Annotated in this window: 49 protein-coding genes, 2 tRNA genes and 3 pseudogenes (2 of these 54 only partly in view); 31 read left to right on the top strand and 23 right to left on the bottom strand. The window is 67.9% G+C overall.

Annotated elements, in window-relative coordinates; translation table 11 throughout:
- The 3 genes in view from FHR90_RS08040 to FHR90_RS08030 are tightly spaced (at most 31 nt apart) and all read left to right on the top strand, a layout consistent with a single transcriptional unit that may run on beyond the window.
- On the top strand, window positions 1–494 hold the end of the coding sequence (locus tag FHR90_RS08040) for an FAD binding domain-containing protein (RefSeq protein ID WP_176624169.1). It extends 526 nt beyond the left edge of the window; only the last 494 of its 1,020 coding nucleotides appear in the window; the start codon falls outside the window, past its left edge; it ends in the stop codon at window positions 492–494.
- Window positions 494–2,749 carry a xanthine dehydrogenase family protein molybdopterin-binding subunit gene (locus tag FHR90_RS08035; RefSeq protein WP_246330118.1) on the top strand — a complete coding sequence of 752 codons (2,256 nt, stop codon included), beginning with the start codon at window positions 494–496 and terminating at the stop codon, window positions 2,747–2,749. Before FHR90_RS08040 ends, FHR90_RS08035 begins: the two co-directional genes overlap by 1 nt.
- 31 nt (window positions 2,750–2,780) lie before the next feature.
- Window positions 2,781–3,317 carry a hypothetical protein gene (locus FHR90_RS08030; RefSeq protein ID WP_183275021.1) on the top strand — a complete coding sequence of 179 codons (537 nt, stop codon included), beginning with the start codon at window positions 2,781–2,783 and terminating at the stop codon, window positions 3,315–3,317.
- Here FHR90_RS08030 and FHR90_RS08025 read toward each other — a convergent pair.
- Window positions 3,232–4,173 carry a DMT family transporter gene (locus FHR90_RS08025; protein ID WP_183275020.1) on the bottom strand — a complete coding sequence of 314 codons (942 nt, stop codon included), beginning with the start codon at window positions 4,171–4,173 and terminating at the stop codon, window positions 3,232–3,234. The two genes, FHR90_RS08030 and FHR90_RS08025, sit on opposite strands and share 86 nt — an antisense overlap.
- A 107-nt stretch (window positions 4,174–4,280) precedes the next feature.
- On the opposite strand from FHR90_RS08025, the gene FHR90_RS08020 reads away from it, so the two are divergent.
- A complete protein-coding gene (locus tag FHR90_RS08020) occupies window positions 4,281–4,835 on the top strand; it encodes a helix-turn-helix domain-containing protein (protein WP_176623032.1) in 555 nt (184 codons plus the stop codon).
- Between the two features lie 7 nt (window positions 4,836–4,842).
- Here the strand turns inward: FHR90_RS08020 and FHR90_RS08015 are convergent, their stop codons facing one another.
- On the bottom strand, window positions 4,843–7,008 hold the full coding sequence (locus tag FHR90_RS08015) for a TonB-dependent siderophore receptor (RefSeq protein WP_176623034.1): 2,166 nt from the start codon (window positions 7,006–7,008) through the stop codon (window positions 4,843–4,845).
- Between the two features lie 114 nt (window positions 7,009–7,122).
- On the opposite strand from FHR90_RS08015, the gene FHR90_RS08010 reads away from it, so the two are divergent.
- On the top strand, window positions 7,123–8,262 hold the full coding sequence (locus FHR90_RS08010; protein WP_176623036.1) for a PepSY-associated TM helix domain-containing protein: 1,140 nt from the start codon (window positions 7,123–7,125) through the stop codon (window positions 8,260–8,262).
- Window positions 8,259–8,417, top strand: a complete 159-nt coding sequence (locus tag FHR90_RS08005; protein WP_176623038.1) for a hypothetical protein — start codon at window positions 8,259–8,261, stop codon at window positions 8,415–8,417. Before FHR90_RS08010 ends, FHR90_RS08005 begins: the two co-directional genes overlap by 4 nt.
- A gap of 69 nt (window positions 8,418–8,486) precedes the next feature.
- On the opposite strand, the gene FHR90_RS08000 is transcribed toward FHR90_RS08005, so the two are convergent.
- A complete protein-coding gene (locus FHR90_RS08000; RefSeq protein ID WP_176623040.1) occupies window positions 8,487–9,686 on the bottom strand; it encodes an alkane 1-monooxygenase in 1,200 nt (399 codons plus the stop codon).
- A gap of 79 nt (window positions 9,687–9,765) precedes the next feature.
- Here FHR90_RS08000 and FHR90_RS07995 point away from each other — a divergent pair, with 79 nt between their 5' ends.
- Window positions 9,766–10,677 carry a helix-turn-helix transcriptional regulator gene (locus FHR90_RS07995; protein ID WP_176623042.1) on the top strand — a complete coding sequence of 304 codons (912 nt, stop codon included), beginning with the start codon at window positions 9,766–9,768 and terminating at the stop codon, window positions 10,675–10,677.
- Here FHR90_RS07995 and cysE read toward each other — a convergent pair.
- Both cysE and FHR90_RS07985 read right to left on the bottom strand, forming a co-directional pair.
- Window positions 10,665–11,525, bottom strand: coding sequence for a serine O-acetyltransferase (cysE, locus tag FHR90_RS07990; RefSeq protein ID WP_176623044.1), 861 nt, complete (start codon window positions 11,523–11,525; stop codon window positions 10,665–10,667). The two genes, FHR90_RS07995 and cysE, sit on opposite strands and share 13 nt — an antisense overlap.
- Window positions 11,526–11,557: 32 nt before the next feature.
- Window positions 11,558–12,829, bottom strand: a complete 1,272-nt coding sequence (locus tag FHR90_RS07985) for a UbiH/UbiF/VisC/COQ6 family ubiquinone biosynthesis hydroxylase (RefSeq protein WP_246330117.1) — start codon at window positions 12,827–12,829, stop codon at window positions 11,558–11,560.
- 263 nt (window positions 12,830–13,092) lie between these two features.
- Here FHR90_RS07985 and glnK point away from each other — a divergent pair, with 263 nt between their 5' ends.
- From glnK to FHR90_RS07960, 5 genes are all read left to right on the top strand, one after another.
- Window positions 13,093–13,431, top strand: coding sequence for a P-II family nitrogen regulator (gene glnK, locus FHR90_RS07980; protein WP_176625116.1), 339 nt, complete (start codon window positions 13,093–13,095; stop codon window positions 13,429–13,431).
- Window positions 13,432–13,439: 8 nt separating this feature from the next.
- Window positions 13,440–14,792 carry an ammonium transporter gene (locus FHR90_RS07975; protein ID WP_176625118.1) on the top strand — a complete coding sequence of 451 codons (1,353 nt, stop codon included), beginning with the start codon at window positions 13,440–13,442 and terminating at the stop codon, window positions 14,790–14,792.
- A 79-nt stretch (window positions 14,793–14,871) separates the two neighbouring features.
- On the top strand, window positions 14,872–15,093 hold the full coding sequence (locus tag FHR90_RS07970) for a TOBE domain-containing protein (protein ID WP_176625114.1): 222 nt from the start codon (window positions 14,872–14,874) through the stop codon (window positions 15,091–15,093).
- Window positions 15,090–15,740 carry a pyroglutamyl-peptidase I gene (pcp, locus tag FHR90_RS07965; protein WP_176625112.1) on the top strand — a complete coding sequence of 217 codons (651 nt, stop codon included), beginning with the start codon at window positions 15,090–15,092 and terminating at the stop codon, window positions 15,738–15,740. Before FHR90_RS07970 ends, pcp begins: the two co-directional genes overlap by 4 nt.
- 75 nt (window positions 15,741–15,815) lie before the next feature.
- Complete coding sequence (locus tag FHR90_RS07960) at window positions 15,816–16,310, top strand: thioesterase family protein (protein ID WP_218062098.1); 495 nt, start codon at window positions 15,816–15,818, stop codon at window positions 16,308–16,310.
- A 4-nt stretch (window positions 16,311–16,314) separates the two neighbouring features.
- Here FHR90_RS07960 and bla read toward each other — a convergent pair whose 3' ends face one another.
- From bla to FHR90_RS07930, 6 genes are read right to left on the bottom strand one after another with little or no spacing between them, the layout of a single operon-like run.
- Window positions 16,315–17,157: a class A beta-lactamase gene (gene bla, locus FHR90_RS07955; protein WP_183275019.1), complete on the bottom strand. Its 843-nt coding sequence runs from the start codon at window positions 17,155–17,157 to the stop codon at window positions 16,315–16,317.
- Window positions 17,157–18,578 (bottom strand): hypothetical protein, encoded by a 1,422-nt coding sequence (locus FHR90_RS07950; protein ID WP_176625274.1) that lies wholly within the window; start codon window positions 18,576–18,578, stop codon window positions 17,157–17,159. The genes bla and FHR90_RS07950 overlap by 1 nt, the downstream gene beginning before the upstream one ends.
- Complete coding sequence (locus FHR90_RS07945) at window positions 18,575–19,483, bottom strand: ABC transporter ATP-binding protein (RefSeq protein ID WP_176625276.1); 909 nt, start codon at window positions 19,481–19,483, stop codon at window positions 18,575–18,577. The genes FHR90_RS07950 and FHR90_RS07945 overlap by 4 nt, the downstream gene beginning before the upstream one ends.
- 23 nt (window positions 19,484–19,506) lie before the next feature.
- Complete coding sequence (locus FHR90_RS07940) at window positions 19,507–20,331, bottom strand: metal ABC transporter permease (RefSeq protein WP_246330116.1); 825 nt, start codon at window positions 20,329–20,331, stop codon at window positions 19,507–19,509.
- The gene (locus FHR90_RS07935; protein ID WP_246330115.1) at window positions 20,325–21,104 is read right to left on the bottom strand and encodes a metal ABC transporter ATP-binding protein; all 780 of its coding nucleotides are present in this window, start codon (window positions 21,102–21,104) and stop codon (window positions 20,325–20,327) included. Before FHR90_RS07935 ends, FHR90_RS07940 begins: the two co-directional genes overlap by 7 nt.
- Window positions 21,105–21,112: 8 nt before the next feature.
- Complete coding sequence (locus FHR90_RS07930; protein ID WP_183275017.1) at window positions 21,113–22,048, bottom strand: metal ABC transporter solute-binding protein, Zn/Mn family; 936 nt, start codon at window positions 22,046–22,048, stop codon at window positions 21,113–21,115.
- A gap of 200 nt (window positions 22,049–22,248) precedes the next feature.
- Here FHR90_RS07930 and FHR90_RS07925 point away from each other — a divergent pair, with 200 nt between their 5' ends.
- From FHR90_RS07925 to FHR90_RS07900, 6 genes are all read left to right on the top strand, one after another.
- A complete protein-coding gene (locus FHR90_RS07925) occupies window positions 22,249–23,271 on the top strand; it encodes a sulfate ABC transporter substrate-binding protein (RefSeq protein ID WP_176626098.1) in 1,023 nt (340 codons plus the stop codon).
- Between the two features lie 105 nt (window positions 23,272–23,376).
- A complete protein-coding gene (gene cysT / locus FHR90_RS07920) occupies window positions 23,377–24,237 on the top strand; it encodes a sulfate ABC transporter permease subunit CysT (RefSeq protein WP_246330114.1) in 861 nt (286 codons plus the stop codon).
- Entirely contained in the window at window positions 24,234–25,055 is an 822-nt protein-coding gene (locus FHR90_RS07915; protein WP_183275016.1) for a sulfate ABC transporter permease, read from the top strand. Before cysT ends, FHR90_RS07915 begins: the two co-directional genes overlap by 4 nt.
- On the top strand, window positions 25,052–26,104 hold the full coding sequence (locus tag FHR90_RS07910; RefSeq protein WP_183275015.1) for a sulfate/molybdate ABC transporter ATP-binding protein: 1,053 nt from the start codon (window positions 25,052–25,054) through the stop codon (window positions 26,102–26,104). The genes FHR90_RS07915 and FHR90_RS07910 overlap by 4 nt, the downstream gene beginning before the upstream one ends.
- Window positions 26,105–26,245: 141 nt before the next feature.
- Window positions 26,246–28,225: an acetate--CoA ligase gene (acs, locus tag FHR90_RS07905; RefSeq protein ID WP_176625361.1), complete on the top strand. Its 1,980-nt coding sequence runs from the start codon at window positions 26,246–26,248 to the stop codon at window positions 28,223–28,225.
- A 20-nt stretch (window positions 28,226–28,245) separates the two neighbouring features.
- Window positions 28,246–29,736 carry an MFS transporter gene (locus FHR90_RS07900; protein ID WP_246330113.1) on the top strand — a complete coding sequence of 497 codons (1,491 nt, stop codon included), beginning with the start codon at window positions 28,246–28,248 and terminating at the stop codon, window positions 29,734–29,736.
- Between the two features lies 1 nt (window position 29,737).
- On the opposite strand, the gene FHR90_RS07895 is transcribed toward FHR90_RS07900, so the two are convergent.
- Window positions 29,738–30,514, bottom strand: coding sequence for a TrmH family RNA methyltransferase (locus FHR90_RS07895; protein WP_183275014.1), 777 nt, complete (start codon window positions 30,512–30,514; stop codon window positions 29,738–29,740).
- A gap of 112 nt (window positions 30,515–30,626) precedes the next feature.
- Between FHR90_RS07895 and FHR90_RS07890 the strand changes: the two genes are divergently transcribed.
- The 4 genes from FHR90_RS07890 to FHR90_RS07875 all read left to right on the top strand — a co-directional run bounded on the left by FHR90_RS07890 (window position 30,627) and on the right by FHR90_RS07875 (window position 34,771).
- Window positions 30,627–30,712: transfer RNA gene (locus FHR90_RS07890), tRNA-Tyr, on the top strand.
- A 343-nt stretch (window positions 30,713–31,055) separates the two neighbouring features.
- Complete coding sequence (locus FHR90_RS07885; protein ID WP_176621532.1) at window positions 31,056–31,397, top strand: hypothetical protein; 342 nt, start codon at window positions 31,056–31,058, stop codon at window positions 31,395–31,397.
- A gap of 69 nt (window positions 31,398–31,466) precedes the next feature.
- Entirely contained in the window at window positions 31,467–32,546 is a 1,080-nt protein-coding gene (locus tag FHR90_RS07880; RefSeq protein ID WP_176621531.1) for a catalase family protein, read from the top strand.
- A gap of 41 nt (window positions 32,547–32,587) precedes the next feature.
- A complete protein-coding gene (locus tag FHR90_RS07875; protein ID WP_176621530.1) occupies window positions 32,588–34,771 on the top strand; it encodes a S9 family peptidase in 2,184 nt (727 codons plus the stop codon).
- 117 nt (window positions 34,772–34,888) lie between these two features.
- On the opposite strand, the gene FHR90_RS07870 is transcribed toward FHR90_RS07875, so the two are convergent.
- Window positions 34,889–36,181, bottom strand: a complete 1,293-nt coding sequence (locus FHR90_RS07870) for an NAD(P)/FAD-dependent oxidoreductase (RefSeq protein ID WP_176621529.1) — start codon at window positions 36,179–36,181, stop codon at window positions 34,889–34,891.
- Between the two features lie 182 nt (window positions 36,182–36,363).
- Here FHR90_RS07870 and ssuD point away from each other — a divergent pair, with 182 nt between their 5' ends.
- Genes ssuD through FHR90_RS07855 form a run of 3 tightly spaced genes read left to right on the top strand, consistent with a single transcriptional unit; the run spans window position 36,364 to window position 39,416 of the window.
- Complete coding sequence (gene ssuD / locus FHR90_RS07865; RefSeq protein WP_176621528.1) at window positions 36,364–37,533, top strand: FMNH2-dependent alkanesulfonate monooxygenase; 1,170 nt, start codon at window positions 36,364–36,366, stop codon at window positions 37,531–37,533.
- Window positions 37,533–38,474, top strand: a complete 942-nt coding sequence (locus FHR90_RS07860) for an aliphatic sulfonate ABC transporter substrate-binding protein (RefSeq protein ID WP_176621527.1) — start codon at window positions 37,533–37,535, stop codon at window positions 38,472–38,474. The genes ssuD and FHR90_RS07860 overlap by 1 nt, the downstream gene beginning before the upstream one ends.
- Before the next feature lie 57 nt (window positions 38,475–38,531).
- Window positions 38,532–39,416, top strand: coding sequence for an SDR family oxidoreductase (locus FHR90_RS07855; RefSeq protein ID WP_246330112.1), 885 nt, complete (start codon window positions 38,532–38,534; stop codon window positions 39,414–39,416).
- A gap of 8 nt (window positions 39,417–39,424) precedes the next feature.
- On the opposite strand, the gene FHR90_RS07850 is transcribed toward FHR90_RS07855, so the two are convergent.
- The 4 genes from FHR90_RS07850 to FHR90_RS07835 all read right to left on the bottom strand — a co-directional run bounded on the left by FHR90_RS07850 (window position 39,425) and on the right by FHR90_RS07835 (window position 42,313).
- The gene (locus FHR90_RS07850; protein ID WP_176621526.1) at window positions 39,425–40,129 is read right to left on the bottom strand and encodes an ABC transporter ATP-binding protein; all 705 of its coding nucleotides are present in this window, start codon (window positions 40,127–40,129) and stop codon (window positions 39,425–39,427) included.
- Complete coding sequence (locus FHR90_RS07845; protein WP_176621525.1) at window positions 40,126–40,989, bottom strand: ABC transporter permease; 864 nt, start codon at window positions 40,987–40,989, stop codon at window positions 40,126–40,128. Before FHR90_RS07845 ends, FHR90_RS07850 begins: the two co-directional genes overlap by 4 nt.
- A gap of 93 nt (window positions 40,990–41,082) precedes the next feature.
- Entirely contained in the window at window positions 41,083–41,298 is a 216-nt protein-coding gene (locus tag FHR90_RS07840; protein ID WP_176621524.1) for a Trm112 family protein, read from the bottom strand.
- 13 nt (window positions 41,299–41,311) lie between these two features.
- Window positions 41,312–42,313, bottom strand: coding sequence for a tetratricopeptide repeat protein (locus tag FHR90_RS07835; RefSeq protein ID WP_176621523.1), 1,002 nt, complete (start codon window positions 42,311–42,313; stop codon window positions 41,312–41,314).
- Between the two features lie 156 nt (window positions 42,314–42,469).
- Between FHR90_RS07835 and FHR90_RS07830 the strand changes: the two genes are divergently transcribed.
- Window positions 42,470–42,544, top strand: a tRNA-Gly gene (locus tag FHR90_RS07830).
- A gap of 211 nt (window positions 42,545–42,755) precedes the next feature.
- Here the strand turns inward: FHR90_RS07830 and FHR90_RS07825 are convergent.
- Window positions 42,756–43,127, bottom strand: coding sequence for a hypothetical protein (locus tag FHR90_RS07825; protein ID WP_010668705.1), 372 nt, complete (start codon window positions 43,125–43,127; stop codon window positions 42,756–42,758).
- A 117-nt stretch (window positions 43,128–43,244) separates the two neighbouring features.
- Here FHR90_RS07825 and FHR90_RS07820 point away from each other — a divergent pair, with 117 nt between their 5' ends.
- Entirely contained in the window at window positions 43,245–43,703 is a 459-nt protein-coding gene (locus tag FHR90_RS07820) for a MarR family winged helix-turn-helix transcriptional regulator (RefSeq protein ID WP_010668704.1), read from the top strand.
- A 73-nt stretch (window positions 43,704–43,776) separates the two neighbouring features.
- On the opposite strand, the gene FHR90_RS07815 is transcribed toward FHR90_RS07820, so the two are convergent.
- Genes FHR90_RS07815 through FHR90_RS07805 form a run of 3 tightly spaced genes read right to left on the bottom strand, consistent with a single transcriptional unit; the run spans window position 43,777 to window position 49,167 of the window.
- On the bottom strand, window positions 43,777–46,938 hold the full coding sequence (locus FHR90_RS07815) for an error-prone DNA polymerase (protein WP_026200119.1): 3,162 nt from the start codon (window positions 46,936–46,938) through the stop codon (window positions 43,777–43,779).
- A complete protein-coding gene (locus FHR90_RS07810; RefSeq protein WP_266152726.1) occupies window positions 46,935–48,455 on the bottom strand; it encodes a DUF6504 family protein in 1,521 nt (506 codons plus the stop codon). Before FHR90_RS07810 ends, FHR90_RS07815 begins: the two co-directional genes overlap by 4 nt.
- A complete protein-coding gene (locus FHR90_RS07805) occupies window positions 48,385–49,167 on the bottom strand; it encodes an ImuA family protein (RefSeq protein WP_176621522.1) in 783 nt (260 codons plus the stop codon). The genes FHR90_RS07810 and FHR90_RS07805 overlap by 71 nt, the downstream gene beginning before the upstream one ends.
- Window positions 49,168–49,364: 197 nt before the next feature.
- Between FHR90_RS07805 and FHR90_RS07800 the strand changes: the two genes are divergently transcribed.
- Window positions 49,365–50,012, top strand: a complete 648-nt coding sequence (locus tag FHR90_RS07800) for an SOS response-associated peptidase (RefSeq protein ID WP_010669086.1) — start codon at window positions 49,365–49,367, stop codon at window positions 50,010–50,012.
- A 9-nt stretch (window positions 50,013–50,021) separates the two neighbouring features.
- Window positions 50,022–50,231: pseudogene (locus tag FHR90_RS07795) on the top strand (pyridine nucleotide-disulfide oxidoreductase); the annotation flags it as partial.
- A gap of 154 nt (window positions 50,232–50,385) precedes the next feature.
- Here FHR90_RS07795 and FHR90_RS07790 read toward each other — a convergent pair.
- Window positions 50,386–52,887 carry a protein-disulfide reductase DsbD family protein gene (locus FHR90_RS07790; RefSeq protein WP_246330111.1) on the bottom strand — a complete coding sequence of 834 codons (2,502 nt, stop codon included), beginning with the start codon at window positions 52,885–52,887 and terminating at the stop codon, window positions 50,386–50,388.
- 145 nt (window positions 52,888–53,032) lie between these two features.
- On the opposite strand from FHR90_RS07790, the pseudogene FHR90_RS07785 reads away from it, so the two are divergent.
- Window positions 53,033–53,500, top strand: a pseudogene (locus FHR90_RS07785) (IS481 family transposase); the annotation flags it as partial.
- Between the two features lie 638 nt (window positions 53,501–54,138).
- A pseudogene (locus FHR90_RS07780) lies at window positions 54,139–54,656 on the top strand (type II restriction endonuclease); the annotation flags it as partial.
- 92 nt (window positions 54,657–54,748) lie between these two features.
- Here FHR90_RS07780 and FHR90_RS07775 read toward each other — a convergent pair.
- On the bottom strand, window positions 54,749–56,912 hold the 3' portion of the coding sequence (locus tag FHR90_RS07775; protein ID WP_018308144.1) for a heavy metal translocating P-type ATPase. The gene runs 260 nt beyond the window's last position; 2,164 of the gene's 2,424 nt are visible here — the last part of the coding sequence; its start codon lies off the right edge, out of view; the stop codon is at window positions 54,749–54,751.

Raw genomic sequence — 56,912 nt, 5'->3', positions numbered from 1 at the left:
AGGGACCGGCTGGCGAGCGGGCGATCCCGGCCAGTGCGTTCCACCGCCTGCCTGGCGACACGCCCGAGCGCGACAACACCCTCGGCGACGACGAGATCATCACCGCCGTCACCCTGCCGGCAGAGGGGTTCGCCGACCACTATTCGTATCTGAAGCTGCGCGACCGGCTCTCCTATGCCTTCGCGCTGGTCTCGGTCGCCGCCGCGCTGCGTATCGAGGATGGCCGCATCGCCGAGGCCCGTCTCGCTCTCGGCGGCGTGGCGCACAAGCCGTGGCGTGACCAGGAGGCGGAAGCGGCATTGATCGGCCGCGAGCCGACACGCGCCGCCTTTGCCGATGCAGCCGCCATCGTGCTGGCCCCTGCCCGGGCCCAGGGCAGCGGGCCCGAGGGCAATGCCTTCAAGATCGACCTCGCCCGCCGCGCCATCATCCGCGCCTTCGATCAGGCGGCCCGGCGCACTCCGCAATCGCAGACGCACAAGCAGGTGGCCTGATGGACGGCATGTTCGACCCCTCCCGGCGCAATTCCGGTGACGGCCCGGGCCGGGCCCTGCCCCGCGTGGACGGGCTCGCCAAGGTCACCGGTTCGGCCCCCTATGCCGGCGATTTCGCACTGCCGGACATGCTTTACGGCGTGGTGGTCTCGTCGCGTATCGCCCGCGGGCGCATCACCGGCTACGATCTCGACGCCGCCCTCGCCGTACCCGGCGTGGAGCGCATCTATACCTGTCTCGATCGGCCGCGCATGCCGGCCTCGGCGCATCGCTGGCGCGACATGGTGGGACCGCCGGGACGGCCGTTCCGTCCGCTCTACGACACCCGCATCCTCTATGCCGGGCAGCCGGTGGCGCTGGTGATCGCGCGCGAGTTCGAGATCGCGCGCGATGCTGCCGCGCGGGTCGGAGTGCGCTACGAAGCCGAGGCGCATGCTACCAAGCTCGAACGCTATCTCGATCAGGCCTATGTGCCGCCGAAGAAGCGCGAGGGTATCCCGCCGCCGGCAGAGCCGCGTGGCGACGCAGAGCGCGCCTTCGCCGAGGCCGATTGCCGCATCGTCGGCGAGTATGTCTCGCCCGCCGAATATCACAACCCGATCGAGCTGTTCGGCTCGCTGGCCTGGTGGGAAGGCGGGCAGCTGAAGGTCTACGACAAGACGCAGGGTGCTGCGGCAACGGCGCAGTACCTCGCCAGCGTATTCGGGCTCGGTGTGGACGAGGTGCAGGTGACCTCGCCCTTCGTCGGCGGCGCGTTCGGCTCCGCGCTGCGGCCGCAGTACCAGCTGTTCCTCGCCGCGATGGCGGCGCGTGATCTCGACGCCCCGGTGCGCGTGCAGCTTACCCGGCCGCAGATGTTCAGCTTCGGCTATCGTCCGCGCACCCGCCAGCGGGTCGGAATCGGCACGGATGCGTCCGGCTCGCTCCGCGCGATTACCCATGACGCCATCGCCGGGACCTCCGTCTTCGAGGACTATCAGGAGGCGGTGGTGAACTGGGCCGGCAAGCTCTATGCCTGCGACAACGTGCGCACCGGCTACGAGCTCGTGAAGCTCAATCTCTACTCGCCGCAGGATACGCGTGCGCCGGGGGCGGCGCTGGGGCTCTACGCTCTGGAAGCGGCGATCGACGAGATGGCTCATGCGAGCGGCGTCGACCCAGTAGCGTTCAGGCTGGCCAACGACAGCGACCGCGATCGCGACATGGACCTGCCCTACACCTCGAAGGCGCTGCGCTCGGCGCTTGAACAGGGCGCTGCGGCGTTCGGATGGAACGAGCGGTCGCCGACCCCGCGCGGCACCCGCGACGGACACACGCTGATCGGACACGGCATGGCCAGCGGCGTGTGGGATGCGATGCAGATGCAGGCGTCCGCCGTGGCTACGCTGCGCGCCGACGGTCGCCTCGAGGTCGGCTCGGCGACCGCCGACATGGGCACGGGAATGTATACGGTGATGGTGCAGGTCGCCGCCGACACGCTCGGCCTGCCGGCGGCGAGGATCACCGCCAGGCTGGGCGATTCCAGCCTGCCGATGGCGCCGCTGGCCGGCGGTTCGTGGAGTGCGGCCTCGGTGGGAGCGGCGGTGGAGAATGCCACGCTCGCCCTGGCAACGAAGCTGCACGCGATCGCCGCGCGCCTGCCCGACAGCGCGTTTGTCGGCAGCCGCTTCGATCAGGTCGCGTTCGAGGATGGCGAGCTGCGTCTTCGCGCCGCGCCGGAACGGGCGATCCGCCTGGAGGCCCTGCTGGCCGCGTCCGGCGACGACGCGATCACCGCCACGGCGAAGGCCGCGCCCGATCCGGCCAGCCAGAAACGCTGGGCGCGCAACACCCATGGTGCGCAGTTCGTGGAGGTCGGCGTCGACGAGGAACTGGGCGTGGTGCAGGTGCGCCGCGTGGTGGCGGCGATCGCCGCCGGGCGGATCATCAACCCGCTGACCGCACGCAGCCAGATCATCGGCGGGGTGGTGATGGGCATCGGCATGGCGCTGCACGAGGAGGCGATGCTCGACGACCGGCTCGGCCGCATGGTCAATCGCAATCTCGGCGAGTATCACGTGCCGGCCCATGCCGATATTCCGCCGATCGAGGTGATCTTCGTCGACGAGCCCGATCCGGAAGTCAATCAGCTCGGTGTGAAGGGACTGGGCGAGATCGGCATCGTCGGCACCGCGGCGGCAGTGGCGAACGCGATCTTCAACGCCACCGGCAGGCGGGTCCGGGAGTTGCCGATCACGCTCGACAAGCTGATCTGAGCCAAGGTTGCGCCCGGCGGGCGGCTGGACGATGATCCGCCCCCCGATGAGCCAGCCGCCGCTTCTTGAACGCATCGACGCCGCCATCCTCGATCGCGGCTTCCAGCCGATCGCCGACCGGCTCCCCGAGCGACTGCCGGCCTTCGAGCTCGGCATGAGCATGCAGCTCGGCGCGATCGTGCTGGATGTGGCGGCGGACGTCGCTCTCGGCCTGCTGGGAATGCTGAGCTTCGAACGTGCCGCCTTCGATGCGCTGAGCTGGACGATCGGACTGCTGTTCTACCGTTATTTCCGCCAGCAGCGCGGCCTGGTCCGGCCCGGACACGCCAACCCGCTTCGCCACGGTTTCTTTGCCATGCGGCTGCTCGCGATCGCGTTCTGCGTGGTCTCGGCGATGCAGTCGATCGGGCTGCACGGCCAGCTCCTGCTGCCGCAACTGTTCAACTCGACGGCGAACCTGGTGTTTACCGCCGGGATCTATCTCATGTCCTGCACGCCGCGGCCCCCGAGCGTCGCCCGCGCCCGCGCCCGCGCCGAGGGGCGGCCAGCCACCGTCTGGTCGCGCTGAAGCGCGGAAGCGGCAGCGACGACGACAGCACGCCCAGACCGATCAGCACCGCACCGCACGCCGCCCGCCAACCGATCGGCTCGCCGGCGGCGGCCCCGATCAGCCCGGCCCAGACCGGCTCGGTGGCGTAGATGATCGTCGCCCGGGTTGGCGAAACCACGCGCTGCGCCCAGCTCACCACTGCCTGCACGATCGCGCTCGCCAACCCCAGATAGAGCACGCAAAGCGCCAGCCGCGCATCGGGCCACACCGGATGCTCGCCGAGCAGCGGCATGGCGGCCAGCGAGGCGAGCGACACCGTCACCACCTGCACCACCGCGAAGCGGCGGGCATCAACACGCGCGGCGACGCGGCCGATCAGGATGATCTCGAAGCCGAACGCCAGCGCACAGCCGATCGCCTGCAGCTCGCCGAGCAGGGAACCGCCAGAGACCGGCCCGGCGATCAGCGCGAGGCCGGCGAACCCGGCCAATGCGCCGATCCAGCCGCGCCAGCCCGGCGGACGGCGCAGCAGCAGCCATTGCAGCAGTGGCACCAGCGGCACGTAGAAGGCGGTCAGGAACGCCACCATCGAACTCGGCAGGCGCTCGATCGCCATCGTCTGCAACACCGAGCCGAGCGCGATCACCAGCCCGATCGAGACGCCGGCGACCAGCTCGATACGGCGCAGATCCAGCAGCGAGCGGCCGCAGAACGCCGCCAGCGCGATCGCGGCGACCGCGAAGCGCAGGGCGACAAAGAACAGCGGCCCGGTTTCGGCAAGACCGATCCGGGTGACGAGAAAGGTGGTGCCCCACACGCAGGTGATGACCACCAGCGGCCATTCGCGGGAGACAGTCGAGACGGAACGGGCCATGCTTGTCCTCCCTAGGAAAAGAGCCGCTTGACGGGTTTGAAGACGGAGGAGGTGAAGTATAGTGCGCAACAGCGGAATTCAACTCGGGAGTCAGGATTTTAACGCAGATGTCGCATGACCCGCCGGCAGTGCTGCGCCATGTCGCGACCAATCTGCGCCGGATGCGACAGACGCAGGGGTTGAGTCAGGACGCGCTGTCGGCGAAGGCCGGCATCAGCCGGCGGATGCTGGTGGCGATCGAGAGCGGCGACAGCAATGTCAGCCTCGCCACCCTCGACCGTCTCGCCCTGGCGCTCGGTGCGCGCTTCGCCGACCTGGTGATGGACACCGCCGAACCGCCGGAGGCGCGCGCGCCCGAGATCGCCTGGGTGGATGCCACGGGCCGCTCGCATGCGGTGCTGCTCGGCAGCCTGCAGGCGCATCGGGAGAGCGAGCTGTGGGCCTGGACGCTGGCCCCGGGCGTGGTCTACGCGCCCGAGCCCGACCCGCCGGGCTGGCGCGAGATCGTGCATGTCATCGAGGGCGTGCTGACCCTCGATGTGGGCGGCGAGCGCCGGCTGGTGCCGGCAGGCGAGACGGCCGTCTATGCCAGCCATCTCGGCTATGCCTATCGTAACGAAGGCAGTGCCACGCTGCGCTTCGTGCGCAACATCGTGGTGTGACGGGCGATCAGAACCTCACCCGCACGCTGCCCAGCACCTGCCTGCGCTGACCCCAGTAGCAGCTCGTATAGCCAGAGCAGCTCGCGACATAGACGCGGTCGAACAGGTTGTTGATGTTGACCGCCAACCGCCAGCGCTGCCGGTGGCCGAGATCGTAGTGGATCGCACCGTCCCACAACGTTGCCGACGGCACGGTGAAGCTGTCGGCGTCATCGGCCTCGGTATTGCCGATGTAGCGCAGGCCTAGACCCACCCCGAGCCCGGCAAGCGTGGGCAGCAGACGCGGCTGGATCTGGTAATCGGCCCACAGCGACAGCGTGTTGCGCGAGATGAGCTGCGGGCGCTTGCCCTGCGTGCCGGTGGTGGACTTCGTGATCGTCGGGTCGAGATAGGTGTAGGCGCCGATCAGGTCGAGCCCGTCGAACAGATGCGCGGTCGCGCCCAGCTCGGCACCGCGGACGCGGATCTCGCCGGTCTGGATGGTGTTGAGCGGGTTGGACGGATCCGGACCGGCGACGTTGGTCTGCCGCAGGTCGAACAGCGAGGCGGTGAGGAAGCTCGCCATGCCCTTCGGCTGGTATTTGGCGCCGACCTCCACCTGCTTGCCATAGGTCGGCTTGAGCGGGGAGCCGGCGAGATTGGTGCCCGAACTCGGCTGGAACGAGCGCGCGTAGCTCGCATAGGTCATCAGTCCGAAATCGAACAGGTAGCCCAGGCCGCCGCGATAGGTGAACACACGGTCGAACTGCCCGGCATTCGCCACCCCGCCGGCGGTATAGCGGGTGACGGATTGCGTGCCGGCCCAGTCGTAGCGCCCGCCCAGATTGATCAGCACATGCCGGGCGAGCTTGATCTGGTCCTGCAGATAGAGCCCGTCCTGATACTGGTCGGTGTCGTTGTGCAGCGCGAACGGCACCGCCTGCTGGACCGTGTACACCGGGTGATACAGGTTCAGCGGCGTGGCGGACGCGTAGCCGTAATCGTAGCCGATGAGCGAATGGCTGTAGTCGAAGCCGGCGAGCAGCGTATGCGCCGCCGGGCCGGTGCGGAAATGCCCGGTCAGCCGGCTGTCGGAGGTGAACAGATCCGCCCCCGCCACCTCGTGAAAGGCGAGCCGGTAGAGATGGATGTCGTCGGCGGCGATGCCGAGCCCGTAGACCTGCGCCCAGTTCAGATCGAGATGCGCGTAGCGGAAGCTCTGATGCAGGCTCCAGTCATCGGTGAGCTGATGGTCGAGCAGGAAGCCGACCTCGTATTGCTGGCGGTCCCATTTGTCCTGGTCCGGCGAGCCGAGGAACAGATCGGTCGGCAGGCGGCCGTTCGGATTGGCGAACACCGTGCCGAGCGAGGGGAAGAACTGCTCACCCGAGGTGTGGTCCTTCTGGTACCACGACAGGAAGGTCAGGTCGGTACGCGGGCCGATATGCCAGGTGAAGGAGGGTGCCACATAGATGCGGTTGTCCTTGACCATGTTCACCTGGGTGTCGGAATCGCGCACCAGCCCGACCAGACGGCCATCGACGCGGCCATCGGTGCCCGGGATCGGCCCGGTGGTGTCGAACTGGCCCTGATAGCGGTCATACGACCCGGCCATGAACTGGATTTCGGTCGATGGTGTCGACTGCGGCTTCTTGCTGACCAGATTGACCAGGCCGCCGGGTGCGGCCTGCCCATACAGCATCGAGGACGGGTCCAGCAGCACCTCGATCCGCTCCAGCCCGTACGGCTCGGCCACCGGCCCGGTGCTGCCTGGCGTGAAGCGCATGCCGTCGAGATACAGACCATAGGTGGTGGCGTCGAAGCCGCGGATGCGCAGCCAGTCGAAGCGCGAATCGTTGCCGTAGCTGTCGGGAGCGACGCCGGGCGTGTAGCGCAGCGCCTGGTTGACGGTCTGCACCTGACGCTCGTCCATCGCCGCGCGGGTGACGACGGCCACACTCTGCGTGGTCTCGATGATCGGCGTGTCGGTCTTGGTCGCGGTGGTGGCACGAGTGGCGACGACGCTGCGATGGCCGACCACGTCGATGCGCTCGGCCGAGACCTCGTCCGCCGCGCGTCGCGCAGCGTGCGGCGGTTTCGACGGGTCGGCCGCCCTCGCCGACAGCCCGCCCGCGCAGGTGGTGGTCAGGATCGCCGCACTCAGCAGCAGGGATCGTCGGAACAGGTGGGACATGGGCTCCAGCATCGTTGGCTGCCGCGGCGGGCGCCGCATACGACCGGGTTCTAATTGACACTGCGAGTCGTTCGCAATAACGTGTAACGAAATTTTTTGCAGGAGACATTCCATTTGTCCGGTCCCGCGCTGAGGCGTTGGCGATGGGTGCATCGCTGGAGCAGCATCGTCTGCACGCTGTTCCTGCTGATCCTGTGCCTGACCGGCCTGCCGCTGATCTTCGACGAGGAGATCGACCGCGCCCTCGCCCCCTCGACGCGGCCGGCCGTGGCGGCCAGCGCGATGCCGCTGGACGCGATGGTCACCGAGGCGCGACGCCTGCATGGCGGCGAGCGTGTGCGCATCGTGATCCCGCATCCCGACACCGCCAGCGTGCAGATCAGCACCGCACCGGGCGCCGACGACCCCTATGACCGCCTGCACCAGACCAGTTTCGCCGCGGACGGCACGCTGCTGCGCGACGGCGCCGCACCCGCCGACGCGGTGATGGGCGTGCTGCTGCAACTACATGCGAGCCTGCTGACCGGGTTGCCCGGCGAGATCTTCCTCGCCCTGATCGGACTGATCTTTCTCGCCGCCCTGGTTTCGGGGGTGGTACTGTATGCGCCCTTCGCGCGCCGTCTGGGATTCGGCGAGATCCGCCGCACCGGCTCACGCCGGCTGCGCTGGCTCGACCTGCACAACGTCATCGGCATCGTCACCCTCGCCTGGGCCGGCGTCGTCGGTGCGACCGGGGTGATGAACGGCCTCGCCACACCGCTGTTCGGCATCTGGCAACTCCGTGACGTCGCCCCGGTGCTGGCGCCTTACGCGCATGATGCGGCGATCATCCCGACCGCGCCGCTGTCCTCGGCCATCACCGCCGCGACCTCCACCGTGCACGACAGCGAGGTCAGTTTCGTCACCTTTCCCACCCATCTCTATGGCAGTCCGGACCACTACGTCGTCTGGGTGAAGGGACGATCGAAACTGCGCGCGCAGATGCTGACGCCGGTGCTGGTGGATGCGCGCGACGGGCATGTCGCCTTCGTCGCCAGGATGCCCTGGTACCTGCGGGCACTGGAACTGTCGCGGCCGCTGCATTTCGGCAATTACGGCGGCCCGATCCTGAAGATTCTCTGGGCGGCACTGGATGTGTTCACGATCGCCGTTCTGTGCAGCGGGCTGTATCTGCTGATGTCACATCCACGCAGCCGCCGCGCCGCCGGGCCACGAGACAGCGAGGCACGGCGACTGGTGGAGGGCGAAGCATGAGCGTCTGGATCGGGCCGGCAGCGATGGCGAGCGTCAGTGTCGCCGGCCTCGTCGGCGCCTTGCTGATCGAGGGTCCGATCGGCGACGGTCTCGGCGTGATCGGCCTCGGCATACCAAGCCTCGTCCTGCTGGTCTTCCTGTTCCGCGGCCGCTGAACCGACAGCCCTGGGGTCGCGGCCGGGGCTGCCGGTCCGCGACGGGCACCCGCTATCGCGAGATATCGGTCACGCCCCCCGGTCCAGCCCTGCCTCCACGACGCTCCGGCGGCCTGGCTTGATGGCGGCACGGTCGAGATCGCCGCCGTAATGCGCGGCGACGCGCCGGTCCATGACCCGGCGCCAGAGCGGCGGAACATAGGCCAGGACGATCATCGTTGCGTATCCAGCCGGCAATTGCGGACTCTCATCGAAATGCCGCAGCGTCTGGTAACGCCGCCGCGGATGGGCGTGATGATCGGAATGTCTCTGCAGGTGATAGAGAAGGAGATTGGAAACAACGTGACTGCTGTTCCAGGAGTGAACAGGTCGGCAGGGCTCATAGCGCCCGTTCGGCAGTCTGCGTCTCGCAAGTCCGTAGTGCTCAAGATAGTTCACGGTTTCCAGGAGCGAGATGGCATAGAGCGCCTGCACGATGAGGAACAGCAGCGCGGGCCAGCCGAAGGCGGTCGTGACGGAACCGAACAACAGGATCGTCATCGACCAGCTCTGCAGGATCTGGTTGCGAACGCTCCACGCCCGGCACCCGTGATTGTTCAGCCGCCGTCGCTCCAGGCGCCATGCCGATACCAGGCTGCCCCATACGGTACGCGGCAGGAATTCCCACAGGCTTTCGCCCATGCGTGCACTCGCAGGATCTTCGGGAGTCGCGACATGCAGATGATGACCGCGATTGTGTTCGACGTAGAAGTGGCCGTAGGCGGAGGGCGCGAGCGTCAGTCGCGAAACCCAGCGGTCGATCGCCTCGGCCTTGTGACCGAGTTCGTGCGCGGTGTTGATCCCAAGTCCGTTGACGCCGCCTGCGGCCAGCACCGCGCCGGCATAGCCAAACACGTCGAGGGCCTGGCTGGTGACGATCCAGGCACACCAGATCGTGACCACATACTGCACGGGCGTGTAGGCAAACAGCAAGGCCCGGTAATAGAAACTCGCCTCCAGGGCCGCCATGGCCTCTTCCGGCGGATTTGAGCGATCGTCGCCGAAGACCATGTCGCCCATGGGCACGACGACATAGATCAGAAAAGGCAGCAGCCACAGCGCAAGCTCGGTCCAGCCGTGAATTCCCCAACGTCGCGAGAGCCACGTGAACGTGGCCAGGGACAGGCAGACAATGACCGGCACGGCTGCACTCAGCAGCCACAGGAAATATTTCCGGTCGACCCATCGACGGGACGGATCCGGTGCGGGTGACGCGATGATCGCGCTCATGTCTTTCTTCCTCCCTGTCTGTAGGCCCAGGATAAGCGGGCAGGTGACAGCCTGAAACAAACGGGAGGCCTGAACTGCTATGACAAAACCCGACGCACCGCATGACACGCTGGGCCTGATCCTGGACGAGATCAGACTGTCCGGCGCATCGCTGAACGATGTGGAACTGGCTCCTGGCACCGACCATGTCTTCGACACGCTCGACCGTGTCACGATCTATATCGGGCAACATCTCACCATTCGCATCGAGCCCGCGAACCACGCCGCACAGGATATCGGGCCCGGTGACCTCATGGTCGTCACCACCGGCGGCAGGCATCGCCTGTCGACCGGCACGGAACGCGCGAGGCAGACCGGTATCGCGGATCCCGCCCGCGTCACCTGCGGAGCGTTCCGTTATGACACGGAGTTCGCAGCACCACTGATCGCGTCCCTTCCCCCGATCATGAGGTTTTGCGGTTCCGGCCCGGACGCACCGCCGTGGCTCGTGACCGGCCTGGCATTTCTGGAACAGGAACGCTCGGTCCGGCAGCCGGCGGCACAAGCCGTGATCAACCGCGTGCTCGACATCCTGATGATCGAGTGTCTCCGTGCGGAGATCGAACGCATACCCGCCGATGTCGGCAACTGGCTCGCCGCGCTGCGCGACCGGCAGCTTTCCGAGGTGCTTGCGGCCATCCACGCCGATCCGCTGCACGCCTGGACCGTCGGCGAACTCGCCGACATCGCGCGCCTGTCACGCTCGGCCTTCGCGACGCGATTCACGCAGACCCTGGCGACACCGCCGATGGCTTATCTGAGTGCGCTGCGCCTGCGCATGGCCATGCGCCAGCTTCAGCACTCCTCCGCACCGGTCAAATCGATTGCCGCAGCACTCGGATACGAATCGCCCGTGGGTTTCACGCAGGCGTTCAAGAAGCACTTCGGCATACCGCCATCGGCCGTGCGCACCGATGCCGCGGCAGCGCTGCGGAAGGCTCAGATCATGTAGTCGATCGGCGGCAGGCTCTGGTCCATCGTCAGCGCCGGCATGCCGACATGTCGTGTTCCGACCACGCGGGCCGGATTGCCGACCACGGTGGTGTAGGGATGCACATCCTCCAGCACGATCGAGCCGGCGCCGATCTTCGCCCCCTCGCCGATCTCGATATTGCCCAGCACCGTCGCGCCCGCGCCGATCAGCACGCCACGCCGGATCTTGGGATGACGATCGCCGGTCAGCTTGCCCGTGCCCCCCAGGGTCACGCCCTGGAGCAGGGAGACGTCGTCGTCGACCACCGCCGTCTCGCCGATCACGATGCCGGTGCCGTGGTCGATCAGCACCCGCCGGCCGATGCGCGCCGCCGGATGAATGTCGAGGCCGAAGATCTCCGACACCCGGCTCTGCAGATGCAGCGCGAGCGAGCGCCGGTGCTGTACCCATAGTCGGTGCGCGACGCGATGGGCCTGCAGGGCCTGGAAACCCTTGAAATACAGCAGCGCAGTGGCGAGATCGGGCGCGGCCGGGTCGCGCTCGCGCACCGCGCGCAGGTCGGCCGCGCCCGCTTCGAGGATGTCGGGCTCGGTGCGGTAGGTCTCGGCGGCAAGTGCTGCGATCGCGGCCGGGGCGATCATCGCATCGCCGAGCTTGCGGCCGAGAAGCTGGGCGAGGCTGTCATCGAACCCGTCGCGATCAAGGATCGCCTGGTGCATCAGCGGTGCGAGCAGCCGCTCGCCCGCCGCCTGTGCGGCCTCGTCGCGCAGGGAGGGCCACAATGCGCCGGCAACGGAGGGCAGGGACGCGGCGGTCTCGGCGGTCTCGGCCTGCCGGGCGCGCTGCTGGCTGGATCTGGAGGGCACGGTTGCGGACCTCGTCTCGGATTGCGGGGCGATCAGCGGGCGAAACCGCTGGCGCGGGCCATGAACACCCGCTTGAGGCGCGGCATGCGGTGGACGCCGGCGATGCCGACGCGGCGCGCGAGGGTGAGCACGGGGTTGTCGGTGGAGAACAGCCGATCGAGCGCGTCGGTCGCGGCTAGCATCGCCATGTTGGGCGGACGCTGCGCGCGCTGGTACTGCGCCAGCAGCGCCGGGTCGCCGCAATCGCGCCCCTCTGCATGTGCGTCGATCAGCAGCGATGACAGGGCGATGGCGTCGCGCAGGCCGAGATTGAGCCCCTGCCCGGCGATCGGATGCATGCCGTGCGCGGCATCGCCCACCAGCGCGAGACGCGGTGCGGTGTAGCGATGCGCGTGCATCGCCGAGAGCGGGTAGATCCAGCGCCGCCCGACCGGACGCAGCTCGCCGAGATGCGGGCCCAGACGGCGCGCGATCTCGCGGGCGAAGGTCTCGGGCGGCAGTGCGACCAGCCGTTCGGCCAGCGCCGTGCGCTCGGTCCAGACGATCGCCGAGAGGAACCCCAGCCCGGTCTCGGCCGCGACCTCGGCATCGGGCGACATCGGCAGTTGCGCGAACGGGCCGCCAGGCAGGAAATGTTCCAGCGCGCGGTTGTGGTGATCGAGGCCGTGCGCGACGGCGCAGACGATGCCGGACTGGCCATAGCGCAGGCGGGTCACGGGGATGCCGGCCTGGGCGCGCAGCGGGCTTTCGCGCCCCTCGGCGGCGATCACCAGCCGCGCCGCGATGTGCCGGGGGCCGTGTTCGGTCTCGAGCGCGATCGCGGCCTGCGCGTCGGCGAAGCGCACCGTGACGCGGGCGGGGGCGAACACGTCGATGCGCGGATGCTCGGCCAGCGTGGCGTTGAGCGCGATGCGCAGCGCACGCGCCTCGCACATCCAGCCGAACGGGCCGGCGTCGAGCTCGGCGCTGTCGAAATGCAGGAACAACGGTGAGGCGGGCAGGCCGGGCCGGCCGTCGGAGACGCGGATTTCCTCGATCGGGCAACTCGGCTGGCACAGCCGCTGCCACACGCCGCCCGCTTCGAGCAGGCCGCGCGAGGAGGCGGCGATGGCATAGGCGCGCCCGTCGAAAGCGGGATGTTCCATCGGCGGCAGGGCGGCGCGGTCGGCGATCGCCACCCGCAGGCCGCCCTCGGCGAGGCGGCAGGCCAGCGCCGCACCCACCGGGCCGGCGCCGACGATGCACACGTCATACGGAGGAGCGGCCTCGGGATCAGGTACGGCCAGCGTCGTCATCTGCGTCATCGTCTCAGCCTTGCGCGCGCCACGCATGTCTCCACGGGTGGCGCAATCCTGGGCAGAAGCCGCCCATGTGCTGCTCAAGATAGGAGCAAGCGCGGCGCGCGGCGAGAGGGCACCACCACGCAGCGCGCGCGGAGACGGGTTGTGGCAAGCGTTTCGCAGTTGGTATGAATTTCTGGCACGGTTCTTGGATGCCGGGTGGTCCGAGCAACGATCGGACCCGGTGGCATCGAGCGATGGGCGGACCGGTGGGAGGAGCAAGTCAGATGAAGCTTGTCACTGCGGTGATAAAACCATTCAAACTGGACGATGTCCGCGAGGCACTGACGCCGCTCGGCGTGCAGGGCCTCACCGTCAGCGAGGTCAAGGGATTCGGCCGCCAGAAGGGCCAGACCGAGATCTATCGCGGCGCGGAATACAACGTCAGCTTCCTGCCGAAGGTGAAGATCGAGGTCGCGGTCAGCGACGACCAGCTCGACCAGGTGGTCGAGGCGATCGCCACCGCCGCCCAGACCGGCAAGATCGGCGACGGCAAGATCTTCGTGACCGATTTGCTGACCGTGGTGCGCATCCGCACCCGCGAGACCGGGGAGGGCGCGCTGTGAGGACTGTCCTGAAACGCCATCTGCCTGCGCTGGGCGCGATCGCCGGCGCGGCCCTGAGCATCGCCCCTGCCCTGGCCCAGACCGCGGCGCCCGCGGCCCCTGCGGCACCGCCGCCGATCAATTCCGGCGACACCGCCTGGATGCTGACCTCGACCGCACTGGTGCTGATGATGACGGTGCCGGGTGTGGCCCTGTTCTACGGCGGCATGGTGCGCAAGAAGAACGTGCTCGCCACCCTGATGCAGGCCTTCACCATCACCTGCCTCATCACGCTGGTGTGGACGGTGATCGGCTACAGCCTCGCCTTCACGGTCGGCAATCCCTATATCGGCGATCTGTCGCGTTTCATGCTCAACGGCATCGCCGCGCAGTTCTCCAAGGGGTCGGATGCCGGCTTCGTGCTCGGCTCGGTGACCAACACCATCCCCGAGAGCGTCTTCATGACGTTCCAGATGACCTTCGCCATCATCACGCCCGCGCTGATCGCCGGCGCCTTCGCCGAGCGCATGAAGTTCTCGGCGATGTGCATCTTCATGGTGCTGTGGTCGATCGTGGTCTACTCGCCGATCGCGCACTGGGTGTGGAGCCCGTCGGGCTGGCTCGCCGGCATCGGCACGCTGGATTTCGCCGGCGGCACCGTGGTGCACATCAACGCCGGTATCGCCGGCCTGGTCTGCGCGCTGGTGCTGGGCAAGCGCCGTGGCCTCGGCCATGACGACATGTCGCCGTACAACCTCACCTATGCGGTGATCGGCGCCTCGCTGCTGTGGGTGGGCTGGTTCGGCTTCAATGCCGGTTCGGCGGCCGCGGCCAACGGGCGTGCGGGCATGGCGATGGCCGTCACCCAGATTGCCACCGCTGCCGCCGCGATCGGCTGGATGCTTGCCGAGTGGATCACCAAGGGCAAGCCGACCGTGCTCGGCATCATCTCCGGCGCGGTGGCGGGGCTCGTCGCCATCACCCCGGCCTCGGGTTTCGTCCTGCCCGGCGGCTCGCTGGTGATCGGCTTCGCGGCCGGCGTGATCTGCTTCTTCTCGGCCACCGCGCTCAAGCATGCGCTCGGCTATGACGATAGCCTCGACGCGTTCGGCGTGCATGGCGTCGGCGGCATCGTTGGCGCGCTGCTGACCGGCGTGTTCGCCTATGCGCCGCTGACCGCCACCGACAGCTCGCCGGGCACCGGCGGCTCGTTCGCCCAGCTCGTCATCCAGGCCAAGGCGGTCTGCGTGACGCTGATCTGGTCGGGCGTGATCAGCTTCATCATCCTCAAGGTGCTGGACCTGACCATCGGCCTGCGCGTGACGCAGGAGCAGGAGCTCGAAGGCCTCGACACCACGCTGCACGGCGAACGGATCAACTGATCCCGGCTTCCCGCATCGCGATTTCCGACCGGCAGGCTTCCCTCGGGGCCTGCCGGTTTTTTCGTGCTACGATCCCGCCATGACGAACGCTCTCAAACTCAGCGCCCGCAACCAGCTCCGCGGCACCGTGCTCGACATCACCAAGGGGGCGACCACCGCGCATGTGCGCATCGGCATCGCCGATGGCGCGGTGATCACCGCGTCGATCACCAACGAGGCGGTCGACGAGCTCGGCCTCACCGTCGGCGGCGAGGCGGTCGCGGTCATCAAGGCCTCGGACGTGATGGTCGGCGTGGGTTGACCCCGCGCCCACGCATCCTGCTGACCGGGTTCGAGCCGTTCGCCGGTGCGAGCGTCAACCCGTCCTGGGAGGCGGTGCGCGCGCTTCGCGACACGCCCCCGGCGGGGATCGAGCTGCATGTGCGCTGCCTGCCCTGCGCCTATGGCGGCACCGACGCCGCCCTCGCCGGCGCGTTCGACGAAACCGCCCCCGACTGGACGCTGCTGGTCGGCCAGGCCGGCGGCCGTGCGGCGATCAGTCTCGAACGCTTCGCCCTCAATCTCGACGACACCGCCACCGCCGACAATGCCGGCATCGTGCATGTCGACCACACCATCGTCGAAGGTGGCCCGCTGGCCTATGCCTCCACCCTGCCGCTCAAGGCGATGGCTGCCGCCCTGCGCGCCGATGGTCTGCCCGCGGAACTCTCCTCCACGGCCGGGCATTTCCTCTGCAACCGCGCCTTCTACCTGCTCATGCACACGCTGCGTGACACGCCGCACCGACGCGGCGGCTTCGTCCATGTCCCGCATCTGCCGCAGCAGACCACCACCGACCGGCCCAGCCTCGCCCTCGCCGAACAGGTCCGCGCCCTGCGCCTGCTGGTGGAATGCTGCCGCGACGGGGTGGCGCAGACGGGCACGATCGCCGAAGGTGCGACCTGCTGAAGATGAGGCTCTGACCACATGTATCCCTGGCTGAGACTGGCGCGGACCGCGCTCGACCGTTCAGGGCCCGGGCGCGTGGGCATTTTCGAGACCACCACCATCCGGCTGCGCGCCTGGCCGAACGATCTCGACATCAACATGCACGTCAACAATGGCCGTTATCTCACGCTGGCCGATCTCGGCCGGTTCGACTGGTTCCGCCGCGTCGGCCTGTGGGAGGTGGCGAAGCAGCGCCGGGTCTATCCGGTGATCGGCGACGTGACGGCCAAGTTCCGCCGCGAACTCCGCGCCTTCGAGCGCTTCGAACTGCGCACCCGGCTGGTCGGCTGGGACGACAGATGGGGCTTTCTCGAGCATCGTTTCGTCCGCGCCGGCCGAACCTTCTGCGTGGTCGCGATCCGTGGCGTCTTCACCGGCCCCGGCGGCACGATGCGTCCGGCCGAGTTCCTCGGCGAGCTCGGCCTGGGCCTCGACTCGCCGCCGCTGCCGCCCTGGGCCAGCCATTTCCACACCGCCGCAGAGGCGATCAGCGAAACCCTGCGCGCCGAGGAACGCGCGGCGCAGGGCTGACGCTTCAGGCAGCACTCGCCGCGATGCGGCCGATCTCGGCCAGCACTGCCTCGGCCCGCGGACGCGGCAGCGGGGTGTCGACCCAGGCGGTGACGATCAGCGGGGCGCGGTCGGGCGGGTAGCAGATCGCCACATCCGCCACCAGCGCATTGCGACGGCGGCCGGTCAGCATCCCCGCACCGGTGCCGGTCTTGTCGCCGACGCGCCAGTCGGACGGCAGGCCGGCGCGCAGACGGCGGTCGCCGGTCCTGCACGCCACCAGCCAGTCGGCCAGCACCCGGCGGTGGTCGGCCGACAGCAGATCGCCGGTCAGCAGCCCGCGCATCGTCGCAGCCATCGCCGCCGGCGTGGTGGTGTCGCGCAGCTCGCCCGCCGGCTGGTCGTTCAGCGCGAACTCGATCCGGTCGGAGCGAGTCGTCGCGTCGCCGATGCCGCGCAGCCAGGCGGTCAGCCCGGCCGGACCGCCGAGCCGGTCGAACAGCAGGTTGGCAGCACGGCTGTCGCTCAGCGTGACCGCCGCCTCGCACAGCCCACCCAGCGAGGAGTCATGTCCCGCGTCGGCCACCGGTGCATCGAGCGTCATCTGGCCCGCATCGACGCGGGCCAGCACATAGGCGGCGAGCAGCAGCTTGACCGTGCTGCACAGGCCGAAGCGTTCGTCGAGACGATGGCCGATCAGGTGCAGGCTGGCGGTATCGAGGATCGCCACGCCGAGGCGTCCGAGCGCGCGCTGTTCCAGCCGGTCGAACCGCTCGGCAGGCGTCATCGCCCAGGCCCCGGGCGGGGCGGCGAAGGGCAGGCAGACCGCGCCCGACAGCACGGCGCGACGCGTGGTCCGGGAGCGCATCAGGCGGTGGAGTCCTCGGGTGTCCAGTCGGTGCGCTGCAATGCGGCGGCGCCAAACCCCAGCATCGCCGCCACGGCGAGGAAGGCGGCCGCGGCGACGACGCCATACCAGATCGGTGCGAAACCATGCGTCAGCAGCGTCACCGCGGCAACGTTGACGATCATCATGCCACCGAAATTGCCTGCGCCCGTCCACAGTTTCGACAGGCCCGACGCCATCGCGCACAGGCAGCCGAGCTGACACGCCGCCATCACCATCAGCCCGGTGACGGCGGCGCGCAGCAGACCGTCGCGCGGCGGATCGAGCCGGAAGACGACCAGCAGCACGCCCAGCACCACCGCGGTGATGACGCTCAGATGCGCGGTCCGCCACAGATGGGCACGGATCAGCGTGGCCGCGAACCGCCGCCGCGAGCCGTAGCGTCCGGCGACGAAGATGCGTGTCCACTCGCCGCGCGACATCAGCCACACCGAGGCACCGAGCACAGGCATCGCCGCAGCACTGCCCATCAGCGACTGGATGCGGTCATGCGAGCCTGCGCCCTTGCCCCCACCCAGCGCGGAAATCACCCAGCCGAACGCCAGTCCCACCAGCAGGATGGCGAGCGTCTGCAACACCAGCATCAGCGTGCCGGGATCGAACGGCCCCGGCGGTAGCGGCTGCTCGCGCAGTGGCGCGGGGCGCCAGTCGAGCACACGCAGCAGCCCGGGCGGGATGGTGCCGGCGGGGCGCCTGGCCATCCAGCTCTCCCGTGCGCGCTCCTGCTCGTCCTCCTGCTGACGAGCCTCGGCGGGGCGGAACTGGAGCGAGGCGATCGCCGCCGCGATCACCCCGATGCCGATCGGCGCGTCAATCCAGGCCGGCGCGTTGCCGATCAGCTTCATCACCGAATCGAGCGTGCCGACGAACAGCAGCGGCAGGTAGACCAGGGTGAGGACCCCCTGCCGCCGGCGCCCCTGGCCGGTGACGGTCGCGCCACGGCCGAAGCCGAACCCGCCGAAGGAGGCGAGCGCGGTCAGCGCCAGCGCGCTCGCCGGCGCGCCGCCCAGTACCACCAGCGGGGCGGCGAGCAGGCATTCAGCCAGCACGATGGCGATCGCGCCCGCCGCCCGCTCGGCTGCAAGCAGGGTCGGCATCATCGGCGCGATGTTGCTGCCCACCCGGCCCCAGTAGCTGGCACTCACCGCCGCCGCCGCATAGAACGCACCCATCCACCAGGTATTGAGCGCCTCGCGGCTGTAGAGCGCGCTCGCCACACCGTGCCGGCGGATCTCGACGACGAGGTGCGGGACGTTCCAGCCGGCCATCGCCAGCGCGCCGGCGGCGACCAGCAGCCAGAAATTGCCGCGCAGCGTGGGCCGCCGCACATACATCGCCAGCGCGGCGAGGGTACCGGAGGGCAGCAGCGCGTGGCCGCTCATCGCGTCATTTCCAGGAACGTCGCCTCCAGGTCCGGCGTGTCGATCTCCACCACCAGCCCCGTCGCACGCAATGCGGAGTCCGACCCAGGCTGCCAGCCATCGACCAGCAGTGCGCCGGACGGCGTCTCGCGCAGCACGCTGACCCCGCTGCCGACGAGCGCCGAGCGCAGCGCAGACACCTGCTCCGGCGGGCAGCGCAGCAGCCGGGTGCCGTCGCGGAAGCGCGCCATCGGCGTGTCGTGCACCACCCGGCCATGAGCGACGAACACCGCACGCGTGGCGATACGCTCCAGATCGGACAGGATATGCGACGAGATCAGCACCGCCGCCCCGGTGCGGTCGCGATATTCGGCCAACAAGGCCATGAAGTCGTGACGCGCCTGCGGGTCGAGACTGGCGACCGGCTCGTCGAGCACCAGAAGGTCCGGCGCATGGCGCAGCGCGAGGATGATCGACAGGCGCTGACGCTGGCCGCCCGAGAGCGACTTGACCCGCGTGCCCATCGGCAGCCTCGCCCAGTCGGCGAGCCGGGCATCGAACGGCGCGGTGCCGAACCGGCCCAGCTTCGGCACCTGGAAGTGGGCCAGGTAGTCGAGCAGCTCGCCGGCGGAGAAGCCCGAGAACCCGGTCATCGCCTGCGGCACGAAGCCGATGCGGCCGCGCTGGGCGGCATCCAGCCCTGCCGCCTCGGTATCGAACACGCGCACGGACCCGGAGCTCGGCAGCAGGAAGCCGAGCAGACAGCCGATCAGTGTCGTCTTGCCCGCCCCGTTCGGCCCGAGCAGGGCCACCGTCTCGCCAAGGCCGAAGGAAAAGCGCATGCCGTCCAGCGCACGCGCGGTGCCATAGGTCTTCACCACGTCATCGAGGCGGACGATGGCGGGAGTCGTTGCGATATCGGTCATCGCCGCCAACTCTTTCACGCCGCTCAGCGCCGGTCCAGACGCGCTCCCACCGCCCAAGCGAGGACGAACGCCGCAACCCCGAAACCCACGATCCACACGCTCACCGGCCAGTCGGTGAGATAGGACGCGACCAGTCCGGCCCAGCATTGCGCGAGCGCCAGGGCCACCGAGACCGCAGCCCCCGTCCGGGGATGACGGGTGAGACGCTGGGCAGCGGCGGGTGGGGCGACCATGAGCGCGAATGTCAGCAGCACGCCGACGATCTGCGCGCTCGCCGCCACCGCCACCCCGGCCAGCATCATGAACCCGGCCCAGACCAGCCGCACGCGCACGCCCTGCGCCTCGGCGAGATCGGGTTGCAGGATCACGAACAGCAGCGTCCTGTGCATCCATGCCAGCCCGGCCAGTGCGGCCACCACCACCGCGCACAGCACCCACAGCGTGGCGCGATCGATGCCGAGGATGTTGCCGAACAGCAGCGAGGTCGCCGCCGATACGCTGCCGGTGGCGAAATGCAGGCACAGCAGCCCGACCGCCAGCGATGCCGCCAGCAGCAACCCGATCGCCACATCCGCCGCGGCACCGCCCCGCCGTCCCGCCGGCCGCTCGATCGCGCCGATCGCCGCCCCCGCCAGCACCGGCAGCCCGATCATGCCCGGCAGCGGCGGCCAGCCGGCCAGCAGGGCGGCGGAGGCGCCGGCGAACGCGATATGCGACAGCGCATGGCCGGCGAAGCTCGCCGCCCGCAGCACCAGCAGATAACCCACCACCCCGGCCAGCACCGACACCGCCAGGGCGGCGAGCAGCGCGTCCTGCATGAAGCCGAACTGCAGCATCTGGCTCAGCATGCCGGCACCACCACCACCCTCCCCTCGCCCGAGATCACCTGCATCCGCGCGCCATACAGCCCGTCGAGCACGTCGGCGCGCAGCAGGGCTGCGGGGGCATCGAGCCGCACGCGCCGCGCGGCGATCCAGAGTGCCGCATCCATCACGCCCAGCAGCGGATTGAGATCATGCGCGCTGAACAGCACCGTCGCCTCGAGCTGGCGGCGGATACGGTCGATCAGGGCGACGATCTGCACCTGCGCGCCGGGGTCGAGCCCGGCCAAGGGCTCGTCGAGCAGCAGCAGCCGCGGCGCGCCGACCAGTGCCTGCGCCAGCAGCAGGCGCTGGCGCTCGCCGCCCGACAGCGCGCCGAGCCGGCGACGCGCCAGGGCCTGTCCGTCGACCAGGTCGAGTGCGGCGCCGATCGCCGGTCCCTGCCCAGGATGCGCCGCCTCCAGCAGGGCGATGGCGGCGAGATCGAGCGTCGCCGCCGGCCACTGGCGCTGCTGCGGCAGGATGCCGATCCCCGCCCGGCCCGGTCGCGCCGGCGCATCGAACACCGTGATGCGCCCGGCGCGCGGCCGCTCCAGCCCGAGCACGCTGCGCATCAGGGTGGTCTTGCCCGCGCCGTTCGCCCCGAACAGACCGACGAACGCGCCCTGGGCGAGCCCGAACGAGGCGTCTTCGACCAGACGGCGCCGGCCATGCGCCAGCGTCACCCCCGCGAACTCCACCGCCGCAGGTGCCGCGGCCCCGGCCTGTGGCGCACGCTCCTCCCCGGGCGAATCCGTCAATGGTCCGCTCACGCAACACCTGCCGCCCGAGCCACGGACTCGAGCAGCTGCCGCAGCCATTGCTGCCACGACAGCTCCGCCGGCAGCGTCTCGGCGACCGCGATCGTCGGCACTCCGTCAGCCTCGGCACGTGCGCGCAGCGCATGGCTCAGCGGGCTGGCGACCTGCGCATTGAACACCAGTGCGGCCACGCGATGACCATCGAGATCGGCCTGCAGCCTGGCCAGCGACGCCGGGCCCGGCTCGGTCTCGTTCTGTGCGGCCAGGGCGACCTGAGGATCGGCCGTCACCACGCCGAGCGCGTCGAGAAGCGGGCCCAGCACCGGCTCGGTGGCCGCGAACCGCAGGGGCGGGTGGCGGGCGGCGAAGGCCGCGCGCAGCGAGGCCACCCGCGCCGCCAGCGGCCGCGTCGAGTCCTCGAACGCCGCGCCCCGCGCCCGGTAGCCCGCCGCATGGGCGGGATCGCGCGCCGCCAATGCCGCCACCAGTGCGCTCGCCAGCGCCGGTCCGGAGGCCGGGTCGACCCACAGATGCGGATTGTTGCCCGACTGGGCACCCTGGACCACGCCCGGCAGCCGGTCGACGCGGATCACCACCTTCGCCGGCGCGCCGGACGCCGACAGCAGCCTGTCGAACCAGGGCTCGTAGCCCGCGCCGTTGGCGATCGCCACATCGGCGCCCGCCACGGCCCGCGCGGCCGCCGGTCCGGGCTCGTAGAGATGCGGATCGCCAGCGGGATTGGCCATCAGCGACACCACTTCGGCATCCGTGCCGGCGATCTGGCGTGCGATGTCGCCATAGACAGCCTCGGCCGCGACGATGCGCAGCCGTGCTGCCTCCGCGTGGCCCGCGCAGGCACAGGCGCACAGCACGGACAGCACGAACGAACACAGCGCCCGTCGCGGCGCGGGCGGGCGCTGCGGGGGAGACGCGGCGTCGAACATGGAGGCAAGGTTATAACATAACCCCCGCCTGTCCAGAACCCTCCATAGGACGAAACGACATGGGGCTTACTTGAAAATGCGATACGACATGGCATGATCGCGACAGTACAATGACAAAACCCCGGCTCATGGCGTCCTTATGGCGTCGATTGCGACCGTCATGCCCCGGCCGGGGCCGAGTTCCAGGAGCGTCCTTGCCCATGCTGAACCGCCGCCGGCTGCTTTCGGCCGCCGCCTCCATCGTCTCGGGGACGATGCTCGCGTCGATCTGCGGCGGGACAGCCATGCGCCGGGCGCAGGCCGCGACCATGTTGCTGAACGCCAGTTTCGACCCGACCCGCGAGCTGTTCCATACCATCGACGCCGCTTTCGCCGCCGATTGGCGCAAGCGGACCGGCGAGGCGCTGACGGTACGCACCTCCAATGGCGGCTCCGGCGCGCAGGCGAAATCGGTGCTCGACGGACAGCCGGCCGACGTCGTCACCCTGGCACTGGCCGCCGATATCGACATGCTCGCGGCACACGGGCTGCTGGAAGCCGACTGGCAGGACCGGTTGCCGAACCGCTCCACCCCCTACAGCTCGACGATCGTGTTCCTGGTCCGCAAGGGGAACCCGAAGAACATCCATGACTGGCCCGACCTGATCCGTCCGGGCGTGCAGATCATCACCCCGAACCCCAAGACCTCGGGTGGGGCGCGCTGGAACTACCTCGCCGCCTGGGCCTGGGCGCTGCACCAGCCGGGCGGCTCGCCCGCCACCGCCGAGGCCTATCTGAAGGCGCTCTACCACCAGGTCCCGGTGCTCGATACCGGCGCGCGGGGTGCCACCAACAGCTTCCTCCAGCGCGGCCTCGGCGACGTGCTGCTCGCCTGGGAGGACGAGGCCCTGCTGGCCCACGCGAAGCTCGCCCCGGACGAGGTCGAGGTGGTGCGCCCGTCGCTGAGCATCCTCGCCGCCCCGCCGGTCGCCGTCGTCACCCGCAATGCGCAGGCGCACGGCACCGAGAAGCAGGCCCGCGCCTATCTCGAGTTTCTCTACACCCCGGCCGCGCAGGAAATCGTCGCCGCGAACTATTTCCGCCCGTCCGACAAGGCGGTGCTGGCGAAATATGCCGACCGGTTCACACCGATCACCACCGTCGATATCGAGAGCCTCGGCGGCTGGACGAGCGTGCAGAAGACGCATTTCGCCGAGGGCGGGGTGTTCGACAAGTTGCTCTAGGATCTTCTTTTTCTGAAGAAAAAGAAGCAAAAAGACGTCTGTCCGTCAGGGTACCGGGCGCTCGCCAGCCCACGGAATCCCGACGGACGGAAGTTTTTTTGGTTCTTGTCAAAAGAGAACATCGTCTTCCGGAGCCTGCCGATCACTCCCCACCGCCCCCTCCTGCCGGGCTTCGCCCCCGCCCTCGGCACCACCCTGCTCTGGACCGGCCTGCTGGTCGCCCTCCCGCTCAGCGCTCTCGCCCTGCGGCCGTGGGAACACGGCCCCGGCGCGATGCTGCATGTCCTGACCGGTGATCGCGTGCGGGCAGCGCTCGCGCTCAGTTTCGGTGCGGCCGCACTCGCCGCGACGATCGCGCTAGGGCTCGGTCTGGTGCTGGCCTGGGCGCTGGCGCGCGGCCCGCGCTCTGGCCCGCTCGCCGCAGTCCGGCGCGGGCTCGACCTGCTGATCGACCTGCCCTTCGCGCTCCCCACCGCGGTCAGCGGCATCGCACTGGCCACGCTGTACGGGCCGCGCGGCTGGTTCGGCGCGCCCCTGCACGAACTCGGCATCGACATCGCCTATACCCGCGCCGGCATCGAGGTCGCGCTGGTGTTCGTCAGCCTGCCGTTCGCGGTGCGCGCGGTGGAGCCGGTGCTGGCGGCACTGCCGGCGGCGCGCGAGGAGGCGGCCGAAAGCCTGGGGGCCACGCATCTCCAGGTGCTCGCCCGCATCGTGCTGCCGGCCCTGCGTCCGGCCCTGCTGGCGGCCTATGCGCTGGCCTTCGCGCGCGCGCTGGGCGAATACGGCTCGGTCATCTTCATCGCCGGCAACATGCCGGGCCGCTCCGAAATCGCGCCGCTGCTGATCGTCATCCGGCTGCAGGAATTCGACGAGGCGTCCGCCGCCGCGATCGGGCTGCTGATGCTGCTCGGCGCCGCCCTGTGCCTCGCCGCCCTGTCGGCCGCCCGGCGGGCGCTGCGATGAGCCGCGTGCGTGACCGCGCCGACGCGCGCGACTGGCTGGTGATGGCCGCCGCCTGCGCCATCGTCGGCGTGCTGCTGATCGCACCGCTCGTGCTGGTGTTCGTGCAGGCCTTCGCCGACGGCTGGCGCCCCGCGCTCGAAGCACTGCGCGAGCCCGAGACGCTGTCGGCGATCCGGCTGACGCTGTTCGTCGCGGTGATCGTGGTCGCCGTCAACAGCGTCTTCGGCACCATCGCCGCCTGGCTGCTGGCGCGGTTCGACTTCCGCTTCAAGGCCGCACTGCTGACCCTGATCGAACTGCCGGTCAGCATCTCGCCGGTGATCGGCGGGCTGGTCTGGCTGCTGCTGTTCGGCGCCCAGGGCTGGTTCGGGCCGTGGTGCGAGCGCCACGGCATCGGGCTGATGTTCGCCTGGCCGGGCATCGTGCTCGCCACCCTGTTCGTCACCTTCCCCTATGTGGTGCGCACCGCGCTGCCGCTGCTGGAAGCGCAGGGGCCGGCGCAGGAGGAGGCGGCCGTGCTGCTGGGCGCGGGCTGGTGGTCACTGTGGGCCAGGGTGATCCTGCCGGGAATGCGGCTGGCGCTGCTGTCGGGCGTGCTGCTGACCACCGCGCGCGCCTTGGGCGAATTCGGCGCCGTTGCCGTGGTATCGGGCCATATTCCAGGACTGACCAACACCATGCCGCTCGAGATCGAGACCCTCTACAACGGCTACCGCAGCACGGCCGCCTTCGCGCTGAGTGCGACGCTGGCCCTGATGGCGCTGGCGGTGATCGCGTTGCGCACGCTGATCCGCCGTGCCGGATCCGTGCGCGCATGAACCTCGAGATCGACTCCATCAGCCTCGATTATGGTGCCGGACGGGGCCTCGACGCGGTCGGCTTCACCGTCGCGCCGGGCGAATTCGTCGCCCTGGTCGGCCCGTCGGGGGCGGGCAAGACCACGCTGCTGCGCATTATCGGCGGCCTCGCCCGCGCCAGCGCCGGCCATGTCCGGCGAGACGGCGTCGATCTCGGCAGCCTGCCGGCACGCAGGCGCAATATCGGCTTCGTGTTCCAGGACTACGCGCTGTTCCCGCATCTGTCCGTCGCCGGCAATGTCGCCTTCGGGCTCAAGGTCCGCCCGCGCCGGCTGCGACCCTCGCGCGCCGAACGCCGCGCCCGCGTCGCCGAGCTGCTCGCTTTGGTGCAGGTGGCCGAACTCGCCGAGGCCCGGCCCGCCACCCTGTCGGGCGGGCAGAGCCAGCGCGTCGCCCTCGCCCGCGCGCTCGCCACCGACCCCTCGCTGCTGCTGCTCGACGAGCCGTTCGGCGCGCTCGACCCGCTGGTGCGCCGCGACATCCGCGTGTGGCTGCGTGCGCTCCAGCAAAGGCTTGGCCTGACCACGGTGATGGTCACCCATGACCGTCAGGAAGCGATGGAGATCGCCGACCGGGTCGCGGTGCTGCGCGGCGGAAAGCTGCTGCAGATCGACACCCCGGCGGTACTGGAAGCAGCACCCGCGGACGCGTTCGTGATGCGCTTTCTCGGTGAGACGCTGGAATTTCCTGGCCGTGTCGAGGCGGGCGTGTTCACGCCGGTATCGTCGGCCATCGCCCCGTTTGCCGCCCCACCCGGCCGGGCGGGCGAGGCGGTCGCGCTGATCCGGCCGTGGCAGGTGCGGCTCTCGCCCGCGCCCGACGGCGCGCAGATCGACGAGACCCATCCGGCCGGCGCCTTCCACCGCATCTCGCTCACCCTGCCGGGGACGGGGGCGGCCTTCGAGATCCTCTCCCCCGCCGAACTGCCCACGCCGGCACGCGGGCAGCGCATGCGCATCGAGCTGCTCACGCCGCGTCTGTTCACGCCGAAGGGCGAGCCGATCCGCTGAACGGGTGAAGTGTTTCATTTCCGATCCATGCGGCATTCGGGCGGCTTGCGAAACTGTTGAGCAAACCTGCCCGGCTGCCGCATAGTCGCACGATCGAAACCGCGGCATGTGCACGATCGCGGTCGTTTCAGGGAATGAGGCATGTCCGACAGCCAGGTCTTCCACGTCAAACCGGCGATGGCCGCCTCCGCACAGGTGGACGCGACCCAGTACCGGCTGATGACCAATCACGCCGAACACGACGCGGATGCGTTCTGGCTCGAGCAGGCGCGCACGCGGCTGGACTGGGTGCGCGAGCCCACGCTCGGCTGCAACGCACATTTCTCCGGCGACCACGCGATCCGCTGGTTCGAGGACGGGCTGCTCAACGTGTCGGCCAACTGCCTCGACCGCCATCTCGCCACCCGCGCGGACGACATCGCGCTGATCTGGGTCGGCGACGAGGAGGGGGTCGAGAAGCGGCTGAGCTTCCGCGACCTTCACGAACAGGTCTGCCGCTTCGCGAACGTTCTGAAGGACCAGGGCGTGCGGCGCGGCGACCGGGTGGCGATCTTCCTCCCGATGGTGCCCGAAGCGGCGGTGGCGATGCTGGCCTGCACCCGCATCGGCGCGGTGCATTCCGTGATGTTCGCCGGCTTCTCGGCCAGTTCAGTGGCCGGACGGCTCGAGGATTGCGGGGCGAAGGTGGTCGTCACCGCCGATGAGGGACGGCGCGGCGGCAAGCGGGTGCGGCTGAAGGCCATCATCGACGAGGCGCTCGAAGCCGGGGGCTCGCCGGTCGAGACCGTGATCGTGCTGCGCGTCACCGGCGCCGAAATCGCCCGCCAGCCCGGACGCGATCTCGACTACGCCGAGCTGATGGCGGCCGCCTCGCCCGACTGCACTCCCGAGCCGATGGCCGCCGAGGATCCGCTGTTCATCCTCTACACCTCCGGCTCCACCGGCAAGCCGAAGGGCGTGCTGCACACCACCGGCGGCTATCTGCTCTGGGCGGCCTTCACCCATTCGATCGTGTTCGACTACCGCCCCGGCGAGGTCTACTGGTGCACCGCCGATATCGGCTGGATCACCGGCCATTCGTACGGGATCTACGGCCCGCTCGCCAATGGTGCCACCACGCTGATGTTCGAGGGCGTGCCGACCTACCCCGATGCAGGGCGCTGGTGGCGGATCATCGATCAGTACCAGGTTACCACCTTCTACACCGCGCCGACCGCGATCCGCGCGCTGATGACCGCCGGCGACGCGCCGGTGAAGGCCAGCTCGCGCGCCTCGCTGCGGGTGATCGCCACCGTCGGCGAGACGATCAATCCCGAGGCGTGGCTGTGGTACTACCATGTGGTCGGCGAGGGCCGCGTGCCGCTGGTCGATACCTGGTGGCAGACCGAGACCGGCGGCCACCTGATCGCCGGTCCCGCCGCGATCGTCGCCCAGAAGCCCGGTTCCGCCACGCTGCCGATCCCTGGCGTGCTGCCGGTGCTGCTCGACGAGAAGGGGCAGCCCGTCGAGGGTGAGGGCGAGGGCGCGCTGTGTGTCGCGAAGAGCTGGCCCGGGCAGATGCGCACCCTCTGGGGCGATCACGACCGCTTCATCCAGTCCTATTTTTCCACCTACCCCGGCTACTACTTCTCCGGCGATGGCGGCCGTCGGGATGCGGACGGCTATTACTGGGTGACCGGACGGATGGACGACGTCATCAACGTCTCCGGCCACCGCATCGGCAGCGCCGAGGTGGAATCCGCACTCGCCCATCACCCGGCGGTGGCCGAGGCGGCGGTGGTCGGCGTGCCGCACGACCTCAAGGGGCAGGCGCTGTTCGCCTTCGTCATCCTCTGCGCAAGCGATCTCGCCAGCCTCGACGCCGCCGGTCAGCGCGCGCTGTGCGACGAGCTGGCCCGCCATGCCGGCAGCGTGCTCGGCCGCTATGCCGCCCCTGACCACGTGCTTGTCGTGCCCGACCTGCCCAAGACCCGTTCGGGCAAGATCATGCGACGCGTACTGCGCAAGATCGCCACCAACGAGCTCGACAGCCTCGGCGACACCTCCACCCTCGCCGACCCATCGGTGGTGGATGCGATCGTCGAACGACTGCGCGCCCGCGACGTTGTGACCGCACAATGAGACCGATGACGACCTGACACTTGGCCGGCTCGCCCAAAGCCCGGCTCGGCGCGGCGATCAGCCGCCGCACCGAGGCACATCGCGCCTGGATCGGCGAGCGCGGCGAACTCGTCGGCCGGGCGCGCGGCGCCTCGTCGGTGATCGGTGAGCGGCTCGACCGCCTCGGCTGGTCGCCCTTCCACACGCTGCTGATCTTCGCCCTCGGTGTGACGTGGATCCTCGACGGGCTCGAGGTCACCATCGTCGGCTCGATCGGCCCGGCGCTGAAATCAGCCGCAGCCCTGTCGTTGAGCGACGCGCAGATCGGCGCCGCCGCCTCGGCCTACGTCTTCGGCGCGGTGTGCGGGGCGCTCGGTTTCGGCTGGCTGACCGACCGCTACGGCCGCAAGCCGATGTTCGCCATCACGCTCGGCCTCTATGTGCTCGGCGTCACGCTGAGCGCGCTGTCGGTCGATCACCTCAGTTTCGACGCTGCCCGCCTGCTGACCGGGCTGGGCATCGGCGGCGAATATGCGGCGATCAACTCGGCGATAGACGAGATGATCCCGGCCCGGCTGCGCGGCCGCGTCGATCTCGCCGTCAACGGCAGCTACTGGCTGGGCGCGGCGATGGGGGCGGCCGGCTCGCTGCTGCTGATGGACCCGGCCATCCTCCCCGCCTGGCTCGGCTGGCGCCTCGGCTTCGCCATCGGCGGCGCGCTCGGCCTCGCCGTGATCGTGCTGCGCCGGCACGTGCCGGAAAGCCCGCGCTGGCTGGCACTGCATGGCGAGACCGAACAGGCGGCCGAGGTGCTGGCCGGCATCGAATCCCGCGCGACGGGGCGCGAGGTCGCCCCGGTCGATCTTCCCCCGCCACGACGCTTCGCCACCGGGCTGCTCGCCCTGCTGCACGCGATGGCCACCTCGCACCGTACGCGCAGCCTCTACGTTCTGGTGCTGATGATCGCGCAGGCCTTCCTCTACAACGCGGTGTTCTTCACCTACGGGCTGGTGCTCAACCGCTACGAGGGCGTGCCGGAGGGTCGGATCGGCCTCTATATCCTGCCGCTGGCGATCACCAATTTCGCCGGCCCGCTGCTGCTCGGGCATCTGTTCGACACGATCGGCCGGCGCCGCATGATCGCCGCCACCTACGCCCTCTCGGCGCTGCTGATGGCCGCCGTCGCCCTGGGCCTGGGCGCGGGCAAGCTCACCGCCACCACCCAGACGATCGGCTGGATGGCGGTCTTCTTCTTCGCCTCCGCCGCCGCATCCTCGGCCTATCTGACTGCGTCGGAAGTCTTCCCGCCCGAGAGCCGCGCGCTGGCGATCGCCCTGTTCTACGCCTTCGGCACCATCCTCGGCGGCGTCGGTGCGCCGCTGCTGTTCGGCTGGCTGATCGGGCTGGGCACGATCGGCCCGGTGGTCGGCGGCTACCTCGCCGCTTCTGCCCTCATGAGCGTCGCCGCGATCACCGCGCTGGTGATCGGCGTCGATGCGGAGGGCAAGTCGCTGGAGGAGCTGGCGCTGTAGGTCAGCCCCGCGCGAACTCGTAGAGTGCCACCGCGGCCGCGACCGAGACGTTGAGGCTCTCCATCTGCCCGGGCATGTGCAGCCCGCAGATCTCGTCGCAGCCCTCCCGGGTCAGCCGCCGCAGCCCGTCGCCCTCCGCGCCCAGCACGAGGGCGACCCGCCGCTGGGCGAAATCCTCCCCGCGCAGCACGCCGCCGCCGGCATCCAGCCCGACCACCCACAGCCCCGCCGCCTTGAGCGCTGCCAGCGTGCGCGACAGGTTCACCGCCCGCAGCAGCGGCACGATCTCCAGCGCCCCCGACGCCGCCTTGGCCAGCGCGCCAGTCTCCTCCGGAGCATGGCGCTCCTGCACCACCACCGCCGCCGCACCGAACGCCGCCGCCGAGCGCAGGATCGCGCCCACGTTGCGCGGATCCGTCACCTGGTCGAGCACCAGAACCGGGCCGGGCCGCTCCAGCACCTCCTCCAGACGGGGCACCGGCAGCGGGTCGGCCAGCAGTGCCATGCCCTGATGCACGGTCTCGCGCCCCAGCAGGGCGTCGAGCTTGGCGCGCTCGACCCGCTCCGGGCCCACCGCCCAGGGGCGCGGCACCACCCGCCCGATCGCCGCCTCCGCCTCCTCCGTCACCAGCACCCGGCGCACCCGGCGCGCCGGATTGGCCAGCGCGGACGTCACGGCATGCAGCCCGTAGAGCCAGGGCTCGCCGCCACCCGGTCTGCCGCCCGGCTTGCCGCGGACAGCAGCGGCATTCGCAACAGGGCGGGAGGGTCGGCGCATCGCGATCGGGTTCCAGCTTGCAGGTCAGAGGCCATCTACCCCCTGCCCCGAGGCCGGTTCAAGGCGGAGTGTTGACAAGCAGGGCCGACCGCCCTAGTTCCGACCCCCGGCCGGAAGGGTGCCCGAGTGGCTAAAGGGGGCGGACTGTAAATCCGCTGGCGTACGCCTACGTTGGTTCGAATCCAACCCCTTCCACCATTCCGTGCGCATACTCCATGACCGTCGTCGAGAACCTGCGCTGGAGGTGCCCCATGACCAGGCTCGCCGTGTTCTATCTGGTCTGCCTGCTGGCGGCTCTGGTCGCAGCCGTCTGGATCGCGCGCGCATTCCTGGTGTCGAATTGACCTCCGGCACGGCGGATTGTCGACCGTCGGGAGATTTCCCCGTTGACCCCACCGGTGTGGGTAGCGGATCGTCTGACGCCTCACCGCCGAACCATGGGATCACGATGCCGCCGAAGCCGAAACAGACCAGCACGCGCACCTCCCCTGGCCTCAGCACAGCCGCACCTCCCGTTCCGGCTCCCGGCAGAACGAAGTCCGTGCGCAAGAGCAAGCCGGCGGCCGACGCCCCGCCGAGCCTGCCGCAACCGACCCCGGCCGACACGTTCACCCCGGCCACGAGCGGTTCGGTACCCGCCGTACCGATGGCGCTGTTCTTCGATCGTCCTTTCTATGAGAGGACAAATCCCGACGTGCTCGACTCCGGCATGGACCCGGCGACACATTATTTCGTCTATGGCTACAAGGAGCGTCGCGCGCCCAATCCGCTGTTCGACCCGAACGCCTATCTGCGCGCCAATCCCGACCTGAGCGCCTTCGACGGCGACCTCTTCCTGCACTACATCTTCTACGGCGTCACCGAAGGCCGGCCGATCGCCTGAGCATCCGGACGGCGGCAACTTTGTCGGGCGCTGCCCCGTTGCCCCCGCTCAGCAGCGAGGCAGCGTCTCATGTCCGGTATCCAGTCACCCGTCCGCTTCCGTCCCGACATCGAGACCCCTGAGCCGGACGAAGGCGAGACGGCGGACGGGCTCAATCGGACCTTCGACATCATCCTCGACCGCACCGCCGAGGATTACGGTCATGCCGTGCGCGCCGTGCATGCGAAGGCTCATGCGATCCTCGAAGGCGAACTCAGCATCGATGCCGACCTGCCGCCGGAGCTTGCCCAGGGGCTGTTCGCCCGCCCGGGCACCCACAAGGTGCTGATGCGGCTGTCGACCAATGCCGGCGATATCCTGCCGGACGCGATCAGCCTGCCGCGCGGGCTGGCGATCAAGGTGCTGGATGTCGATGGCGAACGCCTCGAGGGTGCCGAGGGCCGCACGCAGGACTTCATCATGGTCAACGCGCCGGTCTTCGCCGCACCCGATGCCGGGAAATTCCTCGGCAATCTCAAGCTGCTCGCGAAAACCACCGACCGCCTGGAAGGCACCAAGAAAGTGCTCTCAGCCGTGCTGCGCGGCGTCAACACCGCGCTCGGCAGCGTCGGACTCGAGAGCGGCGCGATCGCCTCGCTGGGCGGCGCGCCCAACAGCGAGCCGCTCGGCGAGACCTATTACAGTGCGACGCCGTTCCGTTACGGCGACTACATCGCGAAATTCTCCCTCGCTCCGGTCGCACCGGCGATGACCGCCCTCACCGGCCACACGATCGACATCGACGGCCGCGAGAACGCGATCCGCGAGGATCTGCGCGCCGAGATGCGCGAGATCGACGCCCAGTGGGAATTCCGCGTGCAGCTCTGCCGCGATCTCGAACGCCAGCCGATCGAGGATGCGACGGTCACGTGGGACGAGCAGGAGGCGCCCTATCGCAAGGTCGGCACGCTGCGTGCCGCCGCGCAGGACAGCTGGTCGCCCGAGAAGGTGCAGGCCGTCGACGAGGGCATGCGCTTCAGCGTCTGGACCGGGCTTGCCGCCCATCAGCCGCTGGGCGGCGTCAACCGCGCCCGTCGCAGCGCCTATCAGCACTCGGCAGCGTTCCGCGCCCGCACCAACGGCTGCCCGCTGCACGAACCGGCCGGCTGACCCCTCTTGCGGTGATGCGGCGCGCGTCGCATCACCGCACGATGCGACGCGCGCTTCTTGTTTCCTGCCTGACCCTCCTCGTATTCGGCGGCGACCCGGCCTTCGCATCCGGGCCGGAAAGCTGCTTCGCCACCCTGGCCGCGACCCGAAACGGGACTCTCGGGCGCATCCGCAGCCCGGACATCCTGCCGGGTGGACACGGCGTGGTGTTCCTGCGCAGCGGACCCCGCGATCCGGTCCTGCATCTCTACCGAACCGATCCTGCCGGCACCGGCCTGCGCGAACTCTCCACCGGCCCGGAAGCGCCCGAACAGCTCAGCACGGAGGAAAAGGCACGGCGCGAGCGGGCACGGCTGTCGCTGTCGGGCATCACCGCCATCTTCCCCACACGGGATGGCGCCTCGCTGCTCGCCGTGCGTGGCGGCACGCTGCTGCGCGTCGACACCACCAGCGGGGCCACCACCACCCTGCCCGGATCATGGATCGCCCCACGCCTGTCGCCCGACGGACGCCGGATCGCCGCCGTGCGCGACGACGACCTGCATGTCATCGACCTGGCCAGCGGCGCCGAACATGCGCTCACCACCGGCGGCTCGCGCGATCTCACCCACGGCCTGGCCGAGTTCGCCGCCGCCGAGGAACTCGCCCGCCCCGAAGGCATATGGTGGTCGCCCGACAGCACCACCCTGCTCTACGAGGAAGCCGACAGCCGGGACGTCGAGCTCCACTACATCGCCGATCCCGCACACCCGGAACGCCCGCCCACCGCCTTCCGCTATCCGCGTGCCGGAACCGCCAATGCGAAACTGCGTCTCGGCCTGATCGACGCCTCCGGCGGCCCGACGCGCTGGGTGCAGTGGGATGCGGACGCCTTCCCCTATCTCGGCCGCGTCGTCTGGCGCGGGACCGGCGGCCTGTTCCTCGTCGTGCTCGACCGCGCACAGCGGCAGGAACGCGTCCTGCGCGTGGATCCCGACACCGGGGCCACCACCGCCGTGCTGACCGACACCGACCCCGCCTGGCTCGACCTCACTCCGCTCGACGGCGCCGGCGGCCTCGATTTGCCCTACGCGCTGCCGGGCGGCGACTTCCTCTGGGCGGCGCAGCGCGGTGCGCAATGGCATCTCGAGCGCCACCACGCCGATGGCAGCCTCGCCGCCACCCTTACTCCCGACGCCGCGCCCTATGCCGCGCTGCTCGACGTCGACCCCGCCGGTCATGACGCCATCATCGCCGCCGCTCCCGACCGGCTTGATACCGACCTGCGCCGCCTCGATCTCGATACCGGCCGCATCACCCCGATCGTCACCGAACCCGGCCGACATACCGGCCATTTCAGCCACGATATCCACGACCGGTTCATCGACACGCTCGATGGTGCCGACGGGCGCCACACCACCACCCTGCGCGACCGCGACGGCACCCTGCGCGCCACCCTGCCCGATGCCGCCGAGCCGCTGCCGATGCCGATCCACGCCAGCTTCACCACCGCGGGACCCCGCGCCCTCGACACGCTGGTCATCCGCCCCGACCGGTTCGACCCGCACCATGCCTATCCGGTCGTGCTCTCCGTCTATGGCGGACCGGGCCACAAGCAGGTCAACCGCACCCCCGCCCTGTATGCGCCGGAGCAGTGCCTGGCCGATCGCGGCTATGTCGTGGTGGCCTTGGACGGGCGCGGCACCCCGGGTCGCGACCACGATTTCGAACGCGCCACCCAGGGCGACCTGATCGACGCGCCGCTGACCGACCAGATCGACGCGCTCACCGACCTCGGCCGCCACGACCACAGTCTCGACCTCACCCGCACCGGCATCTACGGCTGGTCGTTCGGCGGCACCTTTGCCGCCATGGCCACGATCCGCCGCCCCGACATCTTCGCCGTCGGCGTCGCCGGCGCCCCGGTGACCGATTTCGCCACCTACGACACCGCCTATACCGAACGCTATCTCGGCACCCCGCAGGCCAACCCCGATGCCTACCGGCTCAGCGCCGTACTGACCTACGCCAGCCAGCTCTCGCGTCCGCTGCTGCTGCTGCACGGCCTCGCCGACGACAACGTCTATTTTCTCAACACCCTGGCTCTCACCCAGGCCCTGCTGCGCGCCGGCAAGCCCTACGATCTGCGCCTGCTGCCCGGCACACACATGCTGACCGACCCGGTCCTGCGCGCCCGCATCGACGAAACCCGCGCCCGATATCTCGACCACGTGCTGCGGCCGTAGGCGGGGGCGCTGCCCCCGCACCCCCGCCAGGAGGCGCAGCCTCCTGGACCTGCGGTCATGGAGGATCGTGGGTACAGGGGCCCGCGATCCCTGCCGGGGCGAGGGGCAGCGCCCCGCCTACGACCCCAGGCGCGCCTCCGGCTTCACGCGGCTGCCGAGAGAGTCGGCGAGCCAGAGCAGGCTGCCGCGCCACAACCCGTAGAGGCGGCTCTGGTGACGCCGATAAAGCAGGGCATGGCCGAGTTGGGCGACGCGGCCTTCGATGAAGCCGCCCTGCAGCAGGCCGACGCGGCCGAGCGTGCCGTAGGCGTCATAGCCGCCGAGGGACACCAGCGAGCCGAAATCGTGGTAGCGGAAATCGGGCACGCGGGCACCGTCGATGATGGCGGGCAGATGCTCGCAGAGATAGACCGCCTGCTGGTAGGCGGCCTGGGCGGTGGTCGGCACCGGGGTGTCGCGGCCGGGGAGCTTTGGGGCTGCGCAGTCGCCCAGCGCGAGAATGTGGCGGTCGCCGGGGGCGACGAGATCGGGGCCGACGACGAGCTGGCCGGTTTTCGACTTGTCCAGCCCGGTGAGGCTGTCGAGCAGGTGAGGCGCGCGGACGCCGGCGGCCCAGACGCGGATGCCGGCATCGACCCGACTGCCATCGGCGAGCTCGAAGCCGGTGGCATCGACACGCTTGACCTGGGCGGAGGTCTTCACGGTGACGCCAAGGCCTTCGAGGGTGGCTTGCGTGGCGGTGGAGATGCGGGGCGGGAACGGGGCGAGGATCCGCGGCCCGGCCTCGATCAGGGTGACGCGCAGGCGGTGGCGCAGGCCGCTGGCGCCGTAATGATCGGCGATGTCGGCGATGCGGATCAGCTCGGCGGCAAGTTCCACGCCGGTCGCGCCGCCGCCGACGATGCCGACGCTGAGGTGATCCGCGCCACCGGCGGCACGCATCAGTTCCGCGCGCAGCCGGTCATTGAAGGCGATCGCCTCACCGCGGGAATCGATGGTGGCGCAGTGTTCGGCCACGCCCGGGGTGCCAAAATCATTGGCGCGGCTGCCGCAGGCAAGCACCAGCGTGTCGTAGCCGATCTCGCGCTCGGGCAGCACGGGCTCGTTGTTGATGGTGACGGCGGCGATGCGCAGTGTTCGGGCGGCACGGTCGATTGCGGTGGCCGCACCCGGCTCGAACTGGAAGCCGGCCTGTCGGGCCTGCACGATATAGGGGGTCTGCTGGAGGGCGGCGTCGGCGGTGCCGGCGGCGATGGTGTGGAGCATCGGCTTCCAGACGTGCGCCGGCTCGCGATCGACGAGGGTAACGGCGTAACGGCTGCGTGTGGCGCGGCCGCGGGCGATGTGGCTGGCGAGGTCCAGCCCGGCAACACCGCCACCGACGATCACAAGACGATGCACTCCGGGCATGCTCGGCCTTCTCTTGTTGGCTTCTATAGAAAGCGTCGGAGAGCGACCTGGGTTGCCAGCCCGATTGCACGATCATGGATCGGTTATCGATCAAAAAACCGCAGCAAGCATTGCTTGACCCCGGCCTGACGTGCCACATCTTGTACGTAGATACAGTTATATGCGTTCAGGGATCGTTGAATATGACCGAGGCACCCGACCGGATCAACGTGCTGTGGTTTCTGCCGACCCATGGCGAGAGCCGCTATCTGGGCACCCAGGAGGGTGGCCGGCATGTCGACCTGGCCTATCTCCAACAGGTGGCGCGGGCAGCGGATTCGCTGGGCTATTACGGCGTGCTGCTGCCAACGGGCCGGAGCTGCGAGGATAGCTGGGTGGTCGCCTCCGCGCTGGTGCCGACCACCCAGCGGCTGCGCTTCCTGGTCGCGGTGCGGCCAGGGCTGCAATCGCCGACGCTGGCCGCGCGCATGACGGCGACGCTGGACCGGCTGTCGGGCGGCCGGCTGCTGATCAACGTGGTGACGGGCGGCGATCCGAAGGAAAATGCCGGCGACGGTCTGCATCTGAGCCACGCCGAGCGCTACGAGGTAACGGACGAGTTCCTCGACATCTACCAGCGCCTGCTGCGCGGCGAGACGGTCGAGCATGTCGGCAAGCATTTCAATATCTCGGACGGGCGGCTGATCTTCCCGCCGCACCAGGCGGGCGGGCCGCCGCTGTATTTCGGCGGCTCGTCGGAGGCCGGCATCGAGGTCGCGGCGAAGCGGGTCGACAAATACCTCACCTGGGGCGAGCCGCCGGCGGCGGTGCGCGAGAAGATCGCCACCGTGCGCGAGGCGGCGGCGAGGCAGGGCCGCGAGGTCAGCTTTGGCATCCGGCTGCATGTGATCGCCCGGGAGACCACGGCGGAAGCGTGGTCGGCCGCCGACCGGCTGATCTCGCGCCTCGACGACGCCACCATCGCCTCGGCGCAGAAGGTGTTCGACCGGCTGGATTCGGTCGGCCAGTCGCGGATGCGCGCTCTGCATGGCGGACGCCGCGACAAGCTCGAGGTCAGCCCCAATCTCTGGGCCGGCGTGGGTCTGGTGCGTGGTGGTGCCGGCACGGCACTGGTCGGCGACGCAGCGACGATCGCCGAGCGGATCGACGAATATCGCCGCGCGGGCTGCGACAGCTTTATCCTGTCGGGCTATCCCCATCTGGAAGAGGCCTACAGCTTCGGCGAACTCGTCCTGCCGCTGCTGCCGACCGTGCATCCGGTGCGTGCCCGGGGCGGTGCGAACAACATGGGGCCGTTCGGCGAGACGATCGCGAACGAACACCGTCCGGTGCTGCAGGCGGCGGCGAGCTGATGAGGCTGACGCGACGCGAGGCGCTGCTGGGCGGGCTAGGCCTCGGCGCCGCAGCCCTCGCGACACCCCCGGCACGTGCGGCGCAATCGGTGACGATCGGCTACCAGCGTTATGGCTCGCTGGTGGTGGTCAAGGAATCCGGCCTGCTCGACCGCACCTTCGCCGCGAAGGGGATCGGCGTGCACTGGGCGCAGTTTCCGGCCGGACCGCCGATGCTGGAGGCGATGATCGGCGGCTCGGTCGATTACGGCTCGGTCGGCGACTGCCCGCCGGTGTTCGCGCAGGCGACCTCTCCGGACACGCTGGTCTATATCGGACACGAGCCACGCAACGGCCATGGCGAGGCGATCCTCACCCGCACCGGCAGTTCGATCCGCAGCGTGAGCGACCTGCGCGGCAAGACCGTGGGTGTGGCGCGCGGATCGAACGCGCACTGGCTGCTGCTGGCCCAGTTGCTGAAGCACGGGCTGGCCTGGAGCGACATCCACCCGGTGTTCCTGCTACCGGCGGCCGGGCGTTCGGCCTATGCGTCGGGACAGCTCGATGCCTGGGCAGTGTGGGACCCATATCTCTCCTCGGCGCTGGACGGCTCGCGGATCGTGGCCACCGCGGAGGATGTCGATGCGGGGGTGGAGTTCTATATCGGCCGGCGTGGCTTCGCATCCGGCCAGCCGGAGCTGCTGAAGCTGATCAACGAGTCCGTCGTCGCCACCGATGAGTGGGCGCAGGCCAACCGCGACAAGGTGGTCGATATCCTGACCCGTACCACGGGGCTCGACCGGGCGGTGGTACAGGCGTCGGTCGAGAAGCTGCCGTTCTCGTTCCAGCCGATCACCCCCGACATCGTGGCACAGCAGCAGCATATCGCGGATTCGTTCTTCAAGTCCGGCGGGCTGCCGGCGAAGCTCGACATCCGCCAGATGCTGCTCGCGAAAAGCTGAGCGAACCCCGCCCGCCCCGGCTGGTTGTGCTGCGGTCGCATGGAGACCGCAGACATCATGACCATTTCCGTACCCGATCCGCGCTCACGTTTCCCGAAAGCGCCGTTCAAGCCGCAGCCGCAGGACTTCCCCGGTCTGTCGGAGCGCATGCAGCCCGAGCCCGATTACGGCGAGGACAGCTACCGCGGCAGTGGGCGGCTGTCCGGGCTGACCGCGCTGGTTACCGGTGCGGATTCCGGCATCGGCCGGGCGGTTGCGCTTGCCTTCGCGAAGGAAGGGGCGAATGTCGCGATCGCCTATCTCGACGAGGAAGCCCCGGACGGTGACGCGGCCGCGCGCTCGGTCGAGGCGGCCGGACGGAGCGTGTTGAAGCTGCCGGGCGATCTTCGCCAGCGTTCGGTCTGCGAGGACCACATCGCCCGCGTGGTCGCAGAATTCGACCGGCTCGACATCCTGGTCAACAACGCCGCCTTCCAGCATCCCTCGCAGGGGCTGGAGGAGATCGACGACACGGAGTGGCACCGGCATTTCGACACCAACGTCCACGCCATGTTCTACCTGACCCGCGCGGCACTGCCGCATCTCAAGCCGGGTGCTGCGATCATCAACACCTCGTCGGTGAACACCAAGACACCGATGCCGATGCTGATCCCCTATTCGATGACCAAGGCGGCGATCGCCAACTTCACCGTCTCGCTGGCGGGCTCGCTGGTCGAGCGCGGCATCCGGGTGAATGCGGTGCTGCCCGGCCCGATCTGGACGCCGTTCATTGCCACCGGCATGCCACCCGACGACCAGAAGAGCTTCGGCTCCCAGGCGCCGATGGGTCGCCCCGGCCAACCGGCCGAACTTGCCGGCGCCTATGTCTATCTGGCTGATCCCGACAACACCTACACCACCGGCGCCCTGCTGCCGGTGCATGGCGGCATGCCGATGCTCTGAGAGGCGATTCAGGCGGCGTGCTCGTGGACATGCAGTGCCGCGAGCAGCCGCCGGCGCAGATCCTCACGCTCGGGTGATGCGTGCCGGCGGGGGCGTGGCAGGTCGACGCGCAGATCGGTGCCGATGCGTCCTCGTTCCAGCACCACCGCGCGATCGGCGAGGGTGAGCGCCTCGTCCACATCATGCGTCACCAGCAGCACCGCGCAGCCATGCCGGGCCCACAGATCCTCCACCAGACCCTGCATGCGCATCCGGGTGAGCGCGTCGAGGGCGGCAAACGGCTCGTCCAGCATCAGCAGCTTCGGCTCGCGCACCAGTGCCCGGGCGAGGGCGACACGCTGCGCCTCGCCGCCCGACAGCGTCAGCGGCCAGGCATCGATGCGATGACCCAGGCCCACCTCCTCCAGCACCGCATGCGCGCGGTCACGGGCGTCGGCGTCGGTCTGGCCGAGGGCGACATTCTGCCACACCCGTTTCCACGGCAGCAGCCGCGCTTCCTGAAACACCACCGAGACCGCGTCCGGCCGCTCGATGCGTCCCTCGGAGACGTCGTCGAGCCCGGCCAGCAGCCGCAGCAGGGTGGATTTTCCCGACCCGCTATGACCGAGCAGGGCGGTGAATGCGCCCGGAGCGATGGTCAGGTCGAGCCGGTCCAGGACCGCAGGCGCCTGGCCGAAACGACGCGTCAGCCCCTCGACACGCACCGCGCTCATGCCCGTCGCTCCGCGCCATACACGGGTCGCCAGGCCAGCAGCCGACGTTCGAGGAACCGGACGAACTGGTCCGAGCCCAGCCCGAGCAACCCGTAGATCGCCAGCCCGACCATGATGATGTCGGTGCGCAGGAAGTCCTGTGCGTCCATCATCATGTGGCCGATACCGCTTTGCGCGTTGACCTGTTCGGCGACCACCAGCATCAGCCACGAGATGCCGACCGCGAAGCGGAACCCGACCAGCAGATCGGGCAGCGCCCCGGGCAGCACCACATCCCGGATCGTCTGCGCGCGCGTGAGATTCAGCGTGCGCGCCATCTCCAGCAGCTTCGGATCGAGGCCGCGAATACCCTTGTGCAGGTTCAGGTAGATCGGAAACACCGCACCGAGGGCGACCAGCGCGATCTTCGGCGTCTCGCCGATGCCGAACCACAGGATGAACAGCGGCACCAGCGCCAGCGCTGGCAGGGTGCGCAGGATCTGCATCGGCGCGTCCACCACCTCCTCGCCGATCCGCGACAGGCCGGAGACCAGCCCGAGCCCGATGCCGACGACGACGGCGATCGCCAGCCCCAGCCCGGCGCGGCCGAGCGAGACGCCGAGATTGACCGGCAGCGTACCGTCCTGAAGCAGTGACCAGAACGTGACCGCAATCTGCGCGGGCGAGGCCAGCAAACGCGCCGGGATCAGCCCCGCCGAGCAACCGGCCTGCCAGATCACCAGCAGCAGCAGCGGCGAGGCCAGCCGGCGCAGCCCAGGCAGGAGGATCGCGCCCTGACGACGCAAGCCGGGCGACACGCCGGCGCGCGCGCTCGTGTGCCGCCGGGCGATATAACGAGTCCGGATCGCTGTTTCAGACATGAAAATACCCGCGCTGTCTGGCGAGGATATTATATCACGACAGCGATTTGGGTAGCTTGAAATTCACACTGTCAGACATTGTGATTTCTTGATCTACCCCGGGTCGAGCACGCGCGCCTCCTCGGGCAGCATGATCGGGATGCCGTCGCGGACCTCGAAGGCGAGCCCCGCCGCGTCGCTGACCAGCTCGCCTGCTTCGGCGTCGTAGCGCAGCGCGGTGCGTGTGACCGGGCAGACCAGGATCTCGAGCAGCAGCGGATCGAGCGGCACCTTCGCACCGCTCTCGGGGCCGGATGTCTCGTCGGTCATCTCGGCCTCCCTCTCAGCTGAACAGCAGCGCGGAAAGACGCCGGCGATAACGCAGCGTGGCCGGGTCGGCGGCTCCCCAGGCATCGAAGAAGCGGATGAGTTGTGCCCGCGCCGCGCCCTCGTTCCAGGCGCGGTCGCGGCGCAGGATCTCGAGCAGCCCTTCGGCCGCGGCCTCGCGCTGACCATTGGCGTTCTGGGCGGTCGCAAGATCGTAGCGCGCCTGGAGGTCGTCGGGCGCCTCCGCCACCTTCTCCTCCAACCCGGCAAGGGCGGCGCGGGCCTCGCGGCCCTCCACCGAAAGGGTGAAGGCATTCTTCGCCGCGGTGATCTCGGCGTGCTCGGCGAGCTTGGCCGGCACCTGGGCGATCGCCTCGCTGGCCGACTCGTCGTCTTCCAGCCCGACCAGGGCGCGGATCAGCCCACCCCAGGCCTCCGGCGATTCCGGGTCCTGCTCGAGCGACTGGCTGAAGAGCTGCGCTGCGAGATCGAATTGCTGGTCTTGGAAAGCGGCCTTCGCCTCGCCGAAGAGATCTGCGGCCGGCATCGCCCCACCGGCGAGCTTGAGCAGCGCCTCGACGAAGCGCTTGATCTCGCTCTCGGGCAGTGCGCCGGAGAAGAGGTCGGCGATCTGCCCTTGCCAGAACGCGGCAACAGTGGGGACCGACTGCATCGGCAGACCGAGCTGGCTGAGCTGGGCGACGAGGGCCTGATTGCGATCGACGTCGATCTTGACCAGCCGCACGCGTCCACCGGCGGCCCGCACCACCTTCTCCAGCGCAGGCGTGAGTGTCTTGCACGGGCCGCACCAGGTTGCCCAGAAATCGACGATCACCGGCACGTCGCGCGAGGCGTCGATCACCTCGTCGACGAAAGTCTCCTGGCTGCCGTCGATGATGGAAGCGGATGCAGGCGCCGACGCCGCAGCCAGCCCCGATGACGGCGCGGACGCAGGCGCCGGCGCGCGGGCGGGTACCCTGCCGGGCTTCCCGATGATCAGATCCTCGTCAAATGCCATCTGCGGCACTCCTTCAAGCGCGAGCTTCACGTGGCGGTGAAGATCGTCTCCCTGCCCCGCCACCGCAACCACAGCAGCTCTGCGCGGACGTTGTTTTTTTGCCCAAGGCCCCTTGCGCTTCCCGACCAACCTCAATAGAACCCCGCTCCACGGAGCGCGGGCGTAGCTCAGGGGTAGAGCACAACCTTGCCAAGGTTGGGGTCGTGGGTTCGAATCCCATCGCCCGCTCCAGATTTTCCAAGGAAAATCAGACGGATACGAGGAAGCCGCCGCAAGGCGGCTTTCGTCGTTTTGGGGTGTGGTGTCCACATGGTGTCCACCGCGAGGCTGAATCTGTGATGGCCTTAGCGGAGACACACACTTGTTTTGCGGTCCTGATCGCGCCGTCAATTCGTATCAATCGTTATTGTCGGCGTGCGCGGCTCACATCGGTACTCTGCGCTTATTGCCGTCGAGCAAGGCGCAGACCATCCCTGAAATTCAGGACCAGAAGAGTAAGATTGATAGAGCCGGCCAGAAGTTCGAGCGCCTGTATACTGTAGAATGGCCAACCGAATCGTGATGCCGCCGCGCGGGCGGCCAGAAACAGCGCACACGGTACGAGAACGCAAATCCCGTTGAGGCCGATGATCCGCATACGGCGGAGTTTCACGAGTGCCAGACCACGCGGAGCCCCACTTGTCGCGCGATAGCCCGAAAGCCCCGTTGTGGCGAGACATGGGACCAGGACCAATAATCCCCAGAGGATCGCACGCTTGACTGTGCTGATAATCGAGGCGTCGCCATAGAGTTCTGCGACGACCGAGGCAGTCATGAAACTGCCAATACAAAGGATCGACAGGCTTTCCTGTCACACGATGGAGACGGCGGAGAAGCGTTGGCATGATATGATCCTTGCTTCCTGAAGAGAAGGTCTTTTACATAGCAAGCCATGAAAGAAGATAGCAAGCCATATAAATGGCCGTCCCGAACCGACTCCCTTGGCTATATGGTCAACTGGGCCGCCCGGCTTTTTGCTCGTGAGATGGATGAAGCACTGCGGCCCTTTGGCCTCATGTCCGGTCAGCTACCGGTGATCTTCGCGTTGGCGGACGGCAAGACACGGAGCCAGCGTGAACTGGTGAACCTCGCGGCCGTCGAGCAATCCACGATGGCGAAGACCCTTTCACGAATGGAACGGGACGGGCTGATCGAACGCAAGCCGGATCCGAACGATCGCAGAAGCACGACGATATCGCTATCGCCATTAATGTCTGTCAGGTTGCCGGAGGTTGCGGCAGCCGTGGCGGTCATCAACGCCCGGAGCCATACGCATCTCTCGGAGGAGGAAGGTGAACGACTGCTTGATCTGCTTCACTGGGCGATCAAGGGTCTAGCAGAGAGGCCATGACGCAGATTTCCGATAACCGATGCACGCCTCTTACAATCATGGAAATGCGGCACAACACTCTGGACATCGCACATCAATGGAAATTCCGCGATCGAACTATGATGACGTCATCCGGGTGATGTCTGTCGCTTGGGGTGCCACCATTTGAGCGGTTTCCAACATCGGCGAGTAGTCCCGACTGGTCGATGATCTCCAGAGCGATCAGATGAATCACCTCGCCCTCCTTCTGAAGCCTCCCCTTCACAGCCACCATGCTGGCGGACAGGACCACCGGCCGGAATTTCTCGAAGGTGTCTGCCCAAATGATGACATTCAGCGTCGCCGTCTCGTCCTCCAGCGTCATAAAAACCACGCCTTTTGAAGAACCCGGACGCTGACGCACCAGGACGATTCCGGCTGCCGTCAGCCGCTTGCCATCCCTGGCATTGATTGCGTCCCGGCACGACAGGATGTCATCGCGCCTCAGATCATCCCGCAGAAAGGCAACCGGATGGTCCCGCAGGGTCAGGCCGATACGGTTATAGTCCCGTGCCACCTCGGCGCCGGCCCGCATGGGCTGGAGCAGGACATCCGGTTCCTTTGCTTCCCGGACGATCTCCGCAGCCGCGAACAAGGGCAACGGTTCATCCCGTAGCGCCTTGATCGCCCACAGAGCCTCACGCCGTGCCAGCCCGAACCCCGCACGAAACGCATCCGCCTCGGCCAGGTGGGTCAGGGCAGCGGCCTTCACGCCGGATCGTCGCCACAGATCGTCTATCGACACGAAGGGCCGATTCCCACGGGCCGCCACGATCCGCGCGGCATCCTCATTGGCCAGTCCCTTCACCAGGTTCATCCCGAGCCGCACCGCAAACAGGCCGTTCGCCCGTTCCGGCCCTTCAAGGATGGCCTCCCAGCGTGACCGGTTCACACAGATAGGCCGGACTTCCACCCCATGCGCCTGGGCGTCGCGGACGAGTTGGGCCGGCGCGTAGAAGCCCATCGGCTGGCTGTTCAGCAATGAGGCCAGGAACACGTCCGGATGGCGGCATTTCATCCACGATGACGAATAGGCCAGGATGGCGAATGACGCGGCATGGCTCTCCGGGAAGCCATAGGAGCCGAAGCCCTCAAGCTGCTGGTAGATACGCTCGGCGAATTCCTCCGGATATCCGTTCTCCCTCATGCCTTCGAGCAGGCGGGTCTGGAATTTCGAGACCGTCCCGGTGTTCTTGAAGGTCGCCATCGCACGCCTGAGTTGATCGGCCTCGGCCGCCGTGAACCCGGCACATACCATGGCCACCTGCATGACCTGTTCCTGAAAAAGCGGCACGCCGAGGGTCCGCTTCAGGACTTCCTCCAGTTCCGGGGTCGGGTAATCGGGCTGCTCCAGGCCCTCCCGCCGGCGCAGATACGGATGAACCATATCGCCCTGGATCGGTCCGGGACGGACGATGGCGACCTCGATCACCAGGTCATAATAGGTCCGGGGCTTCAGGCGCGGCAGCATCGACATTTGCGCCCGGCTCTCGATCTGGAACACGCCGATCGTGTCTGCCTTGCGGATCATGGCGTAGGTCCGCGGGTCTTCGGCCGGAATGGTCTGGAGCGTGAAGCGCTGCCCCTTGTGTTCGGCGAGCAGGTCCAGTCCCTTCTTCATGCAGGTCAGCATGCCAAGCGCCAGCACATCAACCTTCATGAATTTCAGCGCGTCGATGTCGTCCTTGTCCCACTCGATGGTCTGGCGATTCTCCATCGCCGCCGGTTCGATCGGCACCAGTTCGTCCAGCCGGTCATGGGTCAGCACGAAGCCGCCCGGATGCTGGGACAGATGACGCGGCACGCCAATCAGGGCACGCGCCAGATCGAGCGTCAGACGGATACGCCGGTCAGTCAGGTCGATTCCGGTCTCGGCGAATTTCTCCGCATCGACCTCGCGCGACCAGCCCCATATCTGTTTCGACAGCAGGGTGATCAGGTCTTCCGGCAGCCCCATCACCTTGCCCACATCACGGAGAGCCCCCTTGGCCCGATACCGGGTGACCACGGCGGTCAGTGCCGCGCGGGTGCGACCGTAATGGTCATAGATCCACTGGATGATTTCCTCGCGACGGGCATGCTCGAAATCCACGTCGATGTCCGGCGGCTCGCCCCGCTCTTCCGAGATGAACCGCTCGAACAGCAATGTCGTCCGCGACGGGTCGATCGCCGTGATGCCCAGCACGAAACAGACAGCGCTATTGGCCGCCGATCCGCGACCCTGGCACAGAATGCCCCGCCGCCTCGACTCGCGAACGATGCTGTTCACCGTCAGGAAGTAGGGCGCGTAGGACATGCGCCCGATCAGCGCCAGTTCATGGCGGAGAATTTCAGCCACGTCCTCGGGGATGCCATCCGTATAGAAGGCTCTCGCACCTTCCCACGTCAGGGCTTCCAGTGCTTCCTGGGGTGTCTGGCCCGGCGTCGTGATTTCATCGGGATATTGATACGCTAGATCGTCGAGGCTGAACCGGCAGCGTTCGACGATCTCCATGCTCCGGTCGATCGCTTCGGGATATCGCGAGAACAGGCGCGCGATTTCCTGGGGCGGCTTGAGATAGCGATCGGCATGACGCTCACGGACGAAGCCAGCCCGGTCTATGGTCGTATTATGCCGAACACAGGTGACGACATCCTGGAGAATGCGGCGGTCATGGATATCGAACAGCACGTCATTGGTGACGACGGTCTTCACCCGGCGCGCATGGGCCATATTCGCCAATTCATAGAGCCGCATCTGATCATTCGGCCGGCGGCGCAGGGTCAGTGCCATATAGGCCCGGTCCCCGAAGGCATCCCGCAGCTTCCGCAGATGCAGGGCGCAGTCCTCGCCGGCGACATCCGGCACCAGCACGGCCTGAAGTCCGTCGCCCCACTCGGCCAGATCGGCCCAGTTCAGCAGGCATTTCCCCTTGCCGGCGCGCGCCTTGCCGATCGACAGCAGCCGACATAAGCGGCCATAGGCGGCGCGGTCCATCGGATAGACCAGGACCGGCGGAAAGTCGGCGAGGTCGAGCCGGCATCCGACCACCAGCCGCATGCCGGTATCTTTCGCGGCGATGTGGGCCTGGACGATGCCGGCCAGTGTGTTGCGGTCGGTGATCCCGATGGCGGAAAGTCCGAGACGTTTGGCCTGGGCAAACAGTTCGGCAGGCGCAGACACGCCCCGCAGGAACGAGAAATAGCTGGTGACCTGAAGCTCGGCATAGCGGGTCATGCGAACAGCCCGTGCATGAACCATCTCTGCGAGCCGGTTTCTCCATGTTCGCCATCACCCTCGCGGAAGACCCAGAATCGGTCGCCGGCCGTGTCCTCGATCCGGAAATAATCCCGCGCGATCGTCAGTTCCGTATCACCCTTCCACCATTCGCCGAAGACGCGCTCAGGCCCGTCGGCGCAGCGCACGCGATGCCGGATACCGCGCCAGATAAAGAAGATCGGCGGCTGGTCCGGCAATTCGGCCATGGCCTGGACAGGTTCCGGCCGGGAAAGCAGCCGGGTCGGTCGTGGCCATCCGACCGGCCAGGTGGCGCCGTCATCCGGAGCCAGTGCCGGCACCCGGCAGACCGACCGCTCGGGAATGTCGCTCTCCACAGGGGCAAACCGGTAGAGCGATTCCCCACCGACGCGATTGGCCAGCGTGTCGATCAGGCCGGAGATGTCGGCTTCTTCCTCTTCGATCAGCGAGGAAACCCGCTGCCTGACCTCCATCGGCTCGGCCAGGACGGCGACCAGTTCCATGCGCTCAATGCCATAGCCCGGATCGATCGTCTCGATCTTCTCGCACAGCAGGCGCGTCAGATGCTTCGCGTCCCTTGCCGGCCGGGCCGTGGCGATCCGGATCGTCTGGGTTTGGCTGTCCAACCGGTGCAACAGGAGGTCGAGCAGCCGTATGCCGTCGCCCCTGGCATCCAGCCCTTCACACAGGAGGGGGACCAGCTTGCCGATGTAGCGGGCGATGGTTTCGGCGGCACCGATCGGTTCGGCGAAATTGCGCGCGACAGAAACCGGATCGACCGGACGCACGGCCTGGATCGGTTCGGCGACGCGCCCGTAGGCCTGGTCGAGACGGCGTGTGAGTTCCGGCCCGAACCGCAGGGTCAGCGGCGCGCGCGGCATGGCGGCCAGCTTGCCGATCCGGGAGATACCCAGCGTCCGCAACCCTTCGATGACGGCAGCCGGAAGCCGCAATGCCTCGATCGGCAGGCCGGACAGCACATCGGGGATGCCGCCTTCGGGCACAATGATGATCCGGCCGCGTCCATATCTGGCCAGGGCATGGGCGGCACCCCAGGTTCCGGCGATCGTGGCCTTGGCGGTAAAGCCTGAATCAGCCAGGCGCCGGACCACGGCTTCCAGCATTGCCGGCTCGCCGCCATGCAGATGATCCGCGCCGGTCGTATCCATTACAATGCCATCAGGCAGTCCGCCGGATGCGTCCACGGCCACGATCGGCGCGATCCGCCGCTGGAACCAGAGGGCCAGAGCCTCCAGCCCGGCACGGTCGCCCTCGGGATCGGCCTCCATGATGGTCAGATCGGGATAGAGCGCATTCGCCTTCGCAACCGGGGTTCCGGGTGTCACCCCGATCTTGCGGGCATCAAGGTCGGCGGACATGACGACGCGACGGCTGCCTTCCCGGCCGGCCAGGGCCAGCGGTGTCTCAGGCGCGGCGTTGCCCAGCTTCTTCCTGATGCGTTCCGTCGGCCAGAGCGGCAGGTAGAGCGACACCACACGATTCGATCCTCCCGTTGGCATCGCACCCCTCCACCTCGAAATCCGCGCATTCCCCCGATCGCGCGCGTAGCAGTTCCAGCATCCACCGGGGCCGTTCCACACCTGGCACGGGAAGCGACGCGAATGGCAGGACCGAGACCCGCCAGCGTGTGGTGCTGGCTGTCGGCTGCCCGAAATCGGCGGCTTCCGTCTGGCGGCGCCATCTCCGGACAGCCAGGCCGATGGTCCCGGTTCCCTCGGCCGCGATCTGCAAGCGCCGCGAGGCCGTCATCGTCAGTCGCCCGACCTCGGCGACCACGGACCCCAGCCCGCCATGTCGCAGACCTTCCTCGAAGCAGGCCAGGGCGTCGTTGTCCGAGGATGCTTCAACGTGGATGACCCGGCGAGCGGCCAGTCCGGCCTGATCGAGAGCCGGCGCGAAGATGTCCTGCCGGGTGACGATCCACAGCACCTTGCCTCTGGTCCGGCCGGCAATCCCTGCGGCGAACAGGGCCGCAGCCGTGGCGTTGAGGGCGTCAGTCCCGCCACCGGCCACCTCATGAAGCGCGCCCAGGACCAGGCCGCCACCCGGTAACCTCGCGTCGATCTCCTTCACGCCGAATGGCAGGACGGCGCGTTTATGGCTTTTGTGTCCTTCGAGCCGGGCAATGGTCGCCTGAAGCGCTTCCAGGGCGGGCTTCTTCCGGGCTGGGCTCCCTTTCGTGGTCATCTCGAATCCGTCCGATGCTGGCGGCGTCAGTAGCTATATGTTCATGGTTTGTTCCTAACGCGCGATAAGAGTCAAGGCACGATTACCGGAGGTGTGACACAGTGCAGGGAATAGCTGAGGCCCAGCTATGTCTCTGATATCTGTAAAGCTTTGAGTCTCAGGGATTTTTTCTGGCCGACGACGGAAGGACGGCACCGATGTGCAACCTCTACTCCGTAATGACGAACCAGGAGGCGATCAGGATGATCGCCAGGGTCATGATCGATCATATCGGCAACCTGCAACCGTTGCCCGAGGTGTGGCCGAATACAATGGCCCCAATCATCCGCAATGCCGAGGGCGGCAGGGAACTGGTCATGGCCCGCTGGGGAATGCCGACGCCACCCGGCATGCTCAAGGGCAGGAAGGTGGATCGGGGCATAACCAATATCCGGCATATGGAATCGTCCTGGTGGCGGCGATGGGAAGGCGTGGAACATCGCTGCCTGGTGCCGCTGACGGCGTTTGCCGAGCCCGAACATCTGCCCGAAGGTGGAAGTCGTCAGGTCTGGTTCGCCAGAGCGGATGGCGAGCCGCTGGCCTTCTTCGCCGGTCTGTGGTGCCGGTGGACGTCGGTCAGGAAACTGGCTGACGGCGAGACGACAAATAACCTGTATGGATTCCTGACCACTGAAGCCAACCGGGAGGTCGGTGCTATTCATCCTTGGGCCATGCCAGTTATCCTGACGCAGCAGGAAGATATGGATCTGTGGATGACAGCGCCGGCACCTGAGGCCTTGCAGGTGCAGCAGGCATTGCCGGACGGAGCGCTAATAGCGATTGCTCCACCCACGGGGGTTGCTTGATGGCGCCTCTACGAGGCGCGCTATGCGCCGCCGATCCACCGCCCCGTAATGGTCGGACGTGTGGAACGCACTGACCAGAAATTCCTGAATGTCAGCACCAGCGTGGGTGATTTCCTAAGCCGCGCGGTCATCGGCGCCACCGGCACATGGTCTGCGCCCTTCATCCCCGATTATCCGGGCCGCGAATTGTTTGCCAGAACGCAAATCCACTCCTCCCATTCCGACCCGCGCTCTCCGCATTTGCGCCGCTCGACGTGATCGAGCCGGACGGGCTGATCCGCGTTAACGGGCAGCAGGTTGAACTGCCCCGGAGCTTTTGGGGCCGTTTACACCCTGCCCGGGCCGAGCCGGGGCTGGTACAGCCAGCGCCCGGTTATTTGTCGTGGGGCGTTATGGTGCCTATGACCAGTCCGGGCGTCAGTATCTGTGGCAACACCACTGCCGCGCCATGTGCGGGCACAAACAGGTAGAATGGCACGCCATCGCGCCCATGTTTGCGCAAAAACGCGGTTATGGCGGGGTTGCGCTGTGTCCAGTCCCCCCGGAGCGTTATTACGCCATAGCGTGCCATGGCTGCCTGTGTCGCCTGTGTGTTGAGCGCCATGCGCTCATTGACAAGGCAGGTGATGCACCATGCCGCCGTCATGTCCACAAACACGGGTTTGCCCGCATTGTGCAGGGCGCGCAGTCGCTCCTCGGAAAAAGCCTCCGTGCCGGAGGGGAGGGCTGAAAGGCCCGGACCCGAGGCGGAGGGCGGGTTGGCGCCAGCCTGCGGCGCCTGCTCTAGCAGGGCGGGCAGCAGCGCCATGGCCGCCAAAAGCCCCAGCAGGGCCACGCCATACAGGGCCGTGCAGTCCCGGTCATGGCCCGCATGGAGCGGGCGCCTTTGGGTAATGCCGTAAACCCATGCCGCAAAGGCCAGGAACACCATGCCCGATGATACAAGCAAAACCGTTGTGACCCCACCCTCCACCGCTGCGACCCACAGCAGCCACACGCAGGTGCCCAGTAACGGAAAAGCCAGAAACTGGCGCAGGTAGTCCATCCATGCGCCGGGGCGGGGCAGGCTTTTGGCCAGCGCGGGGCAAAAGGCCAGCAGCACGTAAGGGGCGGCAAGCCCGATGCCAAGTGCTGCGAAAATGACCAGTCCGGTTGCCGGGGGACCGGCCAGCGCCCCGGCAATGGCCACCCCCATGAACGGCGCGGTGCAGGGCGAGGCCACGGCCACGGCCAGCAGCCCGGTCAGCAGGTCATGCACCAGCCCGTGCCGGGGGGAGGAGGATAGGGCGAAGGCGGGCGGCAGGAAGACAAACACCCCCAGCAGGTTAAGCGCCATGGCGAAGATCAGCCATGTGATCATGCCCACGAACATCGTGGACTGGAACTGGAACCCCCAGCCAGTGGCGGCCCCGCCCAGGCGCAGCGCCATGACCAGCGCGCCAAGGGCGGTAAAGCCCAGAATAACCCCTGCGGCATAGCTGATGGCGCTTTGCTTTTGGTGCAGGCGCTCACTCTGGCCCATGCGGGCGACGGCCAGCGCCTTCATGGCCAGAATGGGAAAAACACAGGGCATCAGGTTCAGCACCAGCCCACCCAGGAACCCCAGTACAACAAGGCGGAACAGGCCAGACGCACTTTCCCCCCCGCCATGGGGCGGCCCCGGCACGCCATTGCCGAGCGCTGCCAGATGGCCCGCCATCGGCTGCTCCCCTGCCGGATAGTCCCCTGCCGGGTCTGGGCTGGTCGCCCCCATGGCGGTTCCCGTTGCGGTCCCCGCTGTGGTCCCTCCTGTGGCGGTTCCAGCGGCGGCTTCGGCAGCGGTCCCGGAGGTGGTTCCTGTGTTGGGCTCGGTGGCAGGCCGGGCCGATGGCGCAATGGAGGGCTCACTGGCCATTGGGGGGGGCAGCGGGGTGGCCCGCACGCTCAGCGCGCGCTCCGTCCCATCGGGGGCCTTGAGCACCAGAATACCCGACAACGGCTTTGCAGGCGTAAAGTCAGCCGTGGGGTCAAGGCGCAGGGCAAGGCCCTCGGGGCCAAAGAGCAGGGCTTGCGGTGCGGCTTCCCCAATCCGCCCGCGCTCTTGCGGCATGAACCAGGCTTGCGCGACGGACTGGCGGTTCAACTCCCTGCCCTGAACGCCAAGTACCCCTGTGGGGCTGATGCTCACCGGGTAGGGCGAGGGCACGGGCGTATGCTGCTCCGCCTGTGTAAACAGCCCCACCTGCGCGGACGGGCGAGGCGCGCCCACGGGCAGGGTAAGCGTGAATGTTCCTTCCTCGGGAATACAGCTCTGTGCGCACACCAGCCAGTTGGCGTGGGCGCTAAGGGTTGTCAGCCCTTGCGCGCCCAGGCCGTCGGGCGTTTGCCCCGGCTGGGCCGCCGGTGGACGTCCCGCTGAAGGTTCCACAGGGCGCACCATTGGGAGCACCACTGGCAGCACCACATCGCCCGTATAGGCATAGGACATCAGGGAGGCGTCCCTGATCCGCTGCGGCGTGGGCCAGACAATGGTTTGCGCCTCGCCCCTTAACGCGCCCGTTGCGGTTATGCGCAGGGTCGCGGGGTCTCCCGCATCACCGGGGTTGAGCCAGTATGTGTGCCAGCCGGGCTTGAGCCGCAGGCGCAGGGCCACATGGAGGGACGAGCCGGGGCTGGCGGTATCGGACGCGCTTATCAGGCTGGCCGTGCTGTGCGCGCTGATGGCGGGCGCGCTTTCCGCCCCCCAGGCGGCAGCAAGGGGAGGGAGCCCCGCGCACGCCAGCAGCCCTGCCAGCCCCTTGCCCAGCGCGCCCTGCCATCTCCTGCCCGCGCGGGCGCGGGTGGGGTGAGCTTTCTGGCTAGGTTGGCGCGAGGGAAAAGGGAGAGGGCCGCTCATGAGCGTCAGGCTTTCAACACGGTAGGGGCGGACACACCCAGCATACGCGCAGCCGACGGATGGGGGAACAGGGCAGGCGGTTTCCTAGATGTTTAGTCCCGGGTTTTGATGGTGCATTATTTTCACGAGAGTGGAAGGATGCGCTATGGGCCAGGTTCACCACGGATGCGCCACGACGACAACGGCAGTCCGTCGAGCGATACAGCATAGTCAAGAGAGCCTGAGAGCTCTGGCGGAACGCCACGGGGTCAACCCGAAGACAGTCGCCAAATCGAAGGGACGGCCCGATACAGCGGATCGACGCACTGGCCCGAAGGCTCCTCTTTCGACGGTCCTGTCGATCGAGGAGGAGGGCATCGTCGTGGCGTTCCGCCGCCATACATTATTGCCCCTGGACGACTGCCTTTACGCGCTACAGGCGACGATCCCGCATCTGACGCGCTCTTCATTGCATCGTTGTCTTCAGCGCCATGGAATCAGCCGTCTGCCCGACACCAAGGGCGACAAGCCCAGGCGCTCGAAGTTCAAGACTTATCCGGTCGGCTATTTTCATATCGACATCGCCGAAGTCCGCACCGCAATGGGGCGTCTCATCATCCTGAAAACAGCCGACTTGTATGGCCAGGCTTCCGAGCACCGCGCCGAAACAGAATTTTAAGCTCCCGGGAGCCTACATCACGCGTCTCGACATTGATTAGATGCTATAATGTGAATACTCTCATTAGGTGAACTAATTAATTGACGCGCGAATTAGACTGTTCGAGAGCTTATCCGCCCAAATAATGAGATTCAGCGTCGCGGTCTGTCGACGGTTACCCTGATTAGGACCGGGAGGTGAAATTCAATAAATGTCATATTGGTCGCGATATGTGCTCGCACGTCGTGGGCTTCGATCATTCACGATGCACTCTGTGCGATCGTCTATCCATCCTGTGACGGCTTCCTGCACGACATCGTATTCATGGCTGTTGCAGATTGCATCGGCTTTGAGTTTACAAGAATAGAAAGCAGACCAGTCATTGAATGGTGATTAGACAGTCTCTCCCGATGTCTTTCTTTACGGGTGGCTCTCCTTGTCGGACGACGCCTTGTCATCCCCAATGAGATTGCACGCGGCCACCGGCCGGCGATGATTCGCGTCCCCGTTAATGCAAAGCTCAAACGTATCGTGGCGCACCTGCTGCCCTGCTTTCGTCTTGAGGAAAAACGGAGCGAGTTGTTCAGCGCAATGGCCGCCGTCGCGAACATCCATATAATGCCCTGACCGGATCAAAGGTGAAGCTGGGGCGATGGGAGGAATATCTTGCCATGCGGCAGGGCATCCTGAAACTGAATGCGACCTATCGTTCGCGGCTTTCCAATGATCTGGGTGGCTGCCTGTCGGTGTTGCCTGGGTTCACGACGGAAACGCAGGGAGCGGAATCCGTGCGTCTGATCGATGTTCTGTGGCTTGATCGGGAAAGCCACAGGGTTGTCGCAGCCTTCGAGGTTGAGCATTCAACGACCATCTATTCCGGCATCGTGCGGATGCTGGATCTTGCTCGCGGGTCAGAGGCGCAGGCTTTGGAGGGACTGCTCCTTGTCGCGCCGGATAAGCGGGAAGCCGATGTACGGGAACAACTGTGGCGGCCGGCTTTCAGTAGGATTGCTGACCTGAAAGTCCGGTATCTGCCTTACGGGCGCTTGAGAAGGATCGTAAGGCCATTGAGCGCTTTGGGCAGGGTATAAAACCAATTCAAGCTATATCCCATCTGGCGACTCCTGCATGAAAATCTATGCTCCTGTAATGAACGGGTCTTCGCTTCGTGTGGGTTCCTGTCGCGGATAGGCATACCTTCCGAACGAAATAGGCAATCTGCTTTCACCGAAGTCTCAGGGCATTGAGCCGCAGTGCGTTTGTCACGACGGCCAGGGAGGACAGGGCCATCGCGCCTCCCGCGAACATGGGCGACAGCGTAAGGCCAAAGACAGGATACAGTACGCCTGCGGCAAGTGGGATGCCGATCCCATTGAACAGGAAAGAAAATGCCAGATTCTGCCGGATGTTGCGCATCGTCGCCTGTGCCAGGCGGCGGGCGCGTACCAATCCGGCGAGGCTGCCTTGTGCCAGTGTCATCCCGGCGCTTTCGATTGCGACATCGGTGCCTGTGCCCATGGCGATTCCGATATCGGCGGTGGCCAGGGCCGGCGCGTCGTTGACTCCGTCGCCCGCCATGGCGACACGGGCTCCCTTCTGTTGCATGTCACGAATGATCGCGGCCTTGTCCTCAGGCTTGAGGTCGGCATGTACCTCGTCGATTCCCGCCTGCCGGGCGACGACTTCCGCAGTCCGGGCATTGTCGCCCGTCAGCATCACGATCCGCATGCCGGCTGCGTGCAGTGCCGCGATGGTCTCCTTCGCGTCGGTCTTCAGCGGATCGGCCACGACCAGCAGCCCAGCGGCCTGTCCGTCGACGCCGACGAACATGACGCCCGCGCCCTCCGCCCGGTGGGAATCCGCGACAGGGATCAATGCCGACGCATCGATGCCCTGCTGCCGCATCTGGGCTTGGTTTCCGACGACGACGGCATGGCCGTCGACGGTGCCGGTCACGCCCAGGCCGGTCTGAGACGCGAAATCCCCGACCGGCGCGGCCTGAAGGCCCTGCGCCGTCATCGCGGCGACCAGTGCCTGGGCCAGCGGATGCTCAGATTGTGTTTCCAGTGATGCCGCCAGCCGCAGGACGACGTTGGAATCCCATGCACCTGATGTTTCGGTCGCGATCAGCCGGGGCTTGCCTTCGGTTACGGTGCCGGTCTTGTCGATCACCAGCGTATCGACCGTATCCAGCGCCTGCAGGGCTTCGGCGTTGCGAACCAGCACGCCGGCCCGCGCCCCGCGCCCCATGCCCACCATGATCGACATCGGAGTGGCCAGGCCCAGCGCGCACGGGCAGGCGATCACCAGGACCGCAATGGCGTTCAGCAGTGCGTGTCCGAAGCGCGGTTGCGGACCGACCAGAAGCCAGACGACGAAGGTCAGAAGGGACACAAGCACGACCAGCGGCACGAACCAGCCGGAGACCCGGTCCGCCACCGCCTGGATCGGTGCGCGCGTACGCTGGGCAGCCGCCACCATGCTGACGATCCGGGCCAGCATCGTGTCCGAGCCAACGGCCTCGGCTGTCATCAGCAGGCTGCCGGTGCCGTTGATGGTTCCACCCGTCACCTTGTCACCCGGTCCCTTGGCGACAGGTGCTGGCTCTCCTGTCAGCATGGCTTCGTCCACGCTGGAGCGCCCGTCCATGACGGTGCCGTCCACCGGGATGCTTTCCCCCGGCCGGATGCGGAGCCGATTGCCGGGCACGATCTGGGCCAGCGGTACGTCGTCCTCCCGATCCAGCGCGCCGACCCGGTGTGCGATTTTCGGTGCGAGATCCAGCAGCGCGCGAATGGCGCGACTGGTACGGGCGCGGGCGCGCAGTTCCAGGACTTGCCCGGCCAACACCAGGGCCACGATAACACCGGCGGCTTCGTAATAGACCGGGACCGACCCGTCATGCATGCGGAAGGCAGCAGGGAACAGGCCAGGGGCCACTGTCGCGGCGATGCTATAGAGAAAGCCTGCGCCGACGCCCAGCATAATCAACGTAAACATGTTCAGATGCCGGGTGCGGAGCGACATCCAGCCGCGTTCGAGGAACGGCCAGCCGGCCCACAGCACGATTGGCGCCGTGAGCGCCAACTGAATCCAGTTCGTCAGGCCGCCATCGAGAAATGCCAGCCCTCCCATATCCGCCGCCATGGCGATGATAACGAGCGGGACCGCCAATATGCTCGCCCCCCACAGGCGCTTGCTGAAATCCACGAGTTCCGGGTTAGGCGTGTCGGCGTCGGATGGCTCCTCCGGTTCCAGCGCCATGCCGCAGATGGGGCAGGAGCCGGGGTGATCCTGTCGGATCTGAGGGTGCATCGGGCAGGTCCAGATCACCCCGACCCGTTTGGGCTGAGACTTGATGGGCGTCGTGTCCGCCTTGTGCAGGTAA

Source organism: Endobacter medicaginis, assembly GCF_014192375.1.
Classification (GTDB): Bacteria; Pseudomonadota; Alphaproteobacteria; order Acetobacterales; family Acetobacteraceae; genus Endobacter; species Endobacter medicaginis.
This window is presented reverse-complemented; position numbering and strand designations above follow the sequence as displayed.

Excerpts from the sequence above, each read along its gene's own strand:
- FHR90_RS07820 (WP_010668704.1), top strand. The coding sequence starts at position 43,245 with ATGAAAGAAGATAGCAAGCCATATAAATGGCCGTCCCGAACCGACTCC.
- FHR90_RS07845 (WP_176621525.1), bottom strand. The coding sequence starts at position 40,989 with ATGTCTGAAACAGCGATCCGGACTCGTTATATCGCCCGGCGGCACACG.
- FHR90_RS07840 (WP_176621524.1), bottom strand. The coding sequence starts at position 41,298 with ATGACCGACGAGACATCCGGCCCCGAGAGCGGTGCGAAGGTGCCGCTC.
- FHR90_RS07985 (WP_246330117.1), bottom strand. The coding sequence starts at position 12,829 with ATGACGCAGATGACGACGCTGGCCGTACCTGATCCCGAGGCCGCTCCT.
- glnK (WP_176625116.1), top strand. The coding sequence starts at position 13,093 with ATGAAGCTTGTCACTGCGGTGATAAAACCATTCAAACTGGACGATGTC.
- FHR90_RS07925 (WP_176626098.1), top strand. The coding sequence starts at position 22,249 with ATGCTGAACCGCCGCCGGCTGCTTTCGGCCGCCGCCTCCATCGTCTCG.
- FHR90_RS07950 (WP_176625274.1), bottom strand. The coding sequence starts at position 18,578 with ATGAGCGGCCACGCGCTGCTGCCCTCCGGTACCCTCGCCGCGCTGGCG.
- FHR90_RS08035 (WP_246330118.1), top strand. The coding sequence starts at position 494 with ATGGACGGCATGTTCGACCCCTCCCGGCGCAATTCCGGTGACGGCCCG.
- FHR90_RS08020 (WP_176623032.1), top strand. The coding sequence starts at position 4,281 with ATGTCGCATGACCCGCCGGCAGTGCTGCGCCATGTCGCGACCAATCTG.
- FHR90_RS08000 (WP_176623040.1), bottom strand. The coding sequence starts at position 9,686 with ATGAGCGCGATCATCGCGTCACCCGCACCGGATCCGTCCCGTCGATGG.
- FHR90_RS07910 (WP_183275015.1), top strand. The coding sequence starts at position 25,052 with ATGAACCTCGAGATCGACTCCATCAGCCTCGATTATGGTGCCGGACGG.
- FHR90_RS08030 (WP_183275021.1), top strand. The coding sequence starts at position 2,781 with ATGATCCGCCCCCCGATGAGCCAGCCGCCGCTTCTTGAACGCATCGAC.
- FHR90_RS07800 (WP_010669086.1), top strand. The coding sequence starts at position 49,365 with ATGTGCAACCTCTACTCCGTAATGACGAACCAGGAGGCGATCAGGATG.
- FHR90_RS07945 (WP_176625276.1), bottom strand. The coding sequence starts at position 19,483 with ATGACCGATATCGCAACGACTCCCGCCATCGTCCGCCTCGATGACGTG.
- acs (WP_176625361.1), top strand. The coding sequence starts at position 26,246 with ATGTCCGACAGCCAGGTCTTCCACGTCAAACCGGCGATGGCCGCCTCC.
- FHR90_RS07940 (WP_246330116.1), bottom strand. The coding sequence starts at position 20,331 with ATGCTGAGCCAGATGCTGCAGTTCGGCTTCATGCAGGACGCGCTGCTC.
- bla (WP_183275019.1), bottom strand. The coding sequence starts at position 17,157 with ATGCGCTCCCGGACCACGCGTCGCGCCGTGCTGTCGGGCGCGGTCTGC.
- FHR90_RS07860 (WP_176621527.1), top strand. The coding sequence starts at position 37,533 with ATGAGGCTGACGCGACGCGAGGCGCTGCTGGGCGGGCTAGGCCTCGGC.
- FHR90_RS07930 (WP_183275017.1), bottom strand. The coding sequence starts at position 22,048 with ATGTTCGACGCCGCGTCTCCCCCGCAGCGCCCGCCCGCGCCGCGACGG.
- ssuD (WP_176621528.1), top strand. The coding sequence starts at position 36,364 with ATGACCGAGGCACCCGACCGGATCAACGTGCTGTGGTTTCTGCCGACC.
- FHR90_RS07995 (WP_176623042.1), top strand. The coding sequence starts at position 9,766 with ATGACAAAACCCGACGCACCGCATGACACGCTGGGCCTGATCCTGGAC.
- FHR90_RS07850 (WP_176621526.1), bottom strand. The coding sequence starts at position 40,129 with ATGAGCGCGGTGCGTGTCGAGGGGCTGACGCGTCGTTTCGGCCAGGCG.
- FHR90_RS07790 (WP_246330111.1), bottom strand. The coding sequence starts at position 52,887 with ATGAGCGGCCCTCTCCCTTTTCCCTCGCGCCAACCTAGCCAGAAAGCT.
- FHR90_RS07815 (WP_026200119.1), bottom strand. The coding sequence starts at position 46,938 with ATGACCCGCTATGCCGAGCTTCAGGTCACCAGCTATTTCTCGTTCCTG.
- FHR90_RS07805 (WP_176621522.1), bottom strand. The coding sequence starts at position 49,167 with ATGACCACGAAAGGGAGCCCAGCCCGGAAGAAGCCCGCCCTGGAAGCG.
- FHR90_RS08005 (WP_176623038.1), top strand. The coding sequence starts at position 8,259 with ATGAGCGTCTGGATCGGGCCGGCAGCGATGGCGAGCGTCAGTGTCGCC.
- FHR90_RS08015 (WP_176623034.1), bottom strand. The coding sequence starts at position 7,008 with ATGTCCCACCTGTTCCGACGATCCCTGCTGCTGAGTGCGGCGATCCTG.
- FHR90_RS08025 (WP_183275020.1), bottom strand. The coding sequence starts at position 4,173 with ATGGCCCGTTCCGTCTCGACTGTCTCCCGCGAATGGCCGCTGGTGGTC.
- FHR90_RS07880 (WP_176621531.1), top strand. The coding sequence starts at position 31,467 with ATGTCCGGTATCCAGTCACCCGTCCGCTTCCGTCCCGACATCGAGACC.
- FHR90_RS07835 (WP_176621523.1), bottom strand. The coding sequence starts at position 42,313 with ATGGCATTTGACGAGGATCTGATCATCGGGAAGCCCGGCAGGGTACCC.
- FHR90_RS07895 (WP_183275014.1), bottom strand. The coding sequence starts at position 30,514 with ATGCGCCGACCCTCCCGCCCTGTTGCGAATGCCGCTGCTGTCCGCGGC.
- FHR90_RS07855 (WP_246330112.1), top strand. The coding sequence starts at position 38,532 with ATGACCATTTCCGTACCCGATCCGCGCTCACGTTTCCCGAAAGCGCCG.
- FHR90_RS07970 (WP_176625114.1), top strand. The coding sequence starts at position 14,872 with ATGACGAACGCTCTCAAACTCAGCGCCCGCAACCAGCTCCGCGGCACC.
- FHR90_RS07825 (WP_010668705.1), bottom strand. The coding sequence starts at position 43,127 with ATGACTGCCTCGGTCGTCGCAGAACTCTATGGCGACGCCTCGATTATC.
- FHR90_RS07915 (WP_183275016.1), top strand. The coding sequence starts at position 24,234 with ATGAGCCGCGTGCGTGACCGCGCCGACGCGCGCGACTGGCTGGTGATG.
- FHR90_RS07875 (WP_176621530.1), top strand. The coding sequence starts at position 32,588 with ATGCGACGCGCGCTTCTTGTTTCCTGCCTGACCCTCCTCGTATTCGGC.
- FHR90_RS07870 (WP_176621529.1), bottom strand. The coding sequence starts at position 36,181 with ATGCCCGGAGTGCATCGTCTTGTGATCGTCGGTGGCGGTGTTGCCGGG.